This window comes from Allobosea sp. Leaf344 (assembly GCF_001426225.1).
Classification (GTDB): domain Bacteria; phylum Pseudomonadota; class Alphaproteobacteria; order Rhizobiales; family Beijerinckiaceae; genus Allobosea.
The window spans coordinates 323,726-379,908 of record NZ_LMRT01000013.1 but is presented as its reverse complement, the minus strand read 5'-3'; the positions used below and the strand labels follow the sequence as shown (position 1 = coordinate 379,908).

The 56,183-nt window shown below is 66.5% G+C and carries 55 protein-coding genes and 1 tRNA gene (2 of these 56 running past the window's edge); 15 read left to right on the top strand and 41 right to left on the bottom strand.

The window, feature by feature from the left end; translation table 11 throughout:
* The 3 genes from ASG72_RS10495 to mog form a co-directional block, all read left to right on the top strand.
* Positions 1-36: the final stretch of an EscU/YscU/HrcU family type III secretion system export apparatus switch protein gene (locus ASG72_RS10495; RefSeq protein WP_056711860.1), read on the top strand. It extends 258 nt beyond the left edge of the window; the window shows 36 of its 294 coding nt (coding positions 259-294); the start codon falls outside the window, past its left edge; it ends in the stop codon at positions 34-36.
* A complete protein-coding gene (locus ASG72_RS10490; protein ID WP_056711856.1) occupies positions 33-1,163 on the top strand; it encodes a GNAT family N-acetyltransferase in 1,131 nt (376 codons plus the stop codon). The genes ASG72_RS10495 and ASG72_RS10490 overlap by 4 nt, the downstream gene beginning before the upstream one ends.
* Positions 1,164-1,251: 88 nt before the next feature.
* Entirely contained in the window at positions 1,252-1,788 is a 537-nt protein-coding gene (gene mog, locus ASG72_RS10485; protein WP_056711853.1) for a molybdopterin adenylyltransferase, read from the top strand.
* A 31-nt stretch (positions 1,789-1,819) separates the two neighbouring features.
* Here mog and ASG72_RS10480 read toward each other — a convergent pair whose 3' ends face one another.
* From ASG72_RS10480 to ASG72_RS10415, 14 genes are all read right to left on the bottom strand, one after another.
* Positions 1,820-2,749 (bottom strand): N-carbamoyl-D-amino-acid hydrolase, encoded by a 930-nt coding sequence (locus tag ASG72_RS10480; protein ID WP_056711850.1) that lies wholly within the window; start codon positions 2,747-2,749, stop codon positions 1,820-1,822.
* Positions 2,750-2,878: 129 nt separating this feature from the next.
* Entirely contained in the window at positions 2,879-3,469 is a 591-nt protein-coding gene (locus ASG72_RS10475; RefSeq protein WP_056711847.1) for a glutathione peroxidase, read from the bottom strand.
* Between the two features lie 146 nt (positions 3,470-3,615).
* Positions 3,616-3,999: a response regulator gene (locus ASG72_RS10470; RefSeq protein WP_056711844.1), complete on the bottom strand. Its 384-nt coding sequence runs from the start codon at positions 3,997-3,999 to the stop codon at positions 3,616-3,618.
* A gap of 10 nt (positions 4,000-4,009) precedes the next feature.
* Positions 4,010-5,101 carry a chemotaxis-specific protein-glutamate methyltransferase CheB gene (gene cheB / locus ASG72_RS10465; protein ID WP_056711841.1) on the bottom strand — a complete coding sequence of 364 codons (1,092 nt, stop codon included), beginning with the start codon at positions 5,099-5,101 and terminating at the stop codon, positions 4,010-4,012.
* On the bottom strand, positions 5,098-5,694 hold the full coding sequence (locus tag ASG72_RS10460) for a hypothetical protein (RefSeq protein ID WP_056711838.1): 597 nt from the start codon (positions 5,692-5,694) through the stop codon (positions 5,098-5,100). Before ASG72_RS10460 ends, cheB begins: the two co-directional genes overlap by 4 nt.
* Positions 5,691-6,554, bottom strand: coding sequence for a protein-glutamate O-methyltransferase (locus tag ASG72_RS10455; RefSeq protein ID WP_082540256.1), 864 nt, complete (start codon positions 6,552-6,554; stop codon positions 5,691-5,693). Before ASG72_RS10455 ends, ASG72_RS10460 begins: the two co-directional genes overlap by 4 nt.
* A 6-nt stretch (positions 6,555-6,560) precedes the next feature.
* Positions 6,561-8,522 (bottom strand): methyl-accepting chemotaxis protein, encoded by a 1,962-nt coding sequence (locus ASG72_RS10450; protein WP_082540255.1) that lies wholly within the window; start codon positions 8,520-8,522, stop codon positions 6,561-6,563.
* 74 nt (positions 8,523-8,596) lie between these two features.
* Complete coding sequence (locus tag ASG72_RS10445) at positions 8,597-9,106, bottom strand: chemotaxis protein CheW (protein ID WP_162246230.1); 510 nt, start codon at positions 9,104-9,106, stop codon at positions 8,597-8,599.
* Positions 9,107-9,108: 2 nt separating this feature from the next.
* Positions 9,109-11,451 (bottom strand): chemotaxis protein CheA, encoded by a 2,343-nt coding sequence (locus tag ASG72_RS10440; RefSeq protein WP_056711824.1) that lies wholly within the window; start codon positions 11,449-11,451, stop codon positions 9,109-9,111.
* Between the two features lie 9 nt (positions 11,452-11,460).
* A complete protein-coding gene (locus ASG72_RS10435) occupies positions 11,461-11,820 on the bottom strand; it encodes a response regulator (RefSeq protein WP_200939924.1) in 360 nt (119 codons plus the stop codon).
* Positions 11,821-11,825: 5 nt separating this feature from the next.
* Positions 11,826-12,107, bottom strand: a complete 282-nt coding sequence (locus ASG72_RS10430; protein WP_056711821.1) for an STAS domain-containing protein — start codon at positions 12,105-12,107, stop codon at positions 11,826-11,828.
* Between the two features lie 183 nt (positions 12,108-12,290).
* Positions 12,291-12,758 (bottom strand): response regulator, encoded by a 468-nt coding sequence (locus ASG72_RS10425; protein ID WP_056711818.1) that lies wholly within the window; start codon positions 12,756-12,758, stop codon positions 12,291-12,293.
* Between the two features lie 102 nt (positions 12,759-12,860).
* Complete coding sequence (locus ASG72_RS10420) at positions 12,861-14,315, bottom strand: methyl-accepting chemotaxis protein (protein ID WP_056711814.1); 1,455 nt, start codon at positions 14,313-14,315, stop codon at positions 12,861-12,863.
* A gap of 84 nt (positions 14,316-14,399) precedes the next feature.
* Entirely contained in the window at positions 14,400-15,290 is an 891-nt protein-coding gene (locus tag ASG72_RS10415) for an EamA family transporter (RefSeq protein WP_056711809.1), read from the bottom strand.
* Positions 15,291-15,429: 139 nt separating this feature from the next.
* Here ASG72_RS10415 and mbfA point away from each other — a divergent pair, with 139 nt between their 5' ends.
* Both mbfA and ASG72_RS10405 read left to right on the top strand, forming a co-directional pair.
* Positions 15,430-16,422 carry an iron exporter MbfA gene (gene mbfA / locus ASG72_RS10410; protein ID WP_056711806.1) on the top strand — a complete coding sequence of 331 codons (993 nt, stop codon included), beginning with the start codon at positions 15,430-15,432 and terminating at the stop codon, positions 16,420-16,422.
* Positions 16,423-16,950: 528 nt separating this feature from the next.
* Positions 16,951-17,445 carry a L,D-transpeptidase gene (locus tag ASG72_RS10405; protein WP_056711802.1) on the top strand — a complete coding sequence of 165 codons (495 nt, stop codon included), beginning with the start codon at positions 16,951-16,953 and terminating at the stop codon, positions 17,443-17,445.
* Between the two features lie 81 nt (positions 17,446-17,526).
* Here ASG72_RS10405 and ASG72_RS10400 read toward each other — a convergent pair whose 3' ends face one another.
* The 18 genes from ASG72_RS10400 to ASG72_RS10335 all read right to left on the bottom strand — a co-directional run bounded on the left by ASG72_RS10400 (position 17,527) and on the right by ASG72_RS10335 (position 35,480).
* A complete protein-coding gene (locus ASG72_RS10400; RefSeq protein WP_056711800.1) occupies positions 17,527-18,162 on the bottom strand; it encodes a hypothetical protein in 636 nt (211 codons plus the stop codon).
* Between the two features lie 198 nt (positions 18,163-18,360).
* Positions 18,361-18,504: an ABC transporter gene (locus ASG72_RS20715; RefSeq protein ID WP_156395896.1), complete on the bottom strand. Its 144-nt coding sequence runs from the start codon at positions 18,502-18,504 to the stop codon at positions 18,361-18,363.
* A 279-nt stretch (positions 18,505-18,783) separates the two neighbouring features.
* Entirely contained in the window at positions 18,784-19,365 is a 582-nt protein-coding gene (locus tag ASG72_RS10395) for a protein-S-isoprenylcysteine O-methyltransferase (protein ID WP_056711797.1), read from the bottom strand.
* Positions 19,362-20,612, bottom strand: coding sequence for a hypothetical protein (locus tag ASG72_RS10390; RefSeq protein WP_156395895.1), 1,251 nt, complete (start codon positions 20,610-20,612; stop codon positions 19,362-19,364). Before ASG72_RS10390 ends, ASG72_RS10395 begins: the two co-directional genes overlap by 4 nt.
* 278 nt (positions 20,613-20,890) lie before the next feature.
* Positions 20,891-20,966, bottom strand: a tRNA-Ile gene (locus ASG72_RS10385).
* 84 nt (positions 20,967-21,050) lie between these two features.
* On the bottom strand, positions 21,051-22,337 hold the full coding sequence (locus ASG72_RS20710) for a HEPN domain-containing protein (protein ID WP_156395894.1): 1,287 nt from the start codon (positions 22,335-22,337) through the stop codon (positions 21,051-21,053).
* A 453-nt stretch (positions 22,338-22,790) separates the two neighbouring features.
* Positions 22,791-25,202: a methyl-accepting chemotaxis protein gene (locus tag ASG72_RS10380; RefSeq protein ID WP_056711790.1), complete on the bottom strand. Its 2,412-nt coding sequence runs from the start codon at positions 25,200-25,202 to the stop codon at positions 22,791-22,793.
* Between the two features lie 37 nt (positions 25,203-25,239).
* Positions 25,240-26,403, bottom strand: a complete 1,164-nt coding sequence (locus ASG72_RS10375; protein WP_056712569.1) for an ABC transporter substrate-binding protein — start codon at positions 26,401-26,403, stop codon at positions 25,240-25,242.
* 155 nt (positions 26,404-26,558) lie between these two features.
* Positions 26,559-26,972 (bottom strand): acyl-CoA thioesterase, encoded by a 414-nt coding sequence (locus tag ASG72_RS10370; protein WP_056711787.1) that lies wholly within the window; start codon positions 26,970-26,972, stop codon positions 26,559-26,561.
* Positions 26,965-27,333, bottom strand: coding sequence for a hypothetical protein (locus tag ASG72_RS10365; protein ID WP_056711782.1), 369 nt, complete (start codon positions 27,331-27,333; stop codon positions 26,965-26,967). Before ASG72_RS10365 ends, ASG72_RS10370 begins: the two co-directional genes overlap by 8 nt.
* 124 nt (positions 27,334-27,457) lie before the next feature.
* Positions 27,458-28,483: a methionine synthase gene (locus ASG72_RS10360; RefSeq protein ID WP_056711780.1), complete on the bottom strand. Its 1,026-nt coding sequence runs from the start codon at positions 28,481-28,483 to the stop codon at positions 27,458-27,460.
* A 239-nt stretch (positions 28,484-28,722) separates the two neighbouring features.
* Positions 28,723-29,790, bottom strand: coding sequence for a hypothetical protein (locus ASG72_RS20705; RefSeq protein WP_156395893.1), 1,068 nt, complete (start codon positions 29,788-29,790; stop codon positions 28,723-28,725).
* A 58-nt stretch (positions 29,791-29,848) separates the two neighbouring features.
* Positions 29,849-30,550, bottom strand: a complete 702-nt coding sequence (locus ASG72_RS20700) for a hypothetical protein (protein WP_156395892.1) — start codon at positions 30,548-30,550, stop codon at positions 29,849-29,851.
* A 50-nt stretch (positions 30,551-30,600) separates the two neighbouring features.
* Complete coding sequence (locus tag ASG72_RS10355; protein ID WP_056711777.1) at positions 30,601-31,827, bottom strand: MFS transporter; 1,227 nt, start codon at positions 31,825-31,827, stop codon at positions 30,601-30,603.
* 178 nt (positions 31,828-32,005) lie between these two features.
* Complete coding sequence (locus ASG72_RS10350) at positions 32,006-32,566, bottom strand: type 1 glutamine amidotransferase domain-containing protein (RefSeq protein WP_056711775.1); 561 nt, start codon at positions 32,564-32,566, stop codon at positions 32,006-32,008.
* 114 nt (positions 32,567-32,680) lie between these two features.
* Positions 32,681-34,468 (bottom strand): EAL domain-containing protein, encoded by a 1,788-nt coding sequence (locus ASG72_RS10345; RefSeq protein ID WP_156395891.1) that lies wholly within the window; start codon positions 34,466-34,468, stop codon positions 32,681-32,683.
* Positions 34,469-34,703: 235 nt separating this feature from the next.
* A complete protein-coding gene (locus tag ASG72_RS10340) occupies positions 34,704-34,985 on the bottom strand; it encodes an HlyU family transcriptional regulator (protein WP_056711771.1) in 282 nt (93 codons plus the stop codon).
* A 69-nt stretch (positions 34,986-35,054) separates the two neighbouring features.
* Complete coding sequence (locus ASG72_RS10335; protein ID WP_056711769.1) at positions 35,055-35,480, bottom strand: secondary thiamine-phosphate synthase enzyme YjbQ; 426 nt, start codon at positions 35,478-35,480, stop codon at positions 35,055-35,057.
* A 134-nt stretch (positions 35,481-35,614) separates the two neighbouring features.
* On the opposite strand from ASG72_RS10335, the gene ASG72_RS10330 reads away from it, so the two are divergent.
* Together ASG72_RS10330 and ASG72_RS10325 are read left to right on the top strand one after the other, a co-directional pair.
* Positions 35,615-35,974, top strand: a complete 360-nt coding sequence (locus tag ASG72_RS10330; RefSeq protein ID WP_056711767.1) for a metalloregulator ArsR/SmtB family transcription factor — start codon at positions 35,615-35,617, stop codon at positions 35,972-35,974.
* Positions 35,971-36,453, top strand: coding sequence for an SRPBCC family protein (locus ASG72_RS10325; RefSeq protein ID WP_056711765.1), 483 nt, complete (start codon positions 35,971-35,973; stop codon positions 36,451-36,453). The genes ASG72_RS10330 and ASG72_RS10325 overlap by 4 nt, the downstream gene beginning before the upstream one ends.
* Positions 36,454-36,531: 78 nt before the next feature.
* On the opposite strand, the gene rpoD is transcribed toward ASG72_RS10325, so the two are convergent.
* From rpoD to ASG72_RS10310, 3 genes are all read right to left on the bottom strand, one after another.
* Positions 36,532-38,550 carry an RNA polymerase sigma factor RpoD gene (gene rpoD, locus ASG72_RS10320; RefSeq protein ID WP_056711763.1) on the bottom strand — a complete coding sequence of 673 codons (2,019 nt, stop codon included), beginning with the start codon at positions 38,548-38,550 and terminating at the stop codon, positions 36,532-36,534.
* A 196-nt stretch (positions 38,551-38,746) separates the two neighbouring features.
* Positions 38,747-40,645, bottom strand: a complete 1,899-nt coding sequence (gene dnaG, locus ASG72_RS10315) for a DNA primase (protein WP_056711761.1) — start codon at positions 40,643-40,645, stop codon at positions 38,747-38,749.
* Positions 40,646-40,754: 109 nt separating this feature from the next.
* On the bottom strand, positions 40,755-41,216 hold the full coding sequence (locus ASG72_RS10310; RefSeq protein ID WP_056711757.1) for a GatB/YqeY domain-containing protein: 462 nt from the start codon (positions 41,214-41,216) through the stop codon (positions 40,755-40,757).
* Positions 41,217-41,386: 170 nt separating this feature from the next.
* On the opposite strand from ASG72_RS10310, the gene carA reads away from it, so the two are divergent.
* The 3 genes from carA (at position 41,387) to ASG72_RS10295 (ending at position 43,774) form a co-directional block, all read left to right on the top strand.
* Entirely contained in the window at positions 41,387-42,595 is a 1,209-nt protein-coding gene (carA, locus tag ASG72_RS10305) for a glutamine-hydrolyzing carbamoyl-phosphate synthase small subunit (protein WP_056711754.1), read from the top strand.
* Between the two features lie 148 nt (positions 42,596-42,743).
* Entirely contained in the window at positions 42,744-43,169 is a 426-nt protein-coding gene (locus ASG72_RS10300; RefSeq protein ID WP_056711751.1) for a group III truncated hemoglobin, read from the top strand.
* A gap of 50 nt (positions 43,170-43,219) precedes the next feature.
* On the top strand, positions 43,220-43,774 hold the full coding sequence (locus ASG72_RS10295; RefSeq protein WP_056711747.1) for a GNAT family protein: 555 nt from the start codon (positions 43,220-43,222) through the stop codon (positions 43,772-43,774).
* Here ASG72_RS10295 and ASG72_RS10290 read toward each other — a convergent pair.
* On the bottom strand, positions 43,771-44,841 hold the full coding sequence (locus ASG72_RS10290) for an HD domain-containing phosphohydrolase (RefSeq protein ID WP_156395890.1): 1,071 nt from the start codon (positions 44,839-44,841) through the stop codon (positions 43,771-43,773). The two genes, ASG72_RS10295 and ASG72_RS10290, sit on opposite strands and share 4 nt — an antisense overlap.
* A 157-nt stretch (positions 44,842-44,998) precedes the next feature.
* The gene (locus tag ASG72_RS10285; protein WP_056711740.1) at positions 44,999-46,255 is read right to left on the bottom strand and encodes a cyclopropane-fatty-acyl-phospholipid synthase family protein; all 1,257 of its coding nucleotides are present in this window, start codon (positions 46,253-46,255) and stop codon (positions 44,999-45,001) included.
* A gap of 206 nt (positions 46,256-46,461) precedes the next feature.
* On the opposite strand from ASG72_RS10285, the gene ASG72_RS10280 reads away from it, so the two are divergent.
* On the top strand, positions 46,462-47,193 hold the full coding sequence (locus ASG72_RS10280) for a class I SAM-dependent methyltransferase (protein ID WP_056711737.1): 732 nt from the start codon (positions 46,462-46,464) through the stop codon (positions 47,191-47,193).
* Here the strand turns inward: ASG72_RS10280 and ASG72_RS10275 are convergent.
* From ASG72_RS10275 to zigA, 3 genes are all read right to left on the bottom strand, one after another.
* The gene (locus ASG72_RS10275; protein ID WP_082540252.1) at positions 47,167-47,565 is read right to left on the bottom strand and encodes a GtrA family protein; all 399 of its coding nucleotides are present in this window, start codon (positions 47,563-47,565) and stop codon (positions 47,167-47,169) included. The genes ASG72_RS10280 and ASG72_RS10275 overlap by 27 nt on opposite strands.
* A gap of 66 nt (positions 47,566-47,631) precedes the next feature.
* Positions 47,632-48,927: a hypothetical protein gene (locus ASG72_RS10270; RefSeq protein ID WP_056711734.1), complete on the bottom strand. Its 1,296-nt coding sequence runs from the start codon at positions 48,925-48,927 to the stop codon at positions 47,632-47,634.
* Between the two features lie 43 nt (positions 48,928-48,970).
* Positions 48,971-50,185, bottom strand: coding sequence for a zinc metallochaperone GTPase ZigA (gene zigA / locus ASG72_RS10265; RefSeq protein WP_056711729.1), 1,215 nt, complete (start codon positions 50,183-50,185; stop codon positions 48,971-48,973).
* Positions 50,186-50,429: 244 nt separating this feature from the next.
* Between zigA and carB the strand changes: the two genes are divergently transcribed.
* From carB to ASG72_RS10250, 3 genes are all read left to right on the top strand, one after another.
* Entirely contained in the window at positions 50,430-53,792 is a 3,363-nt protein-coding gene (carB, locus tag ASG72_RS10260; protein ID WP_056712565.1) for a carbamoyl-phosphate synthase large subunit, read from the top strand.
* Positions 53,793-53,905: 113 nt separating this feature from the next.
* Positions 53,906-54,379, top strand: coding sequence for a transcription elongation factor GreA (gene greA, locus ASG72_RS10255; RefSeq protein WP_056711726.1), 474 nt, complete (start codon positions 53,906-53,908; stop codon positions 54,377-54,379).
* Between the two features lie 38 nt (positions 54,380-54,417).
* The gene (locus ASG72_RS10250) at positions 54,418-54,933 is read left to right on the top strand and encodes a hypothetical protein (RefSeq protein ID WP_162246228.1); all 516 of its coding nucleotides are present in this window, start codon (positions 54,418-54,420) and stop codon (positions 54,931-54,933) included.
* 60 nt (positions 54,934-54,993) lie between these two features.
* Here ASG72_RS10250 and ASG72_RS10245 read toward each other — a convergent pair whose 3' ends face one another.
* Entirely contained in the window at positions 54,994-55,455 is a 462-nt protein-coding gene (locus ASG72_RS10245) for an Lrp/AsnC family transcriptional regulator (RefSeq protein WP_056711722.1), read from the bottom strand.
* Between the two features lie 116 nt (positions 55,456-55,571).
* On the opposite strand from ASG72_RS10245, the gene ASG72_RS10240 reads away from it, so the two are divergent.
* Positions 55,572-56,183 carry the 5' portion of a mitochondrial fission ELM1 family protein gene (locus ASG72_RS10240; RefSeq protein WP_056711720.1) on the top strand. The gene runs 378 nt beyond the window's last position, so the window shows 612 of its 990 coding nt (coding positions 1-612); its start codon is at positions 55,572-55,574; its stop codon lies off the right edge, out of view.

Here is a 56,183-nt window from a genome sequence, read left to right as displayed (position 1 = left end):
GAGCTGCGCCCCCGCCGGGACGGCGAGCGCTCGTGACCGCCGCGATCGTCGTCAGGCGCATCGCTCCCGCCGCCTATGCCTCGCTGCATCAGGAGGTGATGGAGCTCAGCGTCCGAGCGCAGGACGCCAATCCGCATATGCTCCCCGCCGCCATAGCGGCGGCCCGGATGCTCGTGCCCGACGACCGGATCATCATCCTCGCCGCCTATCACAGCGAGGCGCTGGGCTTCGAGCGGCTCGCCGGTATCTGGGCCTTCGCGCGGCGGCGCGACTGGCGCAGCGGCTTCGCCGAGATCCTGGTTTCGCCGCTGCTGCCGCTCTACGAGGTCTCCTCCGCCGCGATCATCGAGCGGGATCTCGCCGTGCCGGTGGCGAGCGCCATGCTGCGCCATCTCCTGGCGGCCAGCGATCTGCCGCGGCTCCTGGCCCTGCCCCAGCTGGCGCTGGAGGGCGAGAGCTACGCCACGCTCGCCGCCGCCTGCGAAGCCACCGGCAGCCGGATCCTGCCGATCGAGCGCTGGTCGCGGCCGATGCTGGTGCCGCAGACCGGCGACAGCCCCGAGCCCTATCTCCGGCGGTCGCTCGGCCACAGCTACAAGAAGCGGATGCAGCAGTTCCGCAGCATGCGCAAATACGGTGCCCTGTCCTTCCGGCGCGAGCGCGGCTTCGCGGCGCGCGACCGGCTGCCGGATTTCCTGGCGCTGGAAGCCTCCGGCTGGAAGGGCGAGGCCGGCAGCGCGCTCGCCCGGATTCCGGCGGACACCGCCTATATCCAGGCTCTGGTGGCCGAGTTCGCCGCGATCGACCGTCTCCAGATCGACAGCCTGCTGCTCGACGGCGCGCCCATCGCCATGGGGCTGCTGATCGAAAATGCCGGCACCCGCCATTTCCTGAAGATCGCCTATGACGAGCGCCATGCCCGCCTCTCGCCCGGGCGCGCTCTGACCATCGCCATGCTGCAGGCGGATTTCGCGACCACGCCGCCCGTGATCTTCGACAGCGGCGCCGGCGACGGCGTCGATGCCAGGACCTATGTCTGGGGGGAGCGGCGCGAGATCGGCCATGTGCTGATCGCGCTCGGCGGGGCGAGGCCCGGGCTGCCGCATCTCGCCGCCCGGGCCCGTCGCTGGCTGCGGAAGCTCAGGGCGCGGCTGCGGCGCTGATTTCGCGCTGGCATCCCGCCGCGGGATCGGCCACATCTGCCGCCGGACGCTGCGCTGCGCAGCCGAGGGGACAGGCAGGGAGCAGGCCATGACCAGCGCCATCAGGATCGGCATCGTCACGGTCTCGGACCGCGCCTCGGCCGGCGTCTATGCCGATGAGGGCGGGCCGGCGATCGAAGCCTATCTCGGCCGCGCCCTCGCCAGCCCCTGGGACAAGGTCGCCCGCATCATTCCCGACGACCGGGCGCTGATCGCCCGGACGCTCAGCGCGCTCGCCGACGAGGAGGGCTGCTGCCTGATCGTCACCACCGGCGGGACGGGGCCGGCCCCGCGCGACGTGACGCCGGAGGCGACCGAGGATGTGGTGGACAAGCCGATGCCCGGTTTCGGCGAGCTGATGCGCCAGGTCAGCCTGGCCAAGGTGCCGACGGCGATCCTGTCGCGCCAGACGGCCGGGATTCGCGGCCGCTCGCTGATCGTCAACCTGCCCGGCCGGCCGCGCGCCATCGCCGAATGCCTGGACGCGGTGATGCCGGCGATCCCCTATTGCATCGACCTGATCGGCGGGCCCTATCTCGAGACGGATCCCGAGGTGATCAAGGCCTTCCGGCCGGCCGTCCGCTGAAGCCGCCGGCCGGCAAAACGCCGGCAGACGATCAGCTCGGCTCGATCACGCCGACCTGCGCCGTGATCGGCCCGTAATGCTCGATGCGGCGATGGCGCTTGAAATCGAAGATCGTCTCCTTGCCGAAGCGCGTCGCGTCGAGGTCGCAGGGGTGGACGAGCACGCCATCCGCCTCGCCGTCGAGCACGGCCGCGATCTCGCCATTGGGGTCGACGATCATGGTGCCGCCCATCAGATGGTGGCCGTCCTCATCCCCCGCCTTCGCCACGGCGACCACCCATGTCGCGTTCTGATAGGCGCCGGCGGCCAGAGACAGCTTGTGGTGGAAGAGGCGCTGCTCCAGCCCTTCCCCCGCGCGCTGCGAATTGACGGAGGGGGTGTTGAAGCCGAGCAGGACCATCTCGACGCCCTGCAGCCCCATCACGCGATAGGTCTCGGGCCAGCGCCGATCGTTGCAGATGCACATGCCGATCAGCCCGCCCATCGTCCGCCAGACCGGGAAACCGAGATCGCCCGGCTCGAAATAGCGCTTCTCGAGATGCTGATGCGTGCGTTCCGGATCGAACTCGACATGGCCCGGCAGATGGATCTTGCGGTATTTGCCGATGATCGCGCCGGATTTGTCGACCAGGATCGAGGTGTTGAAATGCTGCCCCTCGGGCGTGAGCTCGGCATAGCCGAAGCTCATGCCCATCTTGTAGTGCCGCGCCAGATCGAACAGCGGCTGCACCGCGGGGTTGGGCATCGACGCCTCGAACCAGTGATCCGCCTCCGCCCGGTCCTCGTGATACCAGCGCGGGAAGAAGGTCGTCAGGGCGAGCTCGGGATAGACGATAAGATCGGCCTGCTGCGCCTTGGCCTGGTCCATCAGCTTGATCATCCGCGCGACGACCTGCTCGCGCGTTTCGGATTTCTGGATGGGGCCGAGCTGGGCGGCGGCGACGGTCAGGATGCGGGACATGGAACCTCGGCGGGACGGTCTGGCGGCTGGCGCGAGCATCGCGCAGCTGGTCGCCGGGCGCCAGCGAGATTCATGCCGACCCGGCATTCCCCGCGATGCATGGCATGCGCGATCTCGGGCCGCGAATCCTCAAGCCGAAAGTTCGCGGCCGATCGCCTGGACGAGCTGCGGCCCCACCGGATCGGCATTGCTGGAAAAGCCGCCGACCAGCTCGCCCTCGCGGCCGATCAGATATTTGTGGAAGTTCCAGCGCGGCACCTCGGTCGGCCGGCGCAGCGCCGCCCAGCGATAGAAGGGATGGGCGTCGGGCCCCTTCACCCGTGTCTTGTCGGCGAAGGCATAGGTCGCGCCATGGCTGGCGCGCACCGCCGCGGCGATGGCGGCTCCTTCGAGCGGTTCCTGCCCGCCGAAATCATTGCTCGGCACCGCGATCAGCATCAGGCCGCGCGCGGCATAGCGCTGCCAGAGCTGTTCGAGCGTCGCGAATTGATGGGCGTAGCCGCAGGTGGTCGCGGTGTTGACGATCAGGATGGGCCGGCCGCGGTAATCCGCCAGGCGGAACTGCCCGCCATCGGGCCTTGCGAAGCCGAAACCATGGGCGCCGCCGCTCTCCGCCGCCTCCCGCCCGGGCGTCGCGGCCTGCGCCGCCGCGGCCAGGGGGCCGGACAAGGCGGCGAGGCCGCCGAGCGATGCGATGAAATCCCTGCGCAGAAGCGTCATCTTCGCCTCCTCCGACGTGGCCTGGGGCTATCCCTACCCAAACTACGCCTGAAGGCCAGTCACGGATGCGTCTGTGCGGTGGGGAGCCGAGCCGGCGCAGCGGCGGGCCGGTCTTTCCAGGCGGGCTCGCCCGCCAGTTCCCTGCCTCAGCAGGCCAGGACCTTCTTCACGCGGACTTCGAGGTCGCGCAGCTCATAGGGCTTCACCACGTAATGATCGGCGCCGTTGGTCGTCGCCTCGTCCATCTTGTCGACCGAGCGCTCGGATGTCGCCATGATGATCTTGATCTGGTTCAGTTCCGGCACCGAGCGAATGGCGCGCAGCAGATCGATGCCGCTCATCCCGTCCATGTTCCAGTCGAGCAGCAGCAGGTCGTAGCGCTTGCTCTGCATCTTCATCAGCGCCTCGCGGGCATTCTCGGCTTCGTCGATGTCCTGAAATTCGATCTGCTTCAGGAAATAGGTCGCAAGCCCGCGCATGCTCTTCTGGTCGTCGACCACGAGGATCCGGTATTCACTTCTCGCTTTCATCACGCTCTCCTCAAGCGCTGCGCAGATTTTGACGGTCGCCGACGAGGTTGCCGACAGCCGCCCCGATCTGGTCGAGCGGCACGGCCCTGTCGGCGGCTCCGATCTCGAATGCCGCTTTAGGCATCCCGTTTACCACACAAGTTTCCCCACTTTGGATTAACGTCTCGGCCCCCGCTCTGCGCATGGCTAACAAACCGTCAGCACCGTCGCGGCCCATCCCGGTCAGCAGCACGCCGATCGCATTCGCGCCGAAGCTGCGCGCGACCGAGTGGAACATCACGTCCACCGAGGGCGAATGGCCGCTGACCAGAGGGCCTTCCTTCAGCTGGCAGACGATCTCGCCGCGCCGCTCTTCGATCTCGAGATGGCGCGGGCCACCGGGCGCCACCACGGCCATGCCCGGCTTCAGCCGGTCGCCATCGGCGGCCTCGCGCACGTCGAGCCCGGTGGCGGTCGCCAGCCGCGCCGCAAATTTCGCGGTGTAGCCGGGCGGCATGTGCTGCACCACGACGACCGGGATCCGCAAGGTGGCGAGGTCGCGCATCACCACCTGCACCGCAGGGACGCCGCCAGTGGACGCACCGATCGCGATCAGCGAGGTGCGCGCCCCGGCCCGTACCGGCTCGCGGGCCAGCAGCGTCCGCGCCGGCTGGACCTCGCGCCGCGCCGCGAACATCCGCCGGCTGCTCGCCGCCCGCTGCAGCCCGGAGACCACGTTGCGCATGAACATGTCGAGCGTATTGGTGGCGCCGTCGGGCTTCTCGATGAAATCGATCGCGCCGAGTTCCAGCGCCTGGATCGTGTTGTCCGCGCCCGGCCCGCCGAAGGCGGAGACGATCAGCACCGGCAACGGGTCCTGCTTCAGGACCCGTGCCAGCAGCTTGAGACCGTGCCGCCCCGGCAGTTCGAGATCGAGCGTCACCACATCCGGCCGCAGTTCCTGGATCGTGTCCCAGCCCTCCTCGGCGCTGCCGGCGACGCCGATCACCTTGAAGCCCGGCGCGGAATCGATGATCTGCTTCATCAGCTTCTGCATCAGCAGGGAATCGTCGACGACGAGCACCTTCACCGGCGAAGCCGCGGATGGCGTGAACGCGGTCATGAGAAGATCTCGATCTCGCCAGCCACGGGCTGCGTCTTGAGGCGGTTGAGATAGGCGACCTCCTGCTCCTGGCCGCTGTCGCGCGAGGTCGGCTGGACATGCTGCACCCAGGCCCGCCCGGTCGAGGGCTGGTAGTGGATGCGGCGCGAGCGCGTGCCGCCGACATCCTTCGACACGATCGGAATACCCTCGCGGTTCAGGAAATCCGTGACGAAGGCGATGTTGCCGTCGCCGATCGCCAGCATCGTCGCCCCCGACAGGACGCGCGCCCCGCCGAACACCTTGGCCTCGAGATTGCTGCGCTTGGCACCGCGCTTCAGCAGCCCGTTGATCAGCACCTCCATGGCGGTGTCGCCATAGCGCTCGCCCGCCCCGGCATCGCTGGCGCCGTTGTTCTTGGGCAGCAGGAAATGGTTGAGCCCGCCGACGCCGGCGCTGGGATCGCGCATGCAGACCGAGATGCAGGAGCCCAGCACGGTCGCCACGATCTCGTCCTTGGCGGCGGTGATCTCGTGTTCGCCGGGCGCGACGGTGATGATCGTCGCCTCGAACCGGGGATCGAAATAACGGCGTGAGGATCGGGCGACACTCATGGCAGTCTCTCATAGATGGTGCGACCGATCAGCCGGAGCTGAGGGTGGGGTTGCGGTAGCGATTCCGAATGGCCGAGATAGAGGAAGCCGCCCGGCGACAGCAGCGCGACGAAGCGGTCGAGGATCGACGCCTTGGTCTGCGTGTCGAAATAGATGAAGACGTTGCGGCAGAAGATGACGTCGAAGGGCCCGGTCATCGGCCAGCGTTCGATCAGGTTCAGCCGCTTGAACGCGATCATCCGGCGCAGATCGTCGCTGATGCGCGCCTCGCCCCGGCCATGCGCCTCGATCTTGAGCAGGGGCTTGATGTCCGAGGGCAGCCGCTCGAACTGGTCGACCGGGTAGAGCGCGGTCTCCGCCTTGGCGAGGATGTCCGTGTCGATATCGGTGGCGAGGATCCGGAAGTCGATATCGCTGCGCGCGCCGAGCACGTCGCGTGAGACGGCGGCGATGCTGTAGGGCTCCTCCCCCGATGACGAGGCCGAGCACCAGATCCGGATGCGGCCGCGGCGGGCGCTGCGCTCCTGGACCAGCTTCGGCAGCACATCCTTGCGCAGATGGTCGAAATGATGCCGCTCGCGGAAGAACGAGGTGTGGTTGGTGGTGACCGCGTTGATCAGCTCCGGGATCTCGTCCGCCGCCTGCGGCGTCTTCAGATAGGCGCAGTATTCGCTCACCGACCCGAGCCCGAGCGCCTTGACCCGGCGCGCCAGCCGGCCGCGCGTCATCGCCTCCTTGTGCTCGCGGATGACGATGCCGGCCTGCTCATAGACCAGCTTCGCGATGAAGCTCATGTCGTCGCGGGTCAGCGAGACATCGGCAGGGGCCTGGGGCGCCAGCATGGCGTTGGATTTAGACATCTCAGCTCAAAACTCCGACCATTGTTCGGTTCGACCCGCGTTTGCGACGCGCTTGCGGGGAACCGCCTTCTCTGCAGAGGCACCGTCCGGCCTGGAGGGCTCGGCCCGCCGCGGCACCGGCTGCCGCACCGGCTCGGCCGGCTGCGGCGGCCTCTGGCGCGGCGGCACGGGAGCGCGGCGCGCGATCTCGGCGGCCTCTGTCCCGGTCCGGAAGAAGCCGACGAGATCGCGCAGGGCGGCGATCTCCTCCATCAGCTCGGTGGCGGAGCCGGCGCTCTGCTCGGCCAGCGCCGCGTTCTGCTGGGTCGAGCCGTCCATATCCGCCACGGCCTGGCTCATCTCGTGGATGCCCTGCGCCTGGCGGGCGGTGGCGGACGATATCTCGGCGATGATCTCCGAGACCCGGCCGGCCGCCGCGACGATCCGGTCGAGCGCATCCCCGGTCTCCCGGACATGGCGCACGCCCTCGCCGACCTGCTCGTTGGATGAGAGGATCAGACCCTTGATGTCCTTCGCCGCCTGGCCGGAGCGCTGCGCCAGCGCCCGCACTTCGGAGGCGACGACCGCGAAGCCCTTGCCGGCATCCCCTGCCCGCGCCGCCTCAACCGCGGCGTTCAGCGCGAGGAGATTGGTCTGGAAGGCGATCTCGTCGATCACGGTGACGATGTCCGAAATTCGCGAGGAGGAGGCCTCGATCCGCTCGATCGCGCCGACAGTCTGCGACACCACCGCCTTGCCGTCGCTGGCCATGGCCATGGCGGTTCCGGCCATCTCGGTCGCCTCGCGCGAGCGCGCCGCGCTCTGCTTGACCGATGCGGCGAGCTGCTCGGTCGTCGCGGCGGTCTCTTCGAGATTCACCGCTGTGGCTTCGGTGCGCGCCGCGAGATCCCCGGCGCCGCTGCTGATCTCCTGCGCCGCGCGCGAGACTTGCCCGGCCGTGCTCTGGATTGTCGCGACCGTGTCGCCGAGCCTGTCGAGCGTGCCGTTCAGGCTCTGCTTCAGCTCGTCCAGGCGGCCGCGATAGGCGCCCTGCATGCGCTGGGTCAGGTCGCCTTCGGCGAGCGCGCCGAGAACCTGCGAGAATTCGGCGACGGCGCCCTCGACCAGCGCGTTGATCTGGTTCACCCCCGCGGCGATGGCCTGCAGGGTCTCGGGCTTGCCCGTCAGCGCCGCGCGCCGCGAAAAATCGCCTTCTCCGGCGGCCGCGACCATGGCGGCGACCTCGGCCGCGGCTGCGAGCTCGTCGGTCAGTTCGAGCCATTCCACAGAAGTGCCCAGGCGCCTGCCCTGGCTATCGGCGACGGGAGTCAGGGTCAGTGCGACGGTGCGCCGGCCGAGCACGTAGCGAAGACTGCCCTGCGCGCCCGGGAGCGCGCTGCCGGGCTCGCGCTGGACGCCTTCCATCACCTTGCCGAGCATGTCCTTGGCGGAACAGCCGGGGAAGGCGATGCGGAAATCCTCCTGCGCCTCGGTGAAGAATTTGAGCAGCGAGGCGTTGACGTAGACGACACGGTTGCGCTCGTCGCAGACCATCATGCTGGTGCGGCAGCCATCGAGCGCGGCGCGGATGCGCGCGGCCTCGACGCCGGCGGCATGGACCGCACCCAGCGCCTGCGCCAATTCGCCGATCTCGCCGGCATTGCCGAGCGCGGGCAGGCCCGCATCGCTCGCGCCCTCGGCGATCCGCAGCGCCGCCTCGCGCAGCGCGGAGAGCCTGCTGCCGATGCGCCGCGCCAGCAGGAGGCCGACGAGCCCGAGCAGGGCCAATGAAGCGAGCCCGATCGCGACGAGCCGTGGCATCGCCGCCGCCAAAGCGCTGTCAATCTGGGCCGCGGCCGGTCCCGCCTGGGCGGTGATCGCTCCATGGGCGGCGAGCATGGCCGCAGTGCCGATGGCCAGGCACGCTGCCAGGAAGAGCATGGGCAGGCGCAGGGACAAGCTCGATAGGGAACCGACGAAATTGCCCATATTTTTGGTCGTTCTTTCTTGTCGACGGTTCTTCCTGATCTAAACGCAACCCTTTTTCGGAAGAGGACTGGAAATCAGTTGGGGCGGGCGGCCTTCGCGACCTGCTGCTCGACGCCGCCGTCGCGGATCACCGCGGCGAGATCGAGCAGGGCGACGATGTCGGTGTCGAGGAGCACGAGCCCTTCGATCAGACCATGCTCGTCACGCTCCAGATCCGGCGCGGGCCGCACGGCGCTGACCGGCACATCGACGATGTCGGACACGGAATCGACCAGCAGCCCGGCCGTCTTGTCGTCGACGTCGACGACGACGATGACATGGGTCGCCGAGGCTTCGGTGGTGCCGAGGCCGATCGAGGTGCGCAGATCGTAGACCGCCAGGATCACGCCGCGCAGATTGAGCACGCCGCGGACATGCGGGGCCGAATGCGGCAGCGGCGTCGTGGCCTGCCAGCCCTTGATCTCGCGGACCATGCCGACATCGATGCCGAAGGTCCGGTCGCCGACGCGGAAGGTGACGATGCGGCGGACAGCCGATTCGGGCTGGGCCGATGAGAAGTGCTTTTCGCCGAGTTGCAGTGTCATGGTCATCCAGCCAGTTTGAGTTCGATTGCGGGTTGGCGATTGCCGGTCGCGGCCAGGCGGAGCATGGAGTCGATGTCCAGGATCAGGGCGACGAGCCCGTCACCGAGGATGGTTGCAGCGGAAGCGCCGTTCACCGTGCCGTAATTCGCCTCGAGGCTCTTCACGACGACCTGCTGCTGGCCGACGATCTCGTCGACGGCGATGCCGACATTATCGCCGCGCTCTGTCTCGGCGATGATGATGATGTTCTCGTTGGGATTGCCGGTCGAACCCATCACGGAGCCGAGCCGGTAGAGCGGCGTCACCTCGCCGCGCCAGCGCAGCACCTCCTGGCCGAAGGTCAGGTGCTCGATCGGGGTCGAGGCCAGATGCTGCGTCTCGATCACGCTCGAAATCGGGATCACGTAGCGATCGTCGCCGCAGCGGATGACCATGCCTTCCAGCACGGCCAGCGTCAGCGGCAGGGCGAGCGTGAACTTGCAGCCGCGGCCGGGCTCGGAATCGACGCTGATCCGGCCGCCGAGCGATTCCACGTTGCGGCGGACGACGTCCATGCCGACACCGCGGCCGGAGACGTCGCTGATCACTTCCGCCGTCGAGAGACCCGCGGCGAAGATCAGCTGGTCGATCTCCTCCGGCGCGAGCCGCTCATCGGCCCCGACCAGCCCGCGCGAGCGCGCCTTGGCCAGCAGCCGCTCGCGGTTGATGCCGCGCCCGTCATCGGTGACGGAGATCACGATGCGCCCTGCCCTGTGCTCGGCGACCAGCTTGATCGTGCCTTCCGTGGGCTTGCCCGCGGCGGCGCGCTCATCCGGTGTCTCGACGCCGTGATCCATGGAATTGCGGATCATATGGGTCAGCGGATCGGCGAGTTCCTCGATGATCGTCTTGTCGACCTCGGTGTTCTCGCCTTCGAGGACCAGGCGGACTTCCTTGCCGAGCGTCTGCGCCAATTCGCGGACCAGGCGCGGCATGCGCTGGAACACGGCCTTCACCGGCTGGGCGCGGACCGCCATGACGTGGTCCTGCAGCTCGCGGGTCTGGCGCGAGAGCGTCAGGATGCCTTCGGCCGTCTTGGCGTAGACGTCATAGGGCAGCGATCGGACGCATTCGACCAGCATCGACTGGGTGATGACGATCTCGCCGACCAGGTTCATCAGCTTGTCGATGCGGTCGAGATCGACGCGCACGCTCACCGCCTGGCGCTGGCGCGCGGCCGATGCGTCGTTGGCCGGCGGGCGCGGCGCGGCGCGCGGCGCGGGCGCGGCCTCGACGGCGGCGGGAGCGGAGACGGCGACGGGTGCCGGCGCCGCGGGCTTGATGTCGGGCTCGGGTGCCGCGGACGGCGCCGGGCCGAGCTTGGCGAGGATGGCCGAGAGATCGGCGGCGACGCCGGCCGGCACTTCCGGCGCCGCAGGGGCGGCGGGCGCGGCGGGAGCGGCATGGCGGGCGGCGACGGGCGCCGGCGCCGGCGCCTCCTCGGCCGCGACCTCGATCTCGAACTCCTCGGCGGCGAGGGTGAAGTCGAAGCGGCTGTAAATCTCCTCGACCGAGAGCTCGGTGCGCATGGTGACGACGAAGCGCATATGGCAATCGGCGACGTCGAGCGTCTCGAGCGACGGCACCTGGCTCATGTCGCAGACGATGCTGACGATGTCCTCCGCCGGCAGCGCCGCCAGCACGACGCGCGGCTCGATCACCCGGCGGAACAGGTCGGATTCCGGATTGATGCGCAAGGTGACCTCGCGCCCGGCCTTGGCCGGAGCGGCGGGTTCGTCGTCCCAGCCATCGGTGGCGGCTGCGGGCGCCTGGCCGGTGGTCTTGGCCTCGACCATGGCGAGCAGATTGCCGAGCGCGGCGACCCCCAAAGGCGCATCGTTGGCGGGCGCGGTGATCGGTGCGGCCGCCGGCGCGACAGGGGCTGCGGGCGCGGCCGGCGCGGGGGCCGCCGCGGGGGCCGAGCCCGGCGCCTTGCCGACCTGCTCGAGCGCTTCCAGCAGATCGGGGCGCGGACGGGCGGGCTCGTCGTTGCGGGCCGCGGAGACGAGATCGGCGACGGCGTCGGAGCAGCGCAGGAACAGCGTGAACGGAGCGTCCTCGATCGCGACGCGGCCCGAACGCAGATGGTCGAGCGAGGCCTCGAAGACATGGGCGAAGGCGACCAGCTCGGTGCAGCCGAAGGCGCCGGCGCCGCCCTTGATCGAATGGATCGCCCGGAACGCCGCATTGACGTCTTCGGGATCCGTCGAGCCCTCGTCAAGCGCTTGCAGCCGCTGCTCGAGCGCGCCCAGGAGCTCTTCGCACTCCTGGAAGAAGGTCTGCTTCAGTTCCGCAAGCGCGTCCATCGATAGACCTCAGTTCTGGTAGCGAGCGACGAGGCCGAGCAGGGTGGTCGGCTCGAACGGCTTGACCATCCAGGCGCTGGCCCCGGCCCGCCGACCCTCCGCCTTGATCTCGGCGCCGTTCTCGGTGGTCAGCACGATGATCGGCGTGTTCTGCCCGGCGGGACGGGCGCGGCAGGCGCGCGTGAACTCGATGCCGTCCATCAGCGGCATGTTGAGGTCGGTGATCACCAGATCGGGCTTGAACGCGTCGAACTGGGTCAGCCCCTCCTCGCCATTCTCGGCCGAAGCCACTTCATGGCCCGCATTGCGGAGGGTCATGCACAGCAGGCTGAGCAGGGTCTTGGTATCGTCGATGGCCAGGATTCGCATCGATATCACTCCAGAACGAGAGCGCTTTGCGCGGGATCGAAACCGATCGCCTGCAGGGATTGGCGGCATTCCTCCGAGACGCGCTTCAGCGTCACCGACAGGCCGCGGGCCTTGGCGCTCGCGGCGGCGGCGTGGAGGAGCTGGATCCAGAGGCTCGGCAGCGCACCCGCCTCGGCGCATTCGATCGCGACGCTTTCCTTCTGCTCCATGGCGACGAGCATCTGGTTGCGGAAGGCCGCCGCTTCCGTGCGGCCCAGGAAAGGGGGAAGTGATACGGTGATGACCACGGTGGTGCGACCTCTCAGGACGACGACGACAATCAGGCCGCATTGGTAAAAATTTCACTAACCATTCGCGACTGCGGCAATGCTTTCTGATGTGTCGCCGCTAAAACAACGATTAATGACAGGGACGAACTCTATCGAAGCGCGATTAGCGCCGAGGCTACCCAAGGGAAAAGCGCGTGTTCATCAGAACATATTGTTGCTGATGGCTCGGGGCACCAGCGTGATGCTACCGTTCACTTCCTTGTATTTGCGAGGTATGTTGATAACCCCAGAAAGATGAAGCCAAAGATTGTTGGGAGAGATTGGCTTCGTAATGATCTCATGGGCTCCGAGTTTCGCAGCCTGAACGACTGAACGTCTGTCCGGACGTTCCATCATCACGAGCACCGGCGCTTTTGCAAAAGGTGAAGTCTTGAACGAGCGCATGGAAGCCAGGCATTTCGTGCTCCCGGAATCCGGCAGGTCCCAATCCAGAATCACGATGTTCGGTTGTTTTTGGATGAACATCGTCGCCGCGGAGGCGATGTCGGACGCTTCGAAGATCCGGTTCAGCTGCGCCTGGTACAGCATCGTCCTGATGATGCGCCGGTAATGCGGGCTGGCATCGATCAGCAGGACGGAGAGGTTGGGAAAGGACGGCGCGATATGCATGACGGCAACTCAGACACTCACGAACGCGACACTGGCCGGCGTCACCGGCCCTTCCTGAGCACCACCCTAGCCGTCACACGTTAATACGCTGCCAATCCGGTCTCAGAGATTCAGGCCGAAGCGGAAGCCGCCCCAATGCTTGCCCCTGACCCAGATGGGCGCCGACAGATCTTCCATGACCAGGAACTCGCCGCCGCCCATGTCGCGCCGGTAGGTCTGCAAGAGGAAGGGCTTGGTGTTACGCGCGGCGGCCAGGCCCGTCCTGTCGTTGAACATGCGGCGATTGCGGCAATTAGCGTTGTTCCAGACCGGATCGCGCCCCTGAGGCTGTGAATACTTCTGGTTGTGCGTCGGCAGGAAACCGTTGCGGTCGATCGCGGCGCAGAAGACGATGCGCCGGTTCGTCGTCAGCAGCCGCTCCTGGATCGGCGGCAGCAGCCGGTCGGTCAGCGCGAGGAAGCGCGTCGTGAATTGCTGCGGGTCGGTCCCCGCGATCGGCTGATAGGCCTCGTCGAACAGCTCGGCCAGGCTGATCTCGCCGCGCGTCACCGCCTGTTCGAACAGCGCCCCGATGGAGGCGGCCGTTTCCATCACGGTCTCGATCAGCTCGGATTGCGCGGTGCGGACGCCGGAGGCGGCGATCGATCCGAGGATCCCCTCGCAGATCGAGACCAGCGCCTGCGTCCGCTGCGTCGCCCGTTCGAGATTGTCGCTGGACTGGTCGACGCCGGTGACCAGCCGGGCGAGATCCTGCGACACCTGTGCGAAGGCGATGCCGCTCTCGCGCGCCGGGCTGGAGATGGCGTCGATATCGCCGATCAGGCTGACCACGGAGCGGCCGAAATGGTCGAGCTGGCCGATATGCTGGGCGATCGCCTGGCTGCCTTCGCTGGCCCGCCGCGCCGTCTCGGCGCTGGCTTCGCTGCGGCGCGCCAGAGCGTCGACGGTCTTCACCAGCGCGTCGAGCTGCTTTGCGCTGGTCGTGGTCGCCTCGCGGGTCTGCTCCGCCAGGGTCTTCACCGCCGCGGCGATGACCGCGAAGCCGCGGCCGGCGACCCCGCTGCGGGCCGCCTCGACGCCGGCATTGATCGAGAGCAGCTGGATTTCGCGGGTGATCGACTGGATCGCGTCGCTGGAGCTGCGCACGGCATGGGCGTCGGCGACCGCTTCCGACAGCGCGCGCGAGATCGACTGCGCGCCCTGCGACAGCGCCTCGATATCCGATTGCGCGGCGTTCAGCCCTTCCTTGACCGCGACCGTGACCCGCTCCAGCCCGCCGCGGACGATCGTCGCGGTCTGCTGCGCCCCTTCCGCCGCCGATTGGATGGCGTGGTTGGCGCGCGTCACCTGCTCGACGGCGGCGAGCACCCGGTGCAGCCCCTGGGCCTGGCCCTCGAGCTGGGTGGTGACATCGCCGATGCGACCGGAAATATCGGTGATCTCGCCGCCGAGCTTGCCGAAACGTCCGGCGATGTCGCGGACCGCCTGGGCGGCCTTGGCCGCGCCGGCTTCGTCCTCGACCTCGGGCTCGGGAAGTTTCAACGCCAGCGATTGCATGATCCGGGCCGACCCATGATACGAGACGCCGGAGTATAGTGAACGCAGTGTAAAGCGGCCGTTAACGAAGGAAATATTCCTAGTTTACGCCTGTTCATCCGAGGATTTCGGGATCATTACCGATGCCGAGGCCAGGACGATCAGCACGAGCCCGAACCAGTCGCCGAGCTCCGGCCGTTCCGACAGGAACAGCACTGAGCCCAGCACCCCCACGGCGGGGACCATCAGCGTGCCGATGCTGGCGAGGCCGGCGGGCAGCCTGGCGACGACGCTGAACCAGATGAAATAGCCCATCGCCTGGGCCAGCACCACGTGATAGCCGAGCGCGATCCAGCTACGCTGGGTGAGCGGCTTGAACTGCGGCACCCCCTCGAAGACCAGCATGCCGCAGCCGGCGGCGAAGCCGCCGATCAGGAGCTGCCAGGCCGCGACCGTCAGCGCCGGGGCCGAGACCGGCCAGCGCTTGGTGACGATGGTGCCGAGCGCCCAGCTCAGGCTGGCCGCCAGCGCGAGCGCCAGGCCCGGTGACAGGCCCCCGCTCGCCAGCAGCGGCAATCCGAGCACGGTGAGACCGGCCGAGCCGAGCCCGATGCCGATCAGCTTGCGGCGATCCAGCGGCTCACGCAGCCAGAGCCGCGCCATCAGCGTCGCCCAGATCGGCATGGTGAAGGTCAGGATCGCAATGCGCGAGGTGGCGCCCATCAGCTGCGCGAAGGCGATGAGCACGTTGAACGCCGCCACCGACAAAATGCCGGAGAGGACGAGGCGCGGCCATTGCGCCCGCTCGACCCGCAGGCTCTGTCCGGTCGCCAGCGCCAGCATGAAGAGGCACAGCCCGGCGAAGCTCATCCCGGCCGAGCGCAAGGTCCAGGGCGCGATCTCGACCAGCGCGATCCGCACCGCCGGCCAGTTGAAGCCCCAGAGCAGACCGAGCAGCGGCACGAGCAGCAGGGCGCGCGAGTGGGGCTGGGACATGGCTGCGGACTATGGCAGAGCCTGTCGCGCCGCGTCATGCAAAGCCGCGCAGGGGCCCCGTCCCGCAGCGGATGGGCCCCCGGTTGCCGATGCCGGCGGCGCGCATTATCTTAGAATTATTCTAACCAAGGATCCCGCCATGCTGTCGCGCTTTTCCCTGCCGGGTCTGACCGGAAAGCGGCGCTTCGACGATCTGTCGGAGAAGGAGGTGTTGGCTCTCGCGATCTCCTCCGAGGAAGAGGATGGCCGGATCTACGCGATCTATGCCGACAAGCTACGGCAGGATTTCCCCGCATCCGCGGCGGTGTTCGACGGCATGGCCGCCGAGGAGAGCCAGCACCGGGAAAGACTGATCGAGCGCTACCGCCAGCGGTTCGGCAGCACCATCCTGCCGCTCCGCCGCGAGCATGTCGCCGATTTCTACACCCGCAAGCCGATCTGGCTGGTCGAAAATCTCGGCCTCGACCGGATGCGGGAGGAGGCCCAGGAGATGGAGCGGCAGGCGCGCGATTTCTACGTCGCCGCGGCCGGGCGCTCGACCGATCTCGACACCCGCAAGCTGCTGGGCGAGCTCGCCGCCGCCGAAGCCGGGCATGCCGGCCGCGCCACCTCGCTGCGCGAGACCCATCTCGACGGAGAACCGCGGGAACAGGAGGATCTGGCCTCCCGCAAGCAATTCGTGCTGACCTGGGTGCAGCCGGGGCTGGCCGGGCTGATGGATGGTTCGGTCTCGACGCTCGCCCCGATCTTCGCGACCGCCTTCGCGACGCAGAACCCCTGGACGACCTTCCTGATCGGGCTCTCGGCCTCGATCGGCGCCGGCATCTCGATGGGCTTCACCGAGGCGGCGCATGATGACGGCAAGCTCTCGGGACGCGGCGCGCCCTGGAAGCGCGGCCTCGCCTCCGGCGTGATGACGACGCTGGGCGGGCTCGGACACGCCCTGCCCTATCTGATCCCGCATTTCTGGACGGCGACCGCGATCGCCCTGGCCGTCGTCTTCGTCGAGCTCTGGGCCATCGTCTGGATCCAGAACCGCTATATGGAGACGCCCTTCCTGCGCGCGACCTTCCAGGTCGTGCTCGGCGGCGGCCTGGTGCTGGCCGCCGGCATCCTGATCGGCGGCGCCTGATTTAACCCGGAGTCGTATCCACCACATTGGCCGCGGGGGCGATGACGGGGAGCGGCGCCGGCGGCTTCTCGCGGCGCGGCCATTGCAGCGCGATCGCCTCACCCGGCCCGATCGCGGCCGAAGCTGCCGCACCGGTGAAAACGCGCTTCCGTGGCAAAGCGGCATAGGAGTGTGAGCCCGGTGGTCAGGCCCCCCCTCGCCACGACAGAAGCCTGGGCCGCCGCCGCCACGCGGTCCAAGCTGCCGGGCAGGCTCGCGATGGCAAGCCGCGAATTGCGTTCGAGGGCCGAGGCGCGCGGCGGCTCTTGGCGGGGCGCTGCGCAGGGATCACTTAAATATGATCTCGAATCCTTCAGTCAGCCGCGCCGAAACCCGCGGCGGGATCTTGCGTTGCGCCTTGAAAACACAGTAGGAACAGGGCCTCATCTAAGGTCGGACGCAGACCATGGCCGATCTCGGCTTGCAGGCTTTCGCTGCAATTCGGGGCAGGGTCGGCGGGCTGGCGGCATGTGGAGGGTTGGAAGGTCGATGCTTCGGACTAGTGCTATCGTTCTGGCGCTCATGGTCGCCGGTCCCGCCATGGCGCGCGAGGAGGTCTCCTATAAGGGGAAGGCGGAGCCGGGCGAGATCATCATCTCCACCAAGGAGCGCAGCCTCTACCTCATCCAGCCCGGCGGGCGGGCGATCCGCTACAAGGTCGCGGTCGGGCGTCCGGACAAGCAGTGGATCGGCACGGTCGCGGTCGACGGCAAGCATGTCCAGCCGGCCTGGTCGCCGCCCGAGGAGATCAAGCGCGACAATCCGAAACTGCCCGACGTGATCCCGGGCGGCGCGCCCAACAACCCGATGGGGATGCGCGCCCTCACCCTCTCCGGCGGTGGGCAATACGCGATCCACGGGACGAACCGGCCGGAATCGATCGGCAAATTCGCCTCCTATGGCTGCATCCGCATGCTCAACGAGGACATCGTCGATCTCTTCGACCGCGTCGCCGTCGGCACGCCCGTCACCGTCAAGCGCTGAACCCGGCCGACAGGCCTCCGGACGCAAAAAAGCCGCCCCGAGAGGCGGCTTTTTCATGGGCGGGAGCCGGGGGCCGCGCTCTCAGTCGCGAAAACTCGCCGGCGTCTCGTTCTCGATGACCGCGGGTGCGGCGGGGCTTTCCACCGTTGCGGTACCACCGTTCATCTGCTTCATCGTATTGATGAAATCCGCGGGGTAGAGCAGATTGTTGCCCGGCGCCTGCAGGCCCATGTAATGGGCGACTTCGGCGACCCAGGTGTTGCAGTTGTAGAGCACCGCGTGCCACATCGACGGCTTGGCCTGCTTCTGCCGGATATGCGCGGCGACGCGCCGATAGGTCGGCTCGTCCAGCAGCACACGGAAGCTGGCGGACATGTACTCGTCCTCGGTATCGCCATCGCTGGCGCCGGTCTCGGCCGGAACCGGCACGACATGGCCCACCGACCAGAGCTGCGGACCGTCGCCCGCTGGATGCAGCCCCGCCACCTGGGCGGCCGTCACCTGGCCGACTTCGCCATTGGCGTTGAGCTTGCCATGGACGAGGAAGGTATGGCCGTAGCTCAGCGCGTGGCGCGCGCGGAACTCGACGAAATATTGCTTGCCTGCGCGCTCCGGCTGGCGTGCGGCCTGCCGGTGCACCTTGCCGCGCGACTGATTGGCGAGGTGGATCTGCCCGGATTGCTCCGCGGCCGCCGGTCCCTGTCCGAAGAGGAGCATTGCTCCGGCAGCGCAGGCGGCGATGGCGCCGAGACGCAGACGTTCAGCCAGATTCGAACTCACAGCGTGAACTCCATTCAAGAGACAGGAAGGCCCCAGCCCGCAGTCTAGCACAACGCATGAATGGCCAGAATGTGTCGCTTGTTGGAAAATAAAATACGGCCGGCAGAGCCGGCCGTATTTAGTCGTGAAGGGCTATCAGCCCTTGGTGACGATCGGAGCCGAGATCGGAGCAGCGGCCGGAGCCTTGCCCTTGCCCTTGCCCTTGCCGACGGAGGCGCAGCCACCAACCGATGCGCCCAGCATGGTCAGCGACACAGCGACGACGAGAAACTTCTTCATGTGATCAACCTTTCTGCTCAGAATCTAGAGTTGCCGAGCGGTCAACCCTATCCATGAAATGACTCGGGCATCTAGTGCGAAATTGCAACATAGCCCACCGTTCAAACGACAAAGGACGGTTTCTGCATTGTTGAGGAAAATTAGCCAAAGAGTCCCCTAGCCTTGTCATCAGCCACCCCAACGCGCGATCGGTATGTTGGTTTCCTGCCGCTGCGAAAGTTTTACGGCTCAGCCCCGAGAGACCACAGGGTGCGGGGCCCGACTCCGGGTAAGGTTTGATCAAAGCCAGGGAATGACTCGCCCGGTCCGCGACATATAGTCGGTATATTCCGCGCCGAATCCCTCGATCATCAACTGTTCTTCCTGGCCGACGCGCAGAAGATACAGCGTCCCGAAGCCGAGCAGGCCGGAAAAGCCCGCCACGAAATTCGGCAGCAGCAGCGCCTGGGCGATCGCCCACAGCCAGAAGGCCGAGTACATCGGGTGGCGCACATAGCGATAGACGCCATGGGTCACCAGCTTATGGCTGTCGCGCAGGTCGAGCGAGACCGACCAGTTGCGCCCCAGCGCCCGGTGCGTCTTGTGGAACAGCAGCAGCGAGCCGGCGGCGACCAGCGCGCCGAGCCAGGCATGCAGCGGCTGGAACGGGTAATTGGCGAATTTGAACGCGCCGGTGACGACATAGATGAAAGGGATCAGCCCCAGCCCCGCGAAGGAGATCGACAGCAGCACGATCTCCCGCAGCCCGCGCGCGCTGCGCGCCACCGGCGTCTTCCTCGCCCGACGCTCATGAGGGATGCGGATGACGTACCAGCCGACGGCCAGCAGGACGTAGATGATCTTTGCGACGGTGAGGGTCATGGTCCATCCGTTCCGGCGATCTTGGCGCCTGCGTCGAGCCGGGCATCGGCCGGTGCCGGGACGGCGCCGCCGTCACAGGCCGGCACCCGGCATAGCTGACCATCGGCGCCGATCAAGCCCATCGCGCCCTCCTGCGCCCGGATCAGCGTCTCCGCGCGCAGCGGACCGCAGACCAGCATGAAGTAATCATAGGCGGCGCGCCGGTCATTGGCCCTGACGAACAGGCAATGCACCTTGTAGGGATTCATCCGGATCGCCCCGTAGCGCTCCGGGCTGAGCAGCCTGCGCAGGCTGATCGGCTTGACGAGCGGCGATGCGCGCCCCGGCATCCCCATCGCGGCCATGGGGTCGCGGGTGTAAAAATTGATCAGATCCGAGCGGGCCTGGACATCGGCCCAGAACACGCTCTCGCAGGCGGAGACCCGCGCGAGCGCATCCCGCAGCCGCTTCGCGGCGCGGTGCAGCCCCAGTTTCAGGATCGACGAGCCGACCGTCAGCAGAGTCAGGCGCGGTGGCGGGCGACCGGCCTCGGCCTCGTGCCGGATGGCGGCGTCGACGATCTGCACCGCCAGCACCGCGCCGAGACTATGGGCGATCACCACCACCTCGTCGCAATCGCCCGATCGCGCGGCGGCGGCGAGATCGGCCCCGGCGGCGAGGATGCGCCCGTCGAGCTCGTCCTGCCGGCCGCGCATCACGTGGCGCGCGAAGATCCAGTCGTCGAAGAGCAGGCCGAGATGGATGTGGCGCTGCGCCAGCAGGAACAAGCCGAGCAGCGCCGCCAGGCCGAGCGCGCCGCCGATGAGCGCTGAGCCGCTCCAGCCCGCCGCCAGCACGCCGATGAAGGCGGCCAGCGCGAGGATGCCGAGGAAAGCGAGCACCGGAAACAGGAAGAACAGCGCGTAGCGCCAGCTATGCCTGAAATAGCCCCAGAGCGCCCCGCCCGTCACGAAATCCGCGAGCGCCAAAGCTCCTTCCGGGATGCGCCGCCACAGCGGCCTGCGATGCAGCGCCGTGATCCGATCGTCCCAGCGGAACAGATGGAACTCCGCCTCATTATGCCAGCCGGGCCCGTCGCTGGTGATGCGCCAGCGCGCTCGGTCGTCCTCGACCACGGGCTGCGTCACCTCGGTCGACACCGACCAGACCGCGCCGAACCGGCCGAGCCCGCGGCTGAAACGCGCATGCACCGCCAGCGGCGGCTCGGGATCGAACCCCGCGACATGATAGACGCGCCGTCTGGTCACGACGGTTTCATCCATGGCCGGCTGCTACTGCCCTCTCGCGGCGGGTCGAGGGGGCGAGGCCCCCCGCGCGATGCTTAACGGATCATGGCGAAAGTTGGAATTCCGTTCCAGAGCCGATCCGCAGCAGAGCTGAAGCGCCGGGCGGAAGATCTGTGGTCACGTGGCGGAGATGGTGGGGGCGGCAGGATTCGAACCTGCAACCAGACCGTTATGAGCGGCCATGGCAGACCGCCCAGATCAATAGCTTAGGGCAGCCGAGGGCAGGTTCGAGGGCAGATTGGTGGGGGCGGCAGGATTCGAACCTGCGGTAAATCCGTTATGAGCGGACGGCCTTAACCACTTGGCGACGCCCCCAGCCTCGTCGCAATGCCTCATCCATTCAGGGCCTGCAACTTCCTTGTGCGGGGAAGCGCCGCCGTTCGAGTTACAACAGGCTACCTAACCATTGGGTAGCGCCAGAAAATCAATCTCTTTCCGAATTACGCGGCCGCAGTAATTTCTGAGTTTTTGCAATTGAATCTTGTTTTGCTGGCTGAGTCTCGATTTACCGCGATGGACAATCTCGGATCGAACTGCATATATTTCTCTGAAATCCTTCAGTATATGATCTCTATCCTCATCATTATTTCCGACCATATACGCACATCGGTTGCTAAGAATATCTCCAACCGACAGATTGTCAGCGTACTTCTGTTCTCCAAGCAATATTTCCAAACATATTGTACATTGAAGAAAAGCAAATAATTGGTCAAAACCACCCACGCTGTCAAACAACCACTTTGATGCGAGCATGATCCGCTCAGATCGGCTGGAGCCGTGCGCCTTTCTGATTCTTTCATGGGAGCGCCTAAGTGCGTCCGGATCTGAGGTTGGTACCGTTAATAAAGACAAGGTTCTGGCGAAATCTTCTCCAACCGGAATGGGCCATGTATTGTTCGGAATTATCAGATCATTATCGACACGATACGAGGCCGCAAAGTAGCTAGCCCGCGGAGCCGGGGAGCCCCATCCACAAAGCCCCGTTGCCACGCACAGACCAAAAAAGGATTTGACCTTTTCGAGTGCAAGATCAACACTAATGGAGCGATTATTCTTTCTATCGAGAAACCCCCCGACACATAGCTCAAGTACCATCAGCCGTTCTTTATCATCCGTCTCTTTCCCGCTCAAAAATTTTGCGGAGCCTTGATCTTTTGGTTCCTTAGTGGTCTTTATGACACCTGGATACGATTTTTCTAACTTGTCCGACCACCACAGGATTTTGATACCTCCGCCATAATCCGTCTCCGTTTGTTCCGGGTGGATAAGACCAGACAGGGGCGCTGGAAGAGACAAGAAAATCTTGTAAGAGAATGGGAGCTGGCAGAAATCTCTAATCATTTCCTCTGCTAAGTGCTCAGAAGAAGGGACGCCGGGAAGCAATTCCAGTTTTACTGGAACTTTCGATTGACTTTTGTCCAAATCTCTTTCGAAAATTTCTCGTGCAATCCAGTCAGAAAAAAATATATATAGTGGATCCTCCGAGATTATATTCGTGACGAGCTTAAAGGCGTCTGAGTCTAGCTTGACATTCGCATCAAGTGCTTGAAAGGAACTGACATTCCCTACTAAGCAATTTGACCAGACATCGACTTCAGCCAGCGCGCGCCGAATGTTTCCAGCAAGCTTCGCTTTTGTAGTCTCACTGATTTTCAGCAAACCGCCCGCTCCGCCCATTTCCTGCAAGCAGGATAAGCCGAAACTTCTCAGCTAAACAAGCCGGGGGTACCTTGCACGGAGGCCGTATCCATCTTTGAAGATCGAGCAAAGTGCAAGTTCAGCTGTTTGGGGTTAGTGCGTCCCGGCCGGGACTGCCACAACTCCGTCCGCTCCAGCACGAGGTCCCGAAGTTCGCCACGTCCGCTCCTCGCCTGTTCCAGTTCCCGCAGGTGGCCGACGCTACGGATAGGGTGCTCGATCGGAAGAGTGGCCGCCGATTCCAGCGGCCGCGGCGTGATGATGGGTTCGCGAGCTTCAGCCCTATCCCGCTACTAATCGTGTAGGCGAACCCCACACCTTCTCCACCTTCGAAAGCGCCGGAGATCCTGCGGATATCGGGCGTGTCGTTGCTCGACAGGAGGAAGCAACCCTGATGCCGCCGCGGGGCGGCAGGGGCTTCGCTGGCGTGCCGCGGGCGGCTCAGGCGGCCCGGGCCATGCCCGGCTCGTGATCCGCCTCCGCCAGATGGCCGGTGCGGAACTTGAAGCGGCCGATATGCTCGGTCAGCGCGCGGGTCTGCTCGTCGGTGAGCGCGAGCGCCGCATTGGTCTCCTCGACCAGCGCCGCGTTCTGATGCGCCATCGTGCCGATGCCGTCGATCTCGGTGTTGATCGCGGAGACGTCGCTGGCCTGGCTGCGGGCCGTCTGCGAGATGCCGTTCATCAGCCCGGTCAGGTCGTTCACCGAGGCGACGATGGATTCGAACATCGACGACGTCTCCTCGACGAGGCCGACACCGACCTTGACGTCGCCATGGGCGGCCTCGATCAGGCGCTTCACATCGTTCGAGGCGTCGGCCGAGCGCTTGGCCAGGCTGCGCACCTCGGTTGCCACCACCGCGAAGCCGCGGCCGCTATCGCCCGCCCGCGCCGCTTCGACGGCGGCGTTCAACGCCAGGAGATTGGTCTGGAAGGCGATCTCGTCGATCATCGCGATGACCTCGGAAATCTTGCTGGACGAGGCCTCGATGCGGTGCATGGCGGCCAGCGCCGAGGTCACCACCTTCTCGCCCTGCTGGGCGCGCAGCTCGGCGCTCTCGGCCATGCCCATCGCCTGGGCGGCGTCGGTGGCCGTCTTCTTGACCGTGCCGGCGAAGGCGCCGAGCTGGTTCGTCGCCATCGAGACGGCGTTGCTTTCCTCGCTGGTGCGCTCGGCGAGGTCGGTGACGCCGTCCAGGATCTCGCTGGTGGCGCTGCGCACCGCCGCGACCGTGTCGGCGAGGCGGGCGAGCGTGCTCTCGAACTCGCTGGCGAGGCCGTTGGTGCCCTGCTTCAGCTCGGCGAAGGCACCCTGATAGAGACCCTCGACACGGGTCGAGAGATGGCCGGCCGAGAGTTCGGCCAGCACCGAGCAGGTCTCGGACAGGCCGCTCTGCACGGTTTCGAGCAGGGTATTGACCGAATCCGCCAGCGCATTCAGCTCCTCATCGGCGAAGGTCGCCGAGACACGCTGGCTGAAATCGCCTGCCGCGGCGGCGGCGACGACCTGGCCGAAAGCGTCGGAGAGTTCGGCCATCATCCGCTTGCGCGCCTGCTCGGCCTTGAGATCATCGTCGATCTTGGCGGCTTCGGCGGTCCGCAGCGCGACGGCATTGTCGCGGAACAGCAGCACGCTGCGCGACAGGTCCGTGATCTCGTCATTGCCCTTGACCTCGACCCTGGTCTCCAGCTGGCCGTCGGCGATCGCCCGCGTCGCGGTCCAGAGCCGGTTGAGGCGGCCGACGATCATCGGGCGGACGAAGAACAGGGAGAGAGCGAGCGCGATCAGCAGCGAGCCGACGCCGAGACCCGCCAGCACGGCCTTGCTCTGGTCGATCAGGGATTTCGAGGAGGCGGCGCCGGCCTGGGCCTGGCCCCGCGCCGACCTGACCAGCGTGTCGACTTCCGAGCGCAGCGCCGCCGAGGCCTTCTCGACCTCGATCAGACCGTCGGCCATCAGGGCGCGCGTCTGCAGATCGCGCTTGCGCACTTCGAGCACGCCTTCCGAGCCTTCGCCGGTCTCGATCACCGCCTCGATGGCGCGCTTGCGGGCCGGGTTCGGAGAGGCCGCCTCGGCGCGCTGGATATCCTTGCGGATCCTGGCGATCACCGCGGTCAGCCGCTCCTCGGCTGTGCCGAGCCGGGCGCGATCCTCGATCTGCGAGACCTCGCGGACCAGCCCGACCAGCTCGTTGACCTGCGCCTCCAGCTTGCGCGCCATGTCGAAGCTCGGAAATTGCTGGTCCGAGAGCCGCGCGACGGCGTCCTTCATCTCGTTGGGGTCGGACAGGAGCAGGGACTGGATCCCCATCACCACGTTGAACTGGGCCTCGTCGGCTTCCGCCCCGACGACCTGCACGAAGCTCTCGCGGGCGAGATCGAGCTGGCTGAGCGCCGCCTGCATCTGGATGCCGTTGCGCAGGCTCTCGCCGTTCAGCTCGCCGATGTCGTTGATATGGCCGGACAGGCGGTCGGCCAGGCTCTGCACGGTCTTGGAATCGGCGACGCCGAGCGTGCCGAGCTTGCGGATCAGCTCGAACTGGCGCGCCTCCACGCCGTCGAGCTCCTGCGTCAGCTTCGCCCGCTGCATCACGGTCGTCACGTCCTTGAAACGGGGCGCGATGACCGTGGATTGCGTGGCGGATTGGGAAAGCTCGAGCGCGAGCTCCACTGTCGGCATCTTGCGCTCGACCATGTCGGTGACGGTATCGTCGACCCGGTCATAGGAGAGGATCGCCACACCGGAGGCACCGATGGTCAGCACCGTCAGCACCCCCAGCGCTGCGTAGATCCGGGCGGCGATCCCGATGCGCAGGGGCGTGCGTGTCCGCGGCGATGCTTTGGCGGTCGTCATGAGGCGTGTCTCCTGGAACAGGGTATCGATAGATCGGTCAGGCGGTCAGGCTCGAGACCGATTTGAACTGCCCGTCGGCGCCGATGACGGTGAGGTAGACGTCATCGGAACCGCGATTGTCGTTGGGACCGAAGCCGAGCTTGAAGCCGCCGAAATCGAAGCTGCCATTGGTCAGCGCGGCCATGAAGCTCTGGCGCGAGACGTCCTTGCCCGCCTTCTCGAGCCCGGCGATGACGGTGCGCCCGACGAGATAACCTTCCAGCGAGACGAAGCCGGGCTTCTTGTCGCCGCCCAGAGCGGCGAGCGCCGCCTGATAGGCCTTGACCACCGGGATGCCGGTATCGGTCGGCAGCGGCACGACCTGCGTGACATAGACGCCGGCCCCGGCCGCGCCGAGCTCCGAGGCCAGCGCATCCGAGCCGACGAAGGAGATGTTCATGAACACCGGCTCGAACTTCACCTGCTTGCACAGCTTGATGAATTCCGCGCAGGGCTTGTACGGCCCGACCATGACCACGGCATCCGGCGAGGCCTTGCGGATCTCGAGCAGCGCCGCGCGGACATTGACCGTGTTGCGCTCGAAGGTCCCTTCCGCGGCCAGCGTCATCTTGCGGGCGTCCATCGCCTTCTTCACGCCGGCGAGGCCGGCGCGCCCGAAGGCGTCGTCCTGGTAGAAGATCGCGATCTTCGCGGCCTTCCTGTCCTGGGTCAGCCGCTCGATCCAGACCTCCGTCTCCTGGAAATAGGAGGCGCGGACATTGACCACATGCGGCAGATAGGGGTCGCGCAGACCTTCGGCGCCGGTGAAGGGGCCGATGAAGGGGAGCCCGGCATCCTTGGCCAGGGCATGGGTCGCCATCGAGGTCGGCGTGCCGACCGGGCCGACCAGCGCGAAGACGTTCTTGGCGATCAGGGATTTCGTGGCGTCGATCGACCGGTTCGGCTCGTAGCCGTCATCCTCGGCGATCAGCGACAGCTTGCGGCCATGGACGCCACCCTTGGCGTTCGCTTCGCCGAAGGCCGCGAGCAGACCGTCGCGCATGCCCAGCCCGAGCGCGCTGGCGGGGCCTTCGAACACGGCGGCCTGGCCGAGGACGATCGCGTCCGCGCTCACCCCGACATTCGCCAGCGCCCCGAGCGGAAAGAACGACGCCGCAGCGCCGGTAGCAAGGCCAGACAGAAGATCGCGGCGATTCAGCATTCCGTATTTCCCCTTCGTTTTCTGCACCGGTCTATGCCGGTCGGACGATACGATGGGGGAGCCGCGCTTAAAAAAAGTTTAAGCGCCCGGATTCTTCTGAATCAATAGCAAAGCCGGCTCCTTTATATCTCGTTAGTACTTGGTGGCCCCTTCGTTCATGCGCCGAGAACCTGACTCTTGGGCACCGGACGTGGACGACCCTCCTCGTCGATGGCGACGAAGGTGAAGGTCGCATCCGTCACCTTCTCGTGCAAAGTCGTCCGGAAGCGCCGGGCCCAGGCCTCGACATGGATCTTCATCGAGGTGCGGCCGACCGCCTCGACCTCGGTATAGACGCTGAGGACGTCACCGACCTTGACGGGCGCGATGAAGGTCATCGCCTCCACCGCCACCGTCACCACCCGGCCCTGTGCCCGGTCGACGCCGGCGATGCCCCCGGCCGCGTCCATGCGGGACATCACCCAGCCGCCGAAAATGTCGCCATTGGCATTGGTGTCCGCCGGCATGGCGTTCACCCGCACGGTCAACTCGCCCCGCGGTGTCTCCGCGGCCTGCATCGGTTCAGTCATTGCGTCTCCCCTCGTCGACATGGAAGGAGTGGAGCACACGGTGCAGTACCGGCGCCAGTATGATGCTGGTCGCCACCACGACGAAAAGCCCGGAGAACAGCGCGTAGAATCCGGCGAAGACCTTGCCCCCCACCGTCTTCAGTTCGGTCACAGGGCCCATGCCGGACAGGATCATCGCCGCATTCACGAAGGCGTCGACGAAGCTCATGCCCTCTGTCGTGGCATAGCCGGTGATGCCGATCGCCATGCCGATCCCGGCGAGCCCGCACCAGAGGAGCATCGCCCGCGCCAGCCGCGCGGCGAAGCGGCGCGCGGGAATGATCGGGTCCTTGCGATTCTCGAAGCGGGTGACGGTCGCCATGGCTATCCCTGCGGTCGCCGCCCGGCGGGTGCATTCGCCCCGCCCGACGGCCATCCGGCAGCTTAGCCGAGGCGCCGGACCCGCGCATTAGTTTCCGCGACGTCAGCCTGCCGCAGCGGGAGGTTCAGCGGCCGCTGAGCTCCTTGCGCACCAGCGCCGCGCCGGCGGCGAGCGCCGCGAGCTTGCCATAGGCGACCGGGCCCGACATCGGGGCCAGCCCGCAATTGGTGCAGGGGAAGAGTTTCTCCGGCGCGACATAGGCCAGCACGTCGCGGATCGTCGCCGCCACCTCTTCGGGCGTCTCGATCGCGTTGGAGGCGACGTCGATGGCGCCGGCCAGCACATCCTTGCCGTCCAGCAGCTTGATCAGATCCAGCGGCACGCGCGAATTGCGGCATTCGAGCGAGACCTGCTTGATCGAGCTGCGCGCGATCGCCGGGAAGGTCTGCTCGTAATGGCGCCACTCCGCGCCGAGCGTCGCCTTCCAGTCGATATTCGCCTTGATGCCGTAGCCATAGCAGATGTGCACCGCGGTGGTGGCGGTCAGCCCCTGCGCCGCGCGTTCCAGGCAGGCGATGCCCCAATCCGGCACCTCCTCCATATAGACGTTGAAGGCCGGCTCATCGAACTGGATCACGTCGACGCCGATCGCCTGCAGCTCATGCGCCTCCTCGTTCAGCGCGGCGGCGAAGGCCATGGCCAGATCCTCGCGGCGGCCGTAATGCGCGTCGGCGATGGTGTCGACGATCGTCATCGGCCCCGGCAGCGTGAATTTCAGCTTGTGCGTCGTATGCGCCCGCGCGGCCCGCGCCTCCATGCCGTGCACCGAGCCCTTGCGGCGGATCGGCCCGGTCACAGTCGGAACCTCCGCCTTGTAGCGGTTGTTGCGGATGCCCATCACGGTCTTCCGCTCGAAATCGATCCCGTCGAGATTGGCCAGGAAACCGTGCACGAAATGCACCCGCGCCTGCTCGCCATCGCCGACGATGTCGATGCCGGCATCCTCCTGCAGCTTGATCGAAAGGATCGTCGCGTCGCGCTTGCCCTCCTCCAGCGCCTCACCCTGCAGCCGCCACGGCGCCCAGAGCTTCTCGGGTTCCGCCAGCCAGAGCGGCTTCGGCAGGCTGCCGGCGATGGTGGTGAAGAGCATGGCGTTTCCCTCTGGTCTTTCGGTCGTTGACGCGAGATTGGTCAGCGACTCTCTAGCGTCAATGTCCGCTTTCGCAAAAGACCATGTCGGAATGCGAAGTGCCGAGACGACTTACGCGATCGCCAGCCCCTTCAGACACGGGGACCTCTGCAGAAGCCGCGCCCGCGTGACCCTGCAGTTCCCATTTAAATAGACATGATCTACAAAATTAACATCTCTTCGGTTCCCAATGACAATTTCTAATTAATTGAAGTATCCTCTTCAATAAGTCTAATATATTTTTCTAACCATCTCAGTTCTGGCGTCTTGGATGTGATTTTTAGCAAGCTATCTTTATTTTCAATAAAAAAACTCCGAAACGGTGCTAGTCTACGCGCACTTTCACGCAGCCACAATAATGGATCCTTTTCGAATGCATCGTCGAATTTCGAACCTAGCGCACTTATAAAAGACATAAACTGGGGGCTCTTCTTTAGCCCTTCCACGGCAACAAGTGGGAAAGGAGTAGCAATTACAGCCCCCGGTTGGCCCATAGTCAAATATCCTAATGTTGATGGCGAAGTAACCACGGCGGCTGCCACCAGCGGAATCATTACATTTCGGACGCTTGCCAGTCCATAAACAGCTCCGCGCTCGGGATGGCTCCCTTCCGCCATAGCGTCGGCCGCGCTTGCGACAGTCTCCGCAGCCGATTTTGTCGCAATGTCAGTTCTCCGAGACACAGCAGCTGCAATCTCCTCGGTCGCCTCTTTGAGAACGGCTCGCTCTGCGCGACCTTTATCGAATAAGCTGGATTGATCAGAAAGCTCCTGCCCGTCACGCGTCGAAAGTATCATTGGGCCATGCAGCGTGAGGAGGCTTTCGATAGCTGCCTTCGCAGGATCCTCCAACTCAGGAAGCATTCTGTCACGAATATGCCGCTCCGAAGCGTCCAATATATTACGGATTATTACTCCCATCCCCCAGACTTCGCTCCACGCGATGAGACGAAGATCATTTTTGTCCAATAAATCTATATATTTTGAAACTGCATCATGAAGCTCTCGAAACTGATTTCCTATCAGCCTGACCGATAAATCTTTCGCTGACTTGACAACTAGAGGCTGCAGTTTTTCAGTAATCCTCGAATATTCATTCGCGCTGAGGCTGTACGGCGGATCAACGCGATCAATCACGAAGTCCTGACTGACTTCAAAATGAGGACCAACGCCCTGGCTTGGTATATTTTCCAGAATAACGTCTTCGGATTTATCTGAGAGAACAGCAGTCAAATCCCCGCCATACTGCCTGACCACTTCAGCAGCCAACGTATTGACAGTCTCATGACCACCACGCCATCCAGTCTCTCCGACACCTGAAATGTCGCTAATTATTTTTTTTGTACACCGACAAGGACACATTGTATGGAATATAACCTCGAAATATCCCGTCGTACCAATCTGTCCAAACAACCCAATTATTATCAATATTTATAAGATAACTACGAAGTTCATTCCAAAACCTATCAAAATCTACACGCGCCTCGGAATTTGTCCAAAGCTGCTCATGAAACAAGGCTTCTAAGTTGAACTTCGAATCAATAAAGAATTGAATGTCAGCTTCTGCTTGTAGGATCGCTTGTCTTGCCAACACTCTCCTGATCGAAGCGGCAGCAGAAACGGATCGCTCGATAGCAGAACTGGCGGCTCGCACTGACGATACATAAGCTCTCTCCGTAAAGGATGACACTTCCGCCGCCGCCTGTGCGGCCCAAGTTACTCTGAAAGTTGAACTCGCCGTATGCTCAGGGTAAGCCGATGCAAATCGGTAGTGATTGTAAGGGGCATAGCGTTCACGATTTTGCTCGGATGAATAGGCACGTTGAAGATATAGAACGGCAGGTAAAACGTTGCTGTTAGCAGCGGCTTCCTTCTGCTCCGGCTCGTCGGCCAGCCGTAACTCGTGGGCGAGTAAGGGGAAAACCCGCGCAGCAGCTCGAATTGCAATGATAGCAGACGCACGCTTCCGCAAATGCGGGGGGAGTGTCTTAGCCCACCGGGCGAAGTCATGCTCGTTTGAGATATGCACAGCGGGTCTCGAATCACACGAAAAGGTGCCCTCAAACAAAATCAAAGAAGTTAGGCCATAGCCAGCCCCTGCCGCGGCCTGGCCCGCAGCATCAGCCAGCAGACGATGCCGAGATTGGCGAGGTTCCAGGCCAGCCCGTTGAGGAAGGCGATGCGGTAGGAGGCGAACAGGTCGAAGATCCAGCCCGAGACATAGCCGCCGAAGGCCATGCCGAGGATGGTCGCCGACATGACGATGCCGATCCGGACCCCGGCCTCGCGCGGCGGCAGATATTCGCGGATGATCACCGCATACATCGGCACGATCCCGCCCTGGAACAGGCCGAAGATCCCGGTGACGATATAGAGCGAGGTCAGCCCGTCGAACCAGAGATAGAGAAACAGCGCCATGCCCTGCATCAGCGAGCCCAGCGCCAGGGTGGCGGCGCCGCCGATGCGATCTGAGACGAAGCCCGAGCCGATGCGGCTGACGATGCCGAGCAGCAGCATCAGCGACAGCATGTCGGCGCCGCGCGCGACGCCATAGCCGAGATCGGCGCAATAGGCGACGATATGGACCTGCGGCATGGCCATCGCCACGCAGCAGCAGAAGCCCGCCACGGCCAGCAGCGTCTGCAACTGTGGCGGGCTCAGGCCGAGATCGCCCCTGGCCCCGGCACTCGAGGCTTCCGCCGCCGCCATGGATTCCGCGCTCGGCCGCCGTCTGAAGAACCAGGCGAGCGGCAGCATCACCGCCAGCGCTGCCAGCCCGATGCCGATATGGGTGATGCGCCAGCCATGCTGGGCGACGCCCCAGGTGATCAGCTGCGGCCAGATCACCCCCGCGAGATAGCTGCCGGAGGCGCCGAACACTACGGCGAGCCCGCGATGGCGGCGAAACCAATGCGAGAGATCGGCGATCAGCGGCGCGAAGCCGGCGCCGGTGCCGAAGCCGACGAAGACGAGATGCGCCAGCGCGAACTGCCAGAGCGATTGCGACAGCCCGGCCAGCACATAGCCGATGCACAGCATCAGCGCGCCCATGACGATCGGCACGACGATGCCGAAACGGTCGGCGATGCGGCCCATCACGATGTTGCCGACGCCGAAGCCGATCATCACGCAGGTATAGGGCAGGGACGCGCCGGCCCGCAGCGTGCCGAATTCGGCCTGGACCGAAGGCAGCACCACCACCACCGACCAGGTGCCGACGCAGGCGACGCTGCCGACCAGCAGCGTCACCGCCAGCCGCAGCCAGGCATAGGGCGAATCCGGCGCATAGCGCGCATCCTGGGGCATGGTGTTTCCTCGACCGGCCGCTGTCAGGAACGGCATTCTCGGATTGAGGATTAGCAGCCGCAGAGCGCGCCGCAAGCGCCGGCGGCGCAGGGCGAGCCGGCGCCCGCAGCCGGTCGGACTCGCGAAAAAGGCCCCGCTCGGCGGAGCGGGGCCTCTCGAGAACGGCGGCGCTGCCGGCTCAGGCGGCGCGGCGCTCGTGCTTGCCTTCGTTGATCTCCTCGATGATCTTGGCGACGAAAGCCGGCAGATCATCGGGCTTGCGGGAGGTGACGACGCCCTTGTCGGTCACGACCTCGCTATCCTCCCACTGCGCGCCGGCATTGATCATGTCCTGCTTCATCGTGTTGTAGGAGGTCAGGCGGCGGCCCTTGGCGATGCCGGTGTCGATCAGCAGCCAGGGCGCATGGCAGACGGCGGCGACGACCTTGCCCTGCTCGAAGAAGCTCTTGATCAGCGCCAGCGCCTGCGGGTTGGCGCGCAGCGTATCCGGGTTCATCTGCCCGCCTGGCAGCACGATGGCGTCGTAATCGGCGGCGCTGGCCTGGTCCAGGGCCTTGTCGACCTTCACCGCCCGGCCCCAATCCTTCTTGTCCCAGCCCTTGATCTCGCCCGCTTCCGGCGAGACCACATGCACCGTGGCGCCGGCCTCCTTCAGCTTGGCCTGCGGCACTTCGAGCTCCGACTGCTCGAAGCCATGGGTGGCGAGAATGAGAATGGACTTGCCTGACAGCGCGCTCATCGGCGGCCTCCTTGCGGTTTGAAAGCGGTGATGCCCCGACAACCCGCGCCGGCTGCGTCCGTTCCGTCAGATCGCCCGGGTGCGGCCAATCACCGCCACCGGCGCGGCCGGAGCTCAGCCGGGACGCCCCATCGCGCCGGCATAGTCCTGCGCCTGCCCCGGACGGCCGAGCAGATAGCCCTGCGTCAGGTCGCAGCCCTCCTGGATCAGGAAATCCAGCTGTTCCGGCGTCTCGACCCCCTCCGCCACCACCCGGATGCCCAGCGCATGGCCGAGCTGGATGACGGCGCGGGTGATCGCGACCGATTCCAGCGTCTCCCCGAGCCTGGCGACGAAGCTGCGATCGATCTTCAGCGTCGTCAGGGGAAAGCGGTGGAGATAGGAGAGCGAAGAATAGCCGGTGCCGAAATCATCCAGCGCGATGCCGATGCCGAGCGCCCGCAGACGGCCGAGCGCGGCCAGCGCCTTCTCGGCGTCGCTGACCATGATGCTCTCGGTGATCTCGAGCTCCAGGCGCTCCGGGTCGAGCCCGGTTTCCAGCAGCACGGCCTCGACCCGCTCGGTGAGGTCGCCTGTCAGGAATTCCAGCGGGGAGATGTTGACGGAGATCGACAGCCGATTGCGCCAGCTCGCCGCCTCGCGGCAGGCGCTGCGCAGGATATGGTTGTCGAGCGAGGCGATCAGCCCGGCCGCTTCCGCCTCGGCGATGAAATCCGCCGGCGCGATCTCGCCTTTCACCGGATGTCGCCAGCGCGCCAGCGCCTCGAACCCCGCGATCGATCCATCCTTCGCGAAGAGCGGCTGATAGACCATCCCGATCTGCCCGGTGTCGATGGCGAGGCGCAGCTGCTGGCGCAGGGCGCGCTGCTCCTCGGCCAGCGCCTGCTTCCGCGGATCGAACATCCGTATCGAGCCGCGCTCCGTCGTCTTGGCGAGATGCAGGGCCTGGTTCGCGCCGGCCGCCAGCCGCGTCTCGTCCGCCGCATCCTCGGGAAACCGCGCCAGCCCGCCGCTGATCGCGATCGGGACGGCCCGGCCGCCATGGCAGAACGGGGTGCGAAACAGCGACACGACCCGCTCGGCCAGCCCCGTCGCACCGTTGCGCTCCTGGTCCAGCCGCGCCACGACGACGAATTCGTCGCCGCCCGAGCGCCAGATCGCCGCGCCGGGCAGCCCCGCCTTCAGCCGCCGCGCGACCTCCACCAGCACGGCGTCGCCGCAGCCCGGGCCGAAGGCGTCGTTCAGGCTCTTGAAGCCTTCGATGTCCAGGCGCAGCAGGCCGAACCTCTGCCCGTCCTGCTCCGCCGCCTGGATATGGGCGGAGAGGTCCTGGCCCAGCGCCAGCCGGTTCGGCAGCCCGGTCAGCCCGTCGCGGCGGTTGGATAAAGCGAGCCGGGCCTCGATCTGCTTGCTGGCGCTGATATCCTCCAGCAGGTTGAACCCGCCGACCAGCGTTCCCGCCGCGTCGAAGAGCGGCGTCGGATGCTGACGGAGCGCGACGCGGCCCCCATCCTCGCGCTCCATGATCGTCTCGACCGGCTCGAGGGGTGCGCCCGCGCCGCGCAGCGCCTGCGCCATCGGCCCCTCCCCGGGCGCGATCGCCGTGCCGTCGGAGGCGAACAGCCTGTCGGTGATGCACCATCTGGCGCCGGCGACGGGGCGCCCGATCAGGCCGGTGGCCGCCGCATTGGCATAGGTGACGAAGCCGTCGCGATCCACCAGATAGACGCCGATCGGCAGGGCCTCGAGCACGGCGGCGAGCCGGGCCGGGTCAGGCGGAGCCGGCCTCGGCGCAGCGAGGGCCAGGCCTTCCGCGACACGCCTGAGCGCCTGCACGGCGGCATGATCGCCGGCATCGACCGGGCGAGACTCTGAAACCTTTGCTGCGCAAGCCTGCGGCATGGTCGGCGGCACATAAGCGAGGGGTGGACCACACGCGATCTGACGCCGATTCCATGAAGCAACGGTTAAATTCAGAGATCTCTCTGACGTAGCGTCATTAAAATACAAACGCGATAGTCGAGACGCACCCGGCTCGACGACCGAAGATGACGGAAACCATGACCCGCCGCAGGAGCGGGAGAGATGCTCTTTCCGCCTCACCGTCGCTCAAACGCGACCCGACGAGGCCATAAAATCAGGAAAACAGCGCATCCGATCGTTCGTCGACCAGTTGCCGACCCTTGATCAGGGTGTAATCGGCGGCCTCCTCGGCATTGGGGAAGCGATCGGCACGGACGAAGCGGTGCGATTTGCGCTCGCCCGCGATCTCCTTCTCGACGATGCCGCAGAGCTGGAATTGCCCGCCCTCCTGATAGGGGGTGGCGTGGATGGTGAAGCCCTTGTGCTCGATGCTCTTCAGCGGGCCCGCCGGCGTGGCGGCGCCACCGGCGCCGAACAGTTTCTTCCAGAACGACATGCTGCACCCCGCTGATATCGATCGAGAGGTAGCGCCTCCCCTCCCCTCTGCCAAGCCGGAGCCGGAATCTCAGCTCCCGAGATGCAGCACGATCTCGCGCCGGTGCGGGGCCTGCCGGTGCTCCACGAGATAGAGCCCCTGCCAGGTGCCGAGCGCCATGCACCCGTCGAGGATCGGCACCGAGAGGCTGACCGGCAGCAGCGCCGCCTTGATATGCGCCGGCATGTCGTCGGGCCCCTCGGCGCGGTGCACGAGATAGGCCATGGAGGGGTCGTCCGCAGACGGCACCAGCCGGCGCAGGAAGGCACCGAGATCGCGCCTGACATCGGGATCGGCATTCTCCTGGATCAGCAGCGAGCACGAGGTATGGCGCACGAACAGGGTGAGCAGCCCGGTCTCGACCGCCGCATCGCGCAGGAAGCGCTCGACCTCCGCCGTCACCTCGTAGAGGCCGGGTCCGCGCGTCTGCAGCGCGAGGATGGTTTGCAGCGCCATGATGTCTCGCTCCTTGGAAGTGCGATCTGACCGCGTCGCGGGGCGGACGGCAAGGCTGGCGCTGACCGGCGCACGAGCCGGGCCGCTGATAGTTAGGCATTGACCTAACTATTTCCGGCGGGCTAGGGTGGCTCATGTCCTTCGCACCGCCCTTCAACCCGACCCCGTCCCGTCTCGACGACACATTCCGTGCCCTGGCCGATCCGACGCGCCGCGCCGTCGTCCAGGCGCTGGTCGCGGGTCCGGCGGCGGTCAGCGATCTCGCCAGGCCCTTCGAAATGGCGCTGCCGAGCTTCCTCCAGCATCTCAAGGTGTTGGAGGAGAGCGGGCTGGTCTCGACCCATAAATCCGGCCGGGTGCGCACCTGCACGCTGCGGCCGGAGCCGCTGGCGGCAGCCGGCCATTGGCTCGAGGCGCAGAGGACCCTCTGGACCAAGCGGCTCGACCAGCTCGACCGCCTGGTCCTGCAACTCAACGAAAAGGAAACGCGATGACCCGAGAGCCCGCCACTGAGTTCGATCCCGCCCTCGATCTTGAGCTGAAGCGCGAGGTGGCGGTGCCGCCGCATCTGGTCTGGCGGGCCTGGACCGAGCCGGCGCTGCTGACGCAATGGTTCACGCCGGCGCCCTGGCGCACCAGCCATTGCGAGATCGATCTGACCCCCGGGGGCAAGTTCCGAACGGTGATGGAGGGCCCGGCCGGCGAGAAGCACGACAATACCGGCTGCTTCCTCTTCATCATTCCCAACCGGCTGCTGGTCTTCACCGATGCGCTCGGACCGGGCTACCGCCCGCTGGGTTCCGGCTTCATGACGGCCTCGATCGAGATCGAACCGACCGCGACCGGCACGCTCTATACCGCGCGCGCCTTGCACAAGGACGCGGAGGGCAAGTCGCAGCACGAGGCGATGGGTTTCCAGCAGGGCTGGGGCACGGCGCTGGACCAGCTGGTGGCGCTGGTCAAGGGCATGTAGCCCCGCGCGACCAGCCTGGCCGATACGCAAAAAGCCGGCCCCGAGGCCGGCTTTTTCAGTCTCGCGGAAGCGTCCCGCTCAATTGTCGAGGAAGCTCCTGAGCTTCCGGCTGCGGCTCGGATGCTTCAGCTTGCGCAGCGCCTTCGCCTCGATCTGGCGGATGCGCTCGCGGGTCACGCTGAACTGCTGGCCGACCTCCTCGAGCGTATGGTCGGTGTTCATGCCGATGCCGAAGCGCATGCGCAGCACGCGCTCTTCGCGCGGCGTCAGCGAGGCCAGCACCCGCGTCGTGGTCTCGCGCAGATTGCTCTGGATCGCGGCGTCGATCGGCAGGATCGCATTCTTGTCCTCGATGAAGTCGCCGAGATGGCTGTCTTCCTCGTCGCCGATCGGCGTCTCCAGCGAGATCGGCTCCTTGGCGATCTTCAGGACCTTGCGCACCTTCTCCAGCGGCATGGCCAGCTTCTCGGCCAGTTCCTCCGGGGTCGGCTCGCGGCCGATCTCGTGCAGCATCTGGCGCGAGGTCCGGACGATCTTGTTGATCGTCTCGATCATGTGCACCGGGATGCGGATGGTGCGGGCCTGATCGGCGATCGAGCGGGTGATCGCCTGGCGGATCCACCAGGTCGCATAGGTCGAGAATTTATAGCCGCGGCGGTACTCGAACTTGTCGACCGCCTTCATCAGGCCGATATTGCCCTCCTGGATCAGATCCAGGAATTGCAGCCCGCGATTGGTGTATTTCTTGGCGATCGAGATCACGAGGCGCAGATTGGCCTCGATCATCTCCTTCTTCGCCTGCCTGGCCTCGCGCTCGCCCTTCTGGACCATCAGCACGATCTTGCGGAATTCCTGGATCTCCAGCCCGGTCTCGCTCGCCAGGGTGTGGATGTCCTCGCGCAGATCCTTGATCCGGTCCTTCTCGACGGCGACGAATTCCTTCCAGCCGCGCGAGCCGAGCTTGGAGACGCGCAGCAGCCATTTCGGATCCAGCTCGCCGCCGACATGCTGCTTGAGGAAATCCTCGCGGCCGACGCCATAGCTCTCCGCCAGGCGCAGAAGCCGCGTCTCATGGCCGATCAGCCGCTTGTTGATGTCGTAGAGCTGCTCGACCAGCGCCTCGATGCGGTTGTTGTTGAGCGAGAGCGACTTCACCGCGGTGATGATGTCGTCCTTGAGCTTCTTGTATTTGCGGTCCTGCGAGGGCGAGAGCTTGGTGTTCTCCAGCCGGTTGGCGATGTCCTGGTCCTGCAGGCGGCGCAGCTTCTTGTAGTTGTCGGCGATCGAATCGAAGGTCTCGAGCACGCGCGGCTTCAGCTCGGCTTCCATGGCCGAGAGCGAGACGTTGTTCTCGATGTCGTCATCATCCATGTCGGCGGGCATCTCGCCCTCAGGCGCCTCCCCCTCGGCCGGGGCCGCCTCGCCGGGCTCACCGCCCTCGCCCGGAAGCTGCGACGGGTTCTTGCCGTCGGGACCGGCATAGGTGGCTTCGAGATCGATGATGTCGCGCAGCAGCACCTTGCCGTCGACGAGCTCGTCGCGCCAGATGATGATCGCCTGGAAGGTCAGCGGGCTTTCGCAGAGCCCGGCGATCATCGCCTCGCGGCCGGCCTCGATGCGCTTGGCGATGGCGATTTCGCCCTCGCGGGAGAGCAGCTCGACCGAGCCCATCTCGCGCAGATACATCCGCACGGGATCGTCGGTGCGTTCCGTCGGCTCGAGATTGCGCTTCACCTCGACCGGCAGGGCCGAGCGCGTCGCCTCGACGAGATCGCCGCCCTCGCTCTCCTCCTCGTCGCCGCCGCTGCCGGTGCGCGCCGCCGCACGCTCCTCGCCGGAGGCCTCGGGATCCTCGTTGTCGACGACGTTGATGCCCTGCTCGCTGAGCTGGCCGAGCACGTCCTCGATCTGCTCGGAGGAGAATTCCTCCGAGGGCAGGACTTCGTTCAATTCATCATAGGTGACATAGCCGCGCTTCTTGGCGAGCTTGATCATCCGCCTTACGGCCTGATCGGTCAGGTCGAGCAGAGGTCCGTCGGAGGTCGGGGGGGCCTCCGGCGCGACCTGGTCGGACTTCTCGCTCGCTTTTGTCGCCATCAATAGCGCTCCGCACTCGGCGCCGCCGCAGCTCGGAAGAAGCCACTCGCAGACGCATAAAAGGGCGACGCGGCCGCTGGTCCGGCGCGCTCACCCCACCCAAATCATCCTGCCCAGATGGACCCGACCCACTTGAGGAATCGTGAACGTCCCGACATGCGAGCCCAGCGCGCCTCAAAGCGGAGCGACCGCCAGATCAATCGCCCGACATGGCCTCAGTCCCCTCGATCGTCTCGAGGCGGGCCTTGACATCCTTGATCCAGGCGAAATTGGCTTCTGTCGCTTCGTCAGCCAATGCGCGCTCGGCTGCCTTGAGTTCGCTATGTAGCGTCCGCGCGCGATGATGCAAGACGATAGCCTGTCGAATTGAATCAAAAACCGATTCAGGATCAGCCTCTTGCGCCAGTTTCAGGCGCTCGGCCGGGCCGGTCACCGCCATCAGCGCGACCGAAGCCTCCCTGACCCGCGGCTGGTCGAGCCGTTCGGCCAGCGCCGCCTCGTCCAGCGTTCCTTCGAAGGCGGCGTCGAGCAGCGCCTGGCGGAAGCGCTCCGCGGCCGGCCCCTCGAGCGCCAGCTCGGCGATCTCGTCGGCGCAGCGCAGGATCAGCGCCGGATGGCTCGCCAGCGCCAGCAGGATGAAGGCCTCCCGCGCATCCTCGCCCCGCCCCTGCGCCATGATGCGCGAGCGCGTCAGCTGGCTGCTGGCCTTGAGCAGGCCGTTGGCCCAGGGCGCCGGCGGCGGTCCGAAGCGCCCGCCCCCGCGCCCGCCGGCGGCGCGTCCGCGCTGGAAGCCACCCTCGCGCCGCTCCTGCCGCGCCGGCGCGGCGCTGGCGAAGAGCTGCGCGAGCCGTTCCTCCATCTCGCGGCGGTAATGTTTGCGCGTCGTCTCGTCCTTGATCTGGGCCAGCGGCTCCTTCAGCCGCCGCTCGAAGGCCGCGCGGCGCTCCGGCGTGTCCAGCGGCCCCGCCTCGACCTCCCGCGTCCACAGCATGTCGACCAGCGGGCGGGCCGCGGCTAGCACCTCGGCCACGGCCGCCCGCCCGCCGGCGCGGGCGAGATCGTCGGGGTCCTGGCCCTCCGGCAGCAGCGCGAAGGACAGCGACTTGCCCGGCTCCAGCATCGGCAGGGCGATATCGATCGCCCGGCTCGCGGCCTTGCGCCCGGCCTTGTCGCCGTCGAGGCAGATCACCGGCTCGTCCGCCATCCGCCAGAGCAGGCCGAGCTGGTCCTCCGTCAGCGCGGTGCCGAGCGGCGCGACGGTCTGCGGAAAACCCGACAGCGCCATGGCGATGACGTCGACATAGCCTTCCACGACGATGACCTGGCCGCTGTCATGCGCCGCCTTGCGGGCATTGTGGTGGTTGAACAGCAGCGAGCCCTTGTGGAAGAGCGGCGTCTCCGGCGAATTGAGATATTTGGCCGAGACCTCGGCGCTCATCGCCCGCCCGCCGAAGGCGATGACGCGCCCGCGCGAATCATGGATCGGGAACATGATGCGGTCGCGGAAGCGGTCATAGGGCACGGCGATCTCCTCGCCATGGATCAGCAGCCCCGCCTCCATCATCAATTCGGCGCCGACACCCTTGCCGGCGAGATGGTCGCGCAGCGCGAAGCGGTCCGCCGGGCCGTAGCCGATGCGGAAACGCGTGCGCGCCTCCCCGTCCAGCCCGCGCGTCGCGAGATAGCGCCGCGCCGCGCCGCCGCGCTCGGACATCAGCTGCGCCTCGAAGAACTGCGCCGCGAGCTCGACGACCTCGTGCAGGCCCTTGCGGCGCTCCTCCTGGACCTGCGCCTCCTGGGTCATCCGCGGCAGGGTGACGCCGGCCTCCCCCGCCAGCTTCTCGACGGCCTCGGGGAAGGACAGCCCCTCCGTCTCCATCACGAATTTGAAGATGTCGCCGTTCTTGCCGGAGGAGAAATCGAAGAACGAGCCCTTCTGGTCGTTGACGAAGAAGGACGGCGTCTTCTCCGCGTTGAACGGAGAGAGCCCCTTCCATTCCCGCCCGGATTTGGCCAGCCGCACCCTTTTGCCGACGACCGCCGAGACCGGCAGCCGGGCCTTGATCTCTTCCAGGATGGAGGGCGGGAACTTCATGCTGCTCAATGTGGTCTCGGCCGGCGTCTCTGCCAACGGGGCGATGGTAGCACGTGACCGGCGGAGCTTCAGTCTTCCGCCGGGACGCCGGCCCCGCGAGCTGCCGCCCTCAGCCCCCCAGCGCAGCCTTCACCATCGGGCTGACCTTGCCGAAATCCATCTGGCCGGCGTAGTTCGCTCGCAGCACGCCGATGACCTTGCCCATGTCCTTGACGGCGCTGGCGCCGGTCTCGGCGATGGCGGCGTCGATGGCGGCCTTCACCTCGGCATCGGTCATCTGCTTCGGCAGATAGGCGGAGATCACCTCGACCTCGGCGCGTTCGCCGGCGGCGAGCTCCGGACGGCCATTGGCGTCGTAGATCGCGATCGATTCCTGGCGCTGCTTGATCATCTTCTGCAGCAGGGCGAGCAGTTCGTCGGCGGAGGTCTCGCCCTTGCCGAGCCCGCGCGCCTCGATGTCCTTGTCCTTCAGGGCGGAGGTGATCAGGCGCAGGGTCGAGACCTTGCCCTTGTCGCCCGCCTTCATCGCGTCCTTGAGATCGGCCGTGAAGCGCTCGCGCAGGCTGCTCATCTGGTTATTCCCTTATTCTTGCGCCGGCATGCGCCAGCCTTGATTGACGGCACGGAGGCGCGTCTTTAAGGCTCGCGCTCCAGATACATTCGCCCGAGAGACTGACAGCGGAGCGCGCATTCGCCGCCCCGCCGCTTGCCGCGCCTCGCGGCCTGGACCGAGACATAGACATGAGCGCTTCCGAAGGAAACCCCGCCGCCGGCGGCTGGACAGAACCCCGCGCGACCGCATTGCTCGTCCTGGCGGACGGCACCGTGCTGGAAGGCTTCGGACTCGGCGCCATCGGCGAGGCGCCGGGCGAGGTCTGCTTCAACACGGCGATGACGGGCTATCAGGAAATCCTGACCGACCCCTCCTATGCCGGGCAGATCATCACCTTCACCTTCCCCCATATCGGCAATGTCGGCGTCAACGAGGACGACACCGAGACGGTCAACGCCGCCGCCTCTTCGGGCGTGCGCGGCGTCGTCCTGCACGCCGCGATCACCGAGCCCTCGAACTGGCGCTCGAACCGGCATTTCGACAGCTGGCTGAAGAGCCGCAACATCGTCGGCATCTGCGGCGTCGATACGCGGGCGCTCACCGCGCTGATCCGCGACGGCGGCATGCCCAATGCCGTCATCGCGCACAGCCCCGACGGCGTCTTCGACGTCGCGCGGCTGAAGGCCGAGGCCGCCCGCCTGCCCGACATGGCCGGGCTCGACCTCGTGCCGCTCGTCACCTCGGCCCAGCGCTATGAATGGGAAGAGACGCCATGGCGCTGGCCGGTCGGCTATGGCAAGCGCGACAAGGCCGCCCACCGGGTCGTCGCCATCGATTACGGCGTGAAGCGCAACATCCTGCGCCTGCTCGCCAAGGCCGGCTGCGAGGTCACCGTCGTTCCCTCCACCGCCAGCGCCGAGGATATCCTGGCGCTGAAGCCCGATGGCGTGTTTCTCTCGAACGGCCCGGGCGACCCCGCCGCCACGGGAGAATATGCCGTCCCGGTGATCAGGGAGTTGCTCGAGCGCAAGATCCCGACCTTCGGCATCTGCCTCGGCCATCAGATGTTGGCGCTCGCCATCGGCGGCCAGACCCTGAAGATGAAGCAGGGGCACCATGGCGCCAACCACCCGGTGCAGGACAAGACCACCGGCAAGGTCGAGATCGTCTCGATGAATCACGGTTTCGCCGTCGATCCGGACTCGCTGCCCGCCCATGCGGTCGAGACCCATGTTTCGCTGTTCGACGGGTCCAATAGCGGCATCGCGCTGACCGACCGCCCGGCCTTCAGTGTCCAGCACCATCCGGAAGCGTCTCCCGGCCCGCAGGACAGCCATTATCTGTTCCAGCGCTTCGTAGAGCTGATGGAGAGCGACAAGGCGGGCAAGGCCGCCTGAGCGCGCCCGGTCGCGACTTGATCCGGCGCAAGGCGGCGGCCGCCGCCCCGTGCAGTGTCGGCCGCGCTGGCGCAGCCTGCGAGCCGTGGACGCAATCCGCTCCCCGGTCCGAGGCGCGATGCGCCAGCCCGGACGAGGGCTACAGACCATGACTGCAAACCCGCTGACCCAGCCGGGGATCGCGCATCCCGCCATCGACGAGACCATGATCTCGCGGCTGGTGTCGATCTTCTATGCCCGCGTCCGGCGTGACCCCGTCATCGGCGCGATCTTCAACGAGGCGGTCGCGGATTGGGACCACCACCTCGCCAAGATCACCGATTTCTGGTCCGGCGTGATGCTGCGGACCGGGCGCTATCACGGCCGCCCGATGCAGCCGCATCTCGTCCTGCCGCTGGAGCCACGGCATTTCGACGCATGGCTCGCGCTGTTCGAGGCGACGGCCCGCGAAATCTGCCCACCCGATGCGGCGGCGGCCTTCATCATCCGCGCCCGGCGCATCGCCGACAGCTTCGAGATGGCGCGCGCCTCGCAGCGGGGCGAATTCATCAGGCCGAGGCACAGCGTCGGCTGAAGCGCGATGGGGCGTTGCCTGTTCGCAGGCGCCGGGGCAGGCTCGGCGAGATGACTGCCTCCTTCTCCATCCGTCTCCTGTCCGCCGGCGATGCCGCCGCTTACCGCGCCTTGCGCCTGCAGGCGCTGCGCGACCATCCGGAAGCCTTCGGCGCGAGCTATGAGGACGAAGCGGCGCGCAGCCTGGAGATGACGGCGAGGCGTCTCGAAGGCGGCCCGCTGAACTGCGTCTTCGGCGCCTTCGCCGGAGATGATCTGGTCGGCACGGCCGGCTTCATCGTCCCGGATCGATCGGCCAAGGCGCGGCACAAGGGGCTTCTCGTCGGTGTCCATGTCGCGCCGGCCCATCGCGGCCACGCCCTCGGCCGCCGGCTCGTCATGGCCGTGCTCGCCCATGCGAGCGACCATGTCCTGCTGGTGCAGGCGGGCGTCGGCGTCGAGAACCACAAGGCGTTGCGGCTCTATGAGAGCCTCGGCTTCCGGCATTACGGGCTCGAGCGGAAGGCGCTGCGCGTCGCGGGGCGCTTCGTCGACGAGGCGCTGATCGTCATCGACCTGTCGGCGCCCGGTCAGGCCCCGGAGGCGCCGGAGAGCGGGCGGCTCTAGACCGCCTCCGTCTCGCTCGGCAGCAGGCTCTTGAACGCCCGCAACAGATCCCGATCCAGCTTTCCCTCCATCCCGAGCAGCACCTCATAGGCGGCCTGCGGCGCCATGGGCTGCCTGTAGGAGCGGCGCTCGATCAGCGCGGCGAAGATGTCGCAGATGGTGATCATCCGGACGAGGTCGCTGATCTCCGACCCACGCAGCCCGTCGGGATAGCCGCTGCCATCGAGATATTCATGGTGAGACCGGGCGGCGGCGATGATGTCGGCTCCGAAATCGCCCTGGCGCCGCAGCATGTCGGAGCCCAGCACCGGGTGGCTGCGGATCAGCGCGCGCTCCGCCGCGTCCAGCGCAGCCGGCTTGGTCAGCACCTCGCGCGGGATCCTCGCCTTGCCGATATCGTGGAGCACGGCCGCGCAGGTCACGCGCTTCCGGTCGTCCTGCGAAAAATTGAGCCGGTGCGCGAAAGTCGCGGCCAGCCCGGCGACCAGCAGGCAATGCTGATAGGTCAGGTCGTCATGGTTCCAGACAACGGTCAGCCAGGATTCGAGATCGGCCGTCTCGGCGGCCAGGTTCATCGACTCCACGCCGCTGTCGATGGCGGCGCGCGGCAGGGCGCGGCCGGCCGCGGCGGCGCCGAGCATGTCGCCGAGCGCGGCCGTCGCCTCCAGCACATGGCCCTGCAGCTGCTGCGCGGCCGGGCTCGCCGCCGTCGCGGCCGGCCCGGCCTGCATCATCTGCGCGACGCTCTGCAGGATGACCGAGAGCGGCGCATCCGCCGCGAGCACATGCACCACACCGATCGCATTGGCCTGCAGGGTCGCGCGGACCGAATGTTCACGCAGCAGGCTGAGGCAGGGCTCGCTCTCGCCGCGATGCCGGGCGAGCGCCCGTCGCAGCTGCTCGACCACGGCCCGCTGCGACAGGTCGACATCGGTCAGGACCAGGCGATGCGGCACGATCGGCGCGTATTCGCAAGCATCGAGATGTAGCACGTCGCAACGGCCCCAGATGGACATGGCCGCGGCGAGAGCTGCGGTATGGGCCGGTCGATCGGTGATGACGAGCAAGATGTCGCTTTCCTTACGGCAGGAGTCTCTAGAGGTGCGGAAGAATTTTGGAATGACAACAAACCCTGCCGTGCGAAAGCGCGATGACGCCTGAGCCGGACGGTCCTTCGACGATTCCCTGCCCAGGCATTTTTAGCCCTTAGCGCCGGCCGGGGCGTCAGAAGCCGCGCGCCTTCAGCGCGGCCTCGTCGTCCTGGATGTAGTCGCGCACCACCGGTACCGCGCTCTTGTGCTGGCCGAGCAGGAGCTGAAACACCATGTCGCCGCCGATGTCGAAGGAAATCGAGCAGGCGCTGAGGTAGAACTCCCACATCCTGGCGAAGCGCTCGCCCAGCATCTCGACCACGGTCGCGCGCTGCGCATGGAAGCGTTCGCGCCAGGCTTCCAGCGTCCAATGATAGTGCCGCCGCCAGAACTCGCAATCGGAGGACCACAGCCCGGTCTGCTCCACCGCCGCGAAAACCTCCGACATCGCCGGCGCATAGCCGCCGGGGAAGATGTATTTGTCGAAGAACGGCCCGGTGAAGCCGGGCGGGCCGACACGGCCGATGCAATGCACGAGCGCGATCCCGTCAGGCGTCAGCAAACCGCGGATCCGCTCGAAATAATCGAGATAATGCGCCACCCCGACATGCTCCATCATGCCGACGGAGACGACCCGGTCGAAACTGCCCTCGAGCTCGCGATAATCCTTGTTGATGAAGCGCACCGTGTCGCCGACGCCGGCCTCCTGCGCCCGCAGCTGCGCCGCCGCCATCTGGTCGGGCGAGACGTTCAGCCCGGTCACCTGCGCCCCGCAGGCCTGCGCGAGATAGATGGCGAGCTGCCCCCAGCCGGAGCCGATATCGAGGACGCGCATGCCGGGCTCGATCCGGAGCTTGGCCGCGATATGCCGCAGCTTCGCCCGCTGCGCCGCCTCCAGCCCGACCTCCGGCGAATGCCAATAGGCGCAGGAATAGGTCATCGTCTCGTCGAGCCACAGCCGGTAGAAGGCGGTGGGGATGTCGTAATGGTGCTTCACCTTCTGTCCGGCGACGCCGAGAGGGTTGTGCATGCGCAGCCGGCGGAGACGGAAGCGGAGATTGCGCACCAGCCGCTGCAGCGGATGCTTGCGCAGCTCCTTGCGCTGCATCCAGAACAGCGACAGCAGGTCGTGGATCGAGGAGCCGTCCTCGAAGTCGATCCGTCCGTCCATATAGCCTTCGGCCAGCGCCAGCTCCGGGTTGAGGAAGATCTCGCGCTCGATCCTGTCGTCATGGAAGCGCACGGTGACGGCGGGCGCCGTCCTGGGCACCCCTGCGAAGGTGATGTCGGCCGGCCCGCTGCCGAAGACATGGCGCTGCCCGTCCGGCGTGATCACGGTGAGGCGGCCCTGCCGCACGAAGCGCTTCAGCAAGCGAGGCAAGAGCAGCATCGACAGAGTCCCGGCCGAACGGCGAAAAAATGAGATGCGATCCGCGAGGGACCGCGCAGTTTGTCATTGTTTCGTGTCTTTTCGCGCATCGCAATGGCCGAGATCGCAGCCCGGCCCGGTCGCTGCCGCACAACCGGATTCCCCTTTGGCGCCCGATGCTCTAGTCATGCGCCGACGATGTGCCGCTGCGGCGATGGGTAGATGCGATGTCCTGGCGTGATTTCTGGAACGGCGAACACGCGATCTATGTATCGCCGCGCCATAAGGCGCTCCATTACCGCCAGATCGCGCGCGATCTCATCGGCCATATCCGCTCGCCGGAGGCGGTGGTGCTCGACCATGGCTGCGGCGAGGCGCTGAGCGCGGACCGCGTCGCCGAACGCTGCGCCAGGCTCTATCTGTGCGAGGCGGCGCCCAGCGTCCGCGAGCGCCTGCAGGCCGGCTTCGGCCATCTCGGCAATGTCTCGGTCGTGTCGCCGGAGGAGGTCGAGGCGCTGCCCGATGACGGGCTGGATTTGGTCGTCGCCAATTCGCTGATCCAGTATCTCGGCCGCGAGGAACTCGTCGGCCTGCTCGCGCTCTGGCGCCGCAAGCTCAGGCCCGGCGGCGAATTGCTGCTCGCCGACGTGATCCCGCCCGATGTCAGCCCGCTGACCGACGCGTCGCAGCTCCTGGGCTTCGCCTGGCGCGGCGGCTTCCTCCGCGCCGCCTTGGCCGGTCTGGTGCGCACGGCCTTCTCCGATTACCGCAAGCTGCGCGCCCAGTACGGGCTGTCGACCTATGCGCCCGGCGATATCACCGCGCTGATCGCCGCAGCCGGATTCGAGGACATCGCCCCGCAGGCGAATTTCGGCCACAACCCGCACCGCATGACCTTCAAGGCGCGCAAGCCGCAGCCGAGCAACGACGCCTCAGCCGCGATCGGCGAAGCTGAATGATTTGTGGCCGAGAAACGAGAACACCATGACGATCCCCGTGGTGACCAGCTGCATCGGCAGATAGGGCAGGCCGAGCCGCGCGACGAAGAGATGCATCAGCAGCCAGGTCAGGCCGAATCCGCCGGCGGCGATGATGGCGAAGCGCCAACCCGCCTCGGCATGGCTGCGCGTCGCGTCGAAGGTCATCCAGCGATTGAGCGTGTAGGAGACCAGCGCGCCCAGGACATAGCCCGCCAGCGTCGCTGGCACGGGATCGACCCCCGCAGCTTCGACCAGGGCGATCAGCAGCCCGTAATGGGCGAGTGCGGTGATTCCGCCGGCGAAGCCGAAGGCGACGAACTGGCGGAATCGGCGTGGATCGGGGTTCGGCATCGCGCCTCTGTAGAGCGGTTGCCGAAGCGAGCCTAGCCCGGGCGGTGCCTGGCCGGCATCGCCCCATCAGCCGCCATCGCCACCGGCCAGCACGGTCGGCGCCCCGCCGACCGGCAGGTCGAGCCCCTGTTTCAGCGTCTCCAGCCCGTAATCGCGGATGCGGCCCTGGACCGGGTCGCTGACGAAGGCGGATTGGCCGATCACGACCAGCGAGGGAGTCGGCGTCTTCGCGCCATAGGCGCAGTCGAACGGCGCCACGGCCTCGAACGCCGCTACCTCCTTCCAGTCCGGGGCGAGATCATAGATCCGCAACATGCCGTCGGGCGTCAGATTGGCCAGGCGCCGCCCATTCTCCGACAAGTCGAACTGGCACACCGCCTGCCCTTTCGGCACCGGCATCACATCCTGAGCCGACAGCCGCTGGGCCAGGGGGTCGATCCGCAACAGCGCCGTATAGGGCGCGCTGTCGCCGTAATTGCCGACGACAAAGCGGCCGGCCGGCCGCGCCTTCAGGCTGCTGCTGCGCCGCGCGTCGGGATAGGCGAGCTTGCGCGATCGCAGCTGCCCGGCCTTGGAATCCAGCAGCAGCAGCCCGCCGCCCTCGCCCGCCTCGCAAGCGAAGACATGCAGCTCCCCGCGCGCCGCATGGCCGTGGAACAGCGGGCATCCCGCCGGCGGTTTGCTCTGCGCATCGAGCCGGGCGAGCTGCTGCCAGCCCTGTTTCGTCCGCCGGACGACCGAGAAGCCGCCGGGCCTGGAGGAGGCCGAGCGATCATCGCCTTTCACATAGGCGGGGTTCGGGCTGGAGACGAGGAGGCGCCCGCCGGCCAGCGGCACGGCGAGACCATGCTGCGGGCCCGGGCTCGGCCAGTCGATCAGGGGAGGCTTCGGCTTCGCCAGCCCTTCGAGGGAGAGCAGCGTCGCCTTGGCCGTGCTCGGCCCGTCCCAGGGCCTGATCCCGTCGAAGAACACCGCCGCCTGGCCATGGCCGGAGACGATATGCGCCGGATTCTGCCCCGTCAGGACCAGCGGCAACAGGGCTACTTGCCCCTTCTCGATATCGGTGTGGTCGCCATGCGATTCGAAGCTCAGCCCCGTGTCGAGAAAGCGCACCTCACCGCCGGCCTTCACCGCGACGAAGCGGCCCCCGGCGAGGGTGACGAGGCCGGGATTGGGTTTCGGGATGTCGAAGCGATGGGTGACCTCCCCGCTATCGAGGTCGAGCACCTGGATCTGGGGCTTGGCGTGATCGCCGAAGACCAGCCGCCCGCGGGAGAGGGCGTGGTCATGGGCGAAAGCCAGACCTGACGAGAGGATCGCCGGGGCGAGCAAGCCCAGGCGCAAAGCGGCGGGAAACGACATCGGACACTCCTCGAATTGAGCTGGAAGAAAGGGGTCGGGCCGCTCAGGCCGCCTCGGCCCGGCGCCAGACCGGGAAGGGATCGGGCAGATGGCGGTAGCGCTCGGGCCTGAAGGACAAGGTCGGCGTATCGCCGATGAGGCAGCTGTCGAGCGCGCTACGGATCGCAGCCTCGTCCATGCCTGTGCCGATGAAGACCAGTTCCTGGCGCCGATCCCCCCAGATCCTGTCCCAGTGCCGGTCGATCAGCGCCTTCCAGTCGGGATGGTCCGGCCAGCGCGCCCGCGGCACCGCCGCCCACCAGAAGCCCAGCGCCTCGGTGCGGCAGATCGCGCCGGCGAGCGACATTTCGCCCACCCAATCCGGCCGGGTCGCCAGCCAGAAATGGCCCTTGGCCCGGATCAGCCCGGGCCAGCTCCGCCCGAGAAAGCTGTTGAAGCGTTCCGGCTGGAACGGCCGGCGGGCCCGGTAGACAAAGGCGGAGATGCCGTATTCCTCGGTCTCCGGCACGTGATCGCGGAAACCGTAGAGCTCCTTGTGCCAGAGCGGATGCTGCTGCGCCTTGTCATGGTCGAACAGGCCGGTATCGAGCACCGCATCGAGCGGCACCTGGCCGAAATCGCTCTCCAACAGCCTCGCATCGGGGTTCAGCGCGCGCACGATCCGGCGGACCAGCGCGCGCTGCTCCGCCCCCGCATCGGACGCCTTGTTGATCACCACGACATCGGCGAATTCGATCTGCTCGACCAGGAGATCGACCAGCCGGCGCTCATCCGCCTCGCCGGCGCTCTCGCCCCGGTCGCGCAGGAAGTCGCTGGAGCCGAAATCCCTGAGCAGGTTCACGGCGTCGACCACGGTCACCATCGTGTCGAGCCGGGCGATGTCGGACAGCGAGACGCCAGCCTCGTCGCGGAAGGCGAAGGTCGCGGCGATCGGCAGCGGCTCGGCCACGCCCGTCCCCTCGATCAGCAGGTAGTCGAAACGCCCCTCCCCCGCGAGGCGGCGCACCTCCGCCAGCAGATCGTCGCGCAAGGTGCAGCAGATGCAGCCATTGCTCATCTCGACCAGCGCCTCCTCCGTCCGCGACAGGTCGCCGCCCCCGGAGCGGACGAGGTCCGCATCGATGTTCACCTCGCTCATGTCGTTGACGATGACGGCGACCCGGCGGCCCTGGCGGTTGTTCAGCACATGGTTGAGCAGCGTCGTCTTCCCCGCGCCGAGAAAGCCGGAGAGGACGGTGACCGGTAAGCGGTGATCCATGCGACAGCCTCAAAGTGTAATGTTGTAACATCACATAAACCGGAGGGGATCGGGCTGGCAAGAGGCTTCGGCGGCTGGGCTGTGCGCGAAGCGACGTGGCCGGGCGCTTTCCGCTTCCCCCCGCCGCCCGCTGCCTCTATAGCGAGCGCCTAGCATTCATCTCAGGCGCTCGCACCGGCCCGCTCGCATGATCGGACGGCTACAGGAGCGCGCGCGCCTGATCCGGGACGAAAAGTCGAGCCTCATGCCCAAGCGCACAGACATCGAGACCATCCTGATCATCGGCGCCGGCCCCATCATCATCGGCCAGGCCTGCGAATTCGACTATTCCGGTACCCAGGCGGTGAAGACGCTGAAGGCCGAGGGCTACCGGATCGTGCTGGTCAATTCCAACCCGGCGACGATCATGACCGACCCTGATCTCGCCGACGCCACCTATGTCGAGCCGATCACCCCCGAAATCGTCGCCAAGATCATCGAGAAGGAGCGCAACGTGCTCCCCGGCGGCTTCGCCCTGCTGCCGACCATGGGCGGCCAGACCGCGCTGAACTGCGCGCTGTCCCTCAACAAGAAGACGCTGACCGACGAGGCCGGCAACAGGATCAGCGTGCTCGAGAAATTCGGTGTCGAGATGATCGGCGCCACGGCCGAGGCGATCGACAAGGCCGAGGATCGCGAGCTCTTCCGCGAGGCGATGACCAAGATCGGGCTCGACACGCCGCGCTCCCACCATGTCAAGAATCTCGGCCAGGCCTTGACGGCGCTCGACGATATCGGCCTGCCCGCCATCATCCGCCCCTCCTTCACCATGGGCGGCACCGGCGGCGGCATCGCCTACAACAAGGGCGAGTTCATCGAGATCTGCGAGCGCGGCTTCGACGCCTCCCCGACCAGCGAGATCCTCATCGAGGAGAGCGTGCTGGGCTGGAAGGAATACGAGATGGAGGTCGTCCGCGACCGCAAGGACAATTGCATCATCGTCTGCTCGATCGAGAACATCGACCCGATGGGCGTCCACACCGGCGATTCCATCACCGTCGCGCCAGCGCTGACGCTGACCGACAAGGAATACCAGATCATGCGCGACGCCTCGCTGGCGGTGCTGCGCGAGATCGGCGTCGAGACCGGCGGCTCGAACGTGCAGTTCGCGGTCGATCCCGAGACCGGCCGGATGATCGTCATCGAGATGAACCCGCGCGTCTCGCGCTCCTCGGCGCTCGCCTCGAAGGCGACGGGCTTCCCCATCGCCAAGGTCGCGGCGCGGCTGGCGGTCGGCTACACGCTCGACGAGATCGAGAACGACATCACGGGCGGGGCCACGCCGGCCTCCTTCGAGCCGACGATCGACTATGTCGTCACCAAGATCCCGCGCTTCGCCTTCGAGAAATTCCCCGGCGCCGAGCCCACTCTGACCACGGCGATGAAATCAGTCGGCGAGGCCATGGCGATCGGCCGCACCTTCCAGGAATCGCTGCAGAAGGCGCTGCGCTCGCTGGAGACCGGGCTCGACGGCCTCGACGAGATCGAGGTCGAGGGGCTGGGCCAGGGCGACGACAAGAACGCGATCAAGGCCGCGCTCTCGACCCCGACCCCCGACCGGATCCTGCAGGTCGCGCAGGCCATGCGCTTCGGCTTCACCGACGAGCAGATCCATGAGAGCTGCCGGATCGACCCCTGGTTCCTGGAGCAGATGCGCCAGATCGTCGACACCGAGGAGAAGATCAGGGTTCACGGCCTGCCGCAGACGCCCGGCGCCTTCCGGCAGGTCAAGGCGATGGGCTTCTCCGACAAGCGCCTCGCCGCTGTCTCCGGCAAGACCGAGGCGGAGGTCCGCGAGCTGCGGCGCTCGCTCGATGTGCGCCCGGTCTACAAGCGCATCGACACCTGCGCCGCGGAATTCGCCTCCCCCACCGCCTATATGTACTCGACCTATGCGATGCCCTTCGCCGGCCGCGCCGCCGACGAGGCCGATCCGTCCGACCGCAAGAAGGTCGTGATCCTCGGCGGCGGGCCCAACCGCATCGGCCAGGGCATCGAATTCGACTATTGCTGCTGCCATGCCTGCTACGCGCTGCGCGACGCCGGCTACGAGACGATCATGGTCAACTGCAATCCGGAGACCGTCTCGACCGATTACGACACCTCCGACCGGCTCTATTTCGAGCCTCTCACCGCCGAGGACGTGCTCGAGATCCTCGCCACCGAGATGTCGAAGGGCACGCTGCACGGCGTCATCGTCCAGTTCGGCGGGCAGACCCCGCTGAAGCTCGCTAATGCGCTGGAAGCGGCGGGCATCCCGATCCTGGGCACGTCGCCCGACATGATCGACCTCGCCGAGGATCGCGACCGCTTCAAGCGCCTGCTCGACAAGCTGCAGCTCAAGCAGCCCAAGAACGGCATCGCCTATTCCGTCGAGCAGGCGCGCATCATCGCCGGCGAGCTCGGCCTGCCCTTCGTCGTGCGGCCCTCTTATGTGCTCGGCGGGCGCGCCATGGCGATCATCCGCGACGAGGTGATGTTCGAGGATTACCTGCTCGGCACCTTGCCCAGCCTGATCCCCTCCGAGGTCAAGGCCAAATATCCCAACGACAAGACCGGGCAGATCAACACGGTTCTCGGCAAGAACCCGCTGCTCTTCGACCGCTATCTCTCGGATGCGATCGAGGTCGATGTCGACTGCCTCAGCGACGGCAAGGACGCCTTCATCGCCGGGATCATGGAGCATATCGAGGAGGCCGGCATCCATTCCGGCGATTCCGCCTGTTCGCTGCCGCCGCGCTCGCTGTCCTTGGCCACCATCGCCGAGCTGGAGCGCCAGACCAAGGCGATGGCGCTGGCGCTCGATGTCGGCGGGCTGATGAACGTCCAATACGCCATCAAGGACGGCGTCATCTACGTGCTCGAGGTCAATCCGCGGGCCTCGCGCACCGTGCCCTTCGTCGCCAAGGTGATCGGCCAGCCGATCGCCAAGATCGCGGCGCGGATCATGGCCGGGGAGAGCCTGGAGAGCTTCGGCCTGAAGCCCGCCGCGCTCGGCCATGTCGGCGTCAAGGAGGCGGTGTTCCCCTTCGCCCGCTTCCCCGGCGTGGACGTGCTGCTCGGGCCGGAAATGCGCTCGACCGGCGAGGTGATCGGTCTCGACCGGTCCTTCGACATCGCCTTCGCCAAGAGCCAGCTCGGCGCCGGCTCCAAGGTCCCGGTCAAGGGCACTGTCTTCGTCTCGGTGCGCGACGAGGACAAGCCGCGCATCATCCCCAGCATGCGCATCCTGGCCGATCTCGGCTTCCGCATCCTCGCCACCGGCGGCACGCTGCGCCTGCTGCAGGACGAGGGCATCCAGGCCGCCAAGATCAACAAGGTGCTGGAGGGCCGCCCGCACGTCGTCGACGCCATCAAGAACGGCGAGATCCAGCTGGTCTTCAACACCACGGACGGGCCGCAGGCGCTGGCGGATTCGCGCTCCCTCCGCCGAACGGCCCTCTTGCACAAGGTGCCCTATTATACCACCTTGGCCGGAGCGATCGCGGCTGCCGAAGGCATCAAGGCCTATTGCAGCGGCGATCTCGAAGTACGCTCGCTGCAATCCTATTTCACGCGCGCCGCCTGACCGGCGGCGGGCGGGACTGGGCCAAGGCAGCCTTTACGAATGATCGAGACCGGGGCGCAGGCTGCGAATGCGGCAGCCGGCGGCGGACGGCTTTCGAAAACCGGGACGGGACGATGGATAAGGTTCCTATGACCGCGGGCGGCTTCGCCGCCCTCGAGGACGAGCTCAAGCAGCGCCAGCAGGTGGAGCGCCAGCGCATCATCCAGGCGATCTCCGAGGCGCGCGCCCTCGGCGATCTCTCGGAGAATGCGGAGTATCACGCCGCCAAGGAGGCGCAGTCGCTGAACGAGGGTCGTATCCAGGAGCTCGAATCGCTGATCGGCCGGGCCGACATCATCGACGTCTCGAAGCTCGGTGGCGACACCATCAAGTTCGGGGCCACCGTCCAGCTCATCGACGACGATACCGAAGAGAAGAAGAGCTACCAGATCGTCGGCGAACCGGAGGCGGATGTCCGCTCCGGCAAGGTCTCGATCGGCTCGCCGATCGCCCGCGCGCTGATCGGCAAGAAGGTCGGCGATTCGGTCCAGGTCAACACGCCCGGCGGCGGAAAGTCCTATGAGGTGATCAGCGTCGAGTTCCGCTGATTCGCGACACGGCGCCGGTTTGAGCGCAGGAGGACATGATGGTAGCGCGTCGACAGTTTCTCGCGGGCCTGCTGGCCGGCACGGCCGCATTGGCTCTCGGTCCCTCGTTCGCCCTGGCACAGGCGCCCGTCATCGGCGCCATCCGCGTCGATGTCTCGGCGCTGCAGGAGCAGGGCTGGGGCGGGAACGCCCTGGCGATCAAGCTCGGCATGGAGCGCGAACTGGCTGCCGCGCTCGGCGCCGGCTATCGCCGCGGCCGCGGCGCCACCCTCGTCGTCACGGTGCGCGGCGTCTTCCTCAACAGCTATGCCGGCAGCGGCGGCGGCGGCGGTGGCCGCTGGGGCGGCGGCGGCGGCGGCAACACCTCCGATTCCTTCGACAGCGTCGCCACGCTGGTCGCGCCGGGCAACCGCGTGCTCGCAACCTATCCGGTGCTGTCGACGGTCTCGGCCTTCAGCGCCGGCCCCTGGTATCTCCCCGATATCGACCAGCGCCGCATCGACGGGCTGATCAAGCACAACGCGGCCTGGATCAAGCGCTACGTCGCGGGCTGAACGGGCTCGCGATCGGGAGCCGGCGCGAGAGGGTGCCGGCGCCGCGACGTGCCCCGCAGCTCAGAACGGCACGATCGGCTCGTCCTTGACCCGCTCGAGCGCCAGCGCGGTCCGGACGTTGCGGACATTGGGCAGGCTCGTCAGATCGGCCACGAATTCCTGAAAAGCCTTAAGGTCCGGCGCCACGCATTTCAGGATGAAGTCGATATCGCCCGACAGCGTCCAGCATTCGCGGACGGCGCTCCAGTCGCGGATGCGCTTCTGGAACAGAGCGAGATCGGCCTCGGCCTGGCTCGCCAGATGCACGAAGGCGAAGCACACCACCTCGATGCCGAGCTTGCGCTCGTCGAGCTGGGCGCGGTAGCCGCGGATCAGCCCGGCCTCCTCCAGCGCGCGCACGCGCCGCAGGCAGGGCGGCGGCGAGATGCCGACACGGCTCGCCAGCTCGACATTGGTCATCCGCCCATCGGCCTGGAGCTCGCGCAGGATACGCAGGTCGATATCGTCGAGTTTGGAACGCACGGAAGGCCCCGGCAAAAGGTTGCGCTGGTGTAGACGCCGCGCGGAGGCGATACAAGGCGCATGCCGTCAAGGCCTGAGACCGGCCGAAAGCCGCCGACACGCAGAGGAGCTTCGCCTTGCCCGCCGACCCGTCCCCGCAGATCTGGGTCCTGACCGACGGCAAGGCCGGCGACGAGGTCCAGTGCATCGGCGTCGCCGAACGGCTCGGGGTCACGCCGGAGATCCGCCGCGTCGCCCCGCGCAAACCCTTCGCCTGGCTGATGCCGCGCGGGCCGATCGACCCGCGCGAGGCGCCGGACCGGCCGGGCAGCCCGATCCGCCCGCCCTTCCCCGACATCGTCATCGCCTCGGGCCGGCGCGCCATCGCCTATCTCCGCGCCGTCAAGAAGGCGTCCAACGGGCGCAGCTTCACCGTGCTGCTGAAGGATCCGCGCACCGGGGCCGGCAGCGCCGACCGGCTCTGGGTCGCCGAGCATGACCGGCTGCGCGGCGAAAACGTGCTGGTGACGACCACCTCGCCGCACCGGCTCGCCCCGGCGCGGCTGGAGCAGGCGCGGGCGCAGCCGCCGCACTGGCTCGCCGCCCTCCCCGCCCCGCGCGCGGCCGTGCTGGCCGGCGGGGACAGCCGCCACCACCGCTTCCGGCCGGAGGACATCGCGCGTTTCGCCGAGGGGCTCGACGCGCTGGCGCGGTCCGGCGTCTCGCTGATGGGCTCGCGCTCGCGCCGC

Bases quoted from the DNA above. Each gene is read 5' to 3' on its own strand.
- mog (WP_056711853.1), top strand. From the start codon at position 1,252: ATGACCAGCGCCATCAGGATCGGCATCGTCACGGTCTCGGACCGCGCC.
- ASG72_RS10480 (WP_056711850.1), bottom strand. From the start codon at position 2,749: ATGTCCCGCATCCTGACCGTCGCCGCCGCCCAGCTCGGCCCCATCCAG.
- ASG72_RS10475 (WP_056711847.1), bottom strand. From the start codon at position 3,469: ATGACGCTTCTGCGCAGGGATTTCATCGCATCGCTCGGCGGCCTCGCC.
- ASG72_RS10470 (WP_056711844.1), bottom strand. From the start codon at position 3,999: ATGAAAGCGAGAAGTGAATACCGGATCCTCGTGGTCGACGACCAGAAG.
- cheB (WP_056711841.1), bottom strand. From the start codon at position 5,101: ATGACCGCGTTCACGCCATCCGCGGCTTCGCCGGTGAAGGTGCTCGTC.
- ASG72_RS10460 (WP_056711838.1), bottom strand. From the start codon at position 5,694: ATGAGTGTCGCCCGATCCTCACGCCGTTATTTCGATCCCCGGTTCGAG.
- ASG72_RS10455 (WP_082540256.1), bottom strand. From the start codon at position 6,554: ATGTCTAAATCCAACGCCATGCTGGCGCCCCAGGCCCCTGCCGATGTC.
- ASG72_RS10450 (WP_082540255.1), bottom strand. From the start codon at position 8,522: ATGGGCAATTTCGTCGGTTCCCTATCGAGCTTGTCCCTGCGCCTGCCC.
- ASG72_RS10445 (WP_162246230.1), bottom strand. From the start codon at position 9,106: ATGACACTGCAACTCGGCGAAAAGCACTTCTCATCGGCCCAGCCCGAA.
- ASG72_RS10440 (WP_056711824.1), bottom strand. From the start codon at position 11,451: ATGGACGCGCTTGCGGAACTGAAGCAGACCTTCTTCCAGGAGTGCGAA.
- ASG72_RS10435 (WP_200939924.1), bottom strand. From the start codon at position 11,820: ATGCGAATCCTGGCCATCGACGATACCAAGACCCTGCTCAGCCTGCTG.
- ASG72_RS10425 (WP_056711818.1), bottom strand. From the start codon at position 12,758: ATGCATATCGCGCCGTCCTTTCCCAACCTCTCCGTCCTGCTGATCGAT.
- ASG72_RS10420 (WP_056711814.1), bottom strand. From the start codon at position 14,315: ATGCAATCGCTGGCGTTGAAACTTCCCGAGCCCGAGGTCGAGGACGAA.
- ASG72_RS10415 (WP_056711809.1), bottom strand. From the start codon at position 15,290: ATGTCCCAGCCCCACTCGCGCGCCCTGCTGCTCGTGCCGCTGCTCGGT.
- mbfA (WP_056711806.1), top strand. From the start codon at position 15,430: ATGCTGTCGCGCTTTTCCCTGCCGGGTCTGACCGGAAAGCGGCGCTTC.
- ASG72_RS10405 (WP_056711802.1), top strand. From the start codon at position 16,951: ATGCTTCGGACTAGTGCTATCGTTCTGGCGCTCATGGTCGCCGGTCCC.
- ASG72_RS10400 (WP_056711800.1), bottom strand. From the start codon at position 18,162: ATGCTCCTCTTCGGACAGGGACCGGCGGCCGCGGAGCAATCCGGGCAG.
- ASG72_RS20715 (WP_156395896.1), bottom strand. From the start codon at position 18,504: ATGAAGAAGTTTCTCGTCGTCGCTGTGTCGCTGACCATGCTGGGCGCA.
- ASG72_RS10395 (WP_056711797.1), bottom strand. From the start codon at position 19,365: ATGACCCTCACCGTCGCAAAGATCATCTACGTCCTGCTGGCCGTCGGC.
- ASG72_RS10380 (WP_056711790.1), bottom strand. From the start codon at position 25,202: ATGACGACCGCCAAAGCATCGCCGCGGACACGCACGCCCCTGCGCATC.
- ASG72_RS10375 (WP_056712569.1), bottom strand. From the start codon at position 26,403: ATGCTGAATCGCCGCGATCTTCTGTCTGGCCTTGCTACCGGCGCTGCG.
- ASG72_RS10370 (WP_056711787.1), bottom strand. From the start codon at position 26,972: ATGACTGAACCGATGCAGGCCGCGGAGACACCGCGGGGCGAGTTGACC.
- ASG72_RS10365 (WP_056711782.1), bottom strand. From the start codon at position 27,333: ATGGCGACCGTCACCCGCTTCGAGAATCGCAAGGACCCGATCATTCCC.
- ASG72_RS10360 (WP_056711780.1), bottom strand. From the start codon at position 28,483: ATGCTCTTCACCACCATCGCCGGCAGCCTGCCGAAGCCGCTCTGGCTG.
- ASG72_RS10355 (WP_056711777.1), bottom strand. From the start codon at position 31,827: ATGCCCCAGGATGCGCGCTATGCGCCGGATTCGCCCTATGCCTGGCTG.
- ASG72_RS10350 (WP_056711775.1), bottom strand. From the start codon at position 32,566: ATGAGCGCGCTGTCAGGCAAGTCCATTCTCATTCTCGCCACCCATGGC.
- ASG72_RS10345 (WP_156395891.1), bottom strand. From the start codon at position 34,468: ATGCCGCAGGCTTGCGCAGCAAAGGTTTCAGAGTCTCGCCCGGTCGAT.
- ASG72_RS10340 (WP_056711771.1), bottom strand. From the start codon at position 34,985: ATGTCGTTCTGGAAGAAACTGTTCGGCGCCGGTGGCGCCGCCACGCCG.
- ASG72_RS10335 (WP_056711769.1), bottom strand. From the start codon at position 35,480: ATGGCGCTGCAAACCATCCTCGCGCTGCAGACGCGCGGACCCGGCCTC.
- ASG72_RS10330 (WP_056711767.1), top strand. From the start codon at position 35,615: ATGTCCTTCGCACCGCCCTTCAACCCGACCCCGTCCCGTCTCGACGAC.
- ASG72_RS10325 (WP_056711765.1), top strand. From the start codon at position 35,971: ATGACCCGAGAGCCCGCCACTGAGTTCGATCCCGCCCTCGATCTTGAG.
- rpoD (WP_056711763.1), bottom strand. From the start codon at position 38,550: ATGGCGACAAAAGCGAGCGAGAAGTCCGACCAGGTCGCGCCGGAGGCC.
- dnaG (WP_056711761.1), bottom strand. From the start codon at position 40,645: ATGAAGTTCCCGCCCTCCATCCTGGAAGAGATCAAGGCCCGGCTGCCG.
- ASG72_RS10310 (WP_056711757.1), bottom strand. From the start codon at position 41,216: ATGAGCAGCCTGCGCGAGCGCTTCACGGCCGATCTCAAGGACGCGATG.
- carA (WP_056711754.1), top strand. From the start codon at position 41,387: ATGAGCGCTTCCGAAGGAAACCCCGCCGCCGGCGGCTGGACAGAACCC.
- ASG72_RS10300 (WP_056711751.1), top strand. From the start codon at position 42,744: ATGACTGCAAACCCGCTGACCCAGCCGGGGATCGCGCATCCCGCCATC.
- ASG72_RS10295 (WP_056711747.1), top strand. From the start codon at position 43,220: ATGACTGCCTCCTTCTCCATCCGTCTCCTGTCCGCCGGCGATGCCGCC.
- ASG72_RS10285 (WP_056711740.1), bottom strand. From the start codon at position 46,255: ATGCTGCTCTTGCCTCGCTTGCTGAAGCGCTTCGTGCGGCAGGGCCGC.
- ASG72_RS10280 (WP_056711737.1), top strand. From the start codon at position 46,462: ATGTCCTGGCGTGATTTCTGGAACGGCGAACACGCGATCTATGTATCG.
- ASG72_RS10275 (WP_082540252.1), bottom strand. From the start codon at position 47,565: ATGCCGAACCCCGATCCACGCCGATTCCGCCAGTTCGTCGCCTTCGGC.
- ASG72_RS10270 (WP_056711734.1), bottom strand. From the start codon at position 48,927: ATGTCGTTTCCCGCCGCTTTGCGCCTGGGCTTGCTCGCCCCGGCGATC.
- zigA (WP_056711729.1), bottom strand. From the start codon at position 50,185: ATGGATCACCGCTTACCGGTCACCGTCCTCTCCGGCTTTCTCGGCGCG.
- carB (WP_056712565.1), top strand. From the start codon at position 50,430: ATGCCCAAGCGCACAGACATCGAGACCATCCTGATCATCGGCGCCGGC.
- greA (WP_056711726.1), top strand. From the start codon at position 53,906: ATGGATAAGGTTCCTATGACCGCGGGCGGCTTCGCCGCCCTCGAGGAC.
- ASG72_RS10250 (WP_162246228.1), top strand. From the start codon at position 54,418: ATGGTAGCGCGTCGACAGTTTCTCGCGGGCCTGCTGGCCGGCACGGCC.